This is a genomic window from Klebsiella sp. K-Nf6, assembly GCF_002806655.1.
Taxonomy (GTDB): domain Bacteria; phylum Pseudomonadota; class Gammaproteobacteria; order Enterobacterales; family Enterobacteriaceae; genus Klebsiella; species Klebsiella variicola.
Genome location: NZ_PIBN01000009.1, coordinates 172,265 through 223,189, shown reverse-complemented (window position 1 = coordinate 223,189; position 50,925 = coordinate 172,265). Strand labels below are relative to the sequence as shown.

Here is a 50,925-nt window from a genome sequence, read left to right as displayed (position 1 = left end):
TCCATGCGGGCTGCCCCGGCCTGCCGGGAACGTCTCAGCGATGTTGAGGCCGCCAGCACCGGCAGTTTCAGCAGCCCCAGGACCCGCGGTGATTTGGGTTTGTAGGCCGGGTAAGGCGTACGCCGCCACCCGGCATAGATGCGGCTCCAGGCCCGCTGTCATCGTCCGGCGGCGCTGCGCTTGCGCGGGCCTAGGTTGAGGGATAACAATCTGATATATAAATGGTTAGGTAGACCGGGTCAGGCGCAGCCGCCACCCGGCAAAAAGGCGAGCACATTAGCGAAAACAGGTTTGTCATCAGTCTCAAGGAATGCCTATGAACGTAACCCGAAAAGAGCAGCGCATTATTCAGCGCGCGCTGAACGCCTGGCAGGCCAGCGGGGAGTTAACCCCGTCGGACAGTCAGCGGCTGGCGCACACGCTGCGCGTCTCCCCCTTCGACTGGCGACGCCTGAGCCGCTACGCCTTCTGGACCGCGCTGGCCTGCGTGCTGATTGCTCTGGGCAGCCTGTTCGCCGACAGCGAGCTGGTGGCGTGGCTGCTGAGCCTGTTCAGCCACTCGGCGCTGACGCGGATCCTGCTGCCTGCGCTGCTGGCGGTCGCCTGCTACGGCTGGGGTTTTCGCCGCCAGCGGCGGGAGACGCAGTGGCACTACAGCACCGAGGCGATTTTGTTTCTGGGCGTCGTCTTTACCGCCGTGGCGCTATGGCAGCTTGGCGAACGGCTGGATAACGGCAGCGGCCATATCGCACCGCTGTTTCTGGCCGGATGCGTGATTTACGGCGCCATCGGCTATATTGCCCGCTCCGGGCTGGTGTGGCTCTTTTTTCTGCTGGCGCTGGGCAACTGGTTTGGCGCGGAAACCGGCTATGTCTCGGGGTGGGGCGCCTACTGGCTGGGCATGAACTACCCGATTCGCTTCGTCCTGTTCGGCGGCGCGCTGCTGGCGCTCTGCTACGGCGCGCAATCCCTGCTTCGCCAGCGGCAGCTGTTTACCGTCAGCAAGGCGATGGGCCTCACGTACCTGTTTATTGCGCTGTGGATCCTGTCGATTTTCGGCAATTACGACGCTGACAGCTGGTACAAAGTGAGTCAGGCGCGACTCTTGCCGTGGGGGCTGCTGTTTGCCGCGGCGGCCGGCGTCTGCATTTTTATCAGCCTGAAAACCGATGACGGAATGCTGCGCGGCTTCGGGCTAACCTTCCTGGCGATCAATCTCTATACCCGCTTCTTTGAGTTTTTCTGGAACGGGATGCACAAGGTGCTGTTTTTCCTGATCCTTGCCGTCTCGCTGGCGGTGATTGGCCGCTATGCCGAGCGCATCTGGCACGCCGGCGAAGGGCAGGTGGAGAACAACTAACCTCGCGTTGAGAACGCTAACCACTCAGGCCGCGCTCAGTCGCGGCCTTTTTCGTTCCTGATTCCAGTTTCAGCGCATTTTTCTGCGATTGGCTGCAAATGAGCATAGGCTTGCCGGGTATCTCAAAAATTAGCCTTTAAGGCAATTTGCCTTATATGCTAACCTCCAGAAGAAGGGAGTCTGATGTTCAGATTGGTTGTGCATGTGGACGTTAAAAAGGAATTGCAGGCGCTTCCGCCCATTGTCCAGGCGAAGATGATCCGGCAAATAGACAAGTTACGCCAAAATCCCACCGCGCTGAGAGAACCTGACAGTAAACCGCTGGGGCAGGGGTTATTTGAAATTCGTGCGTTAGGTTCGGTACAGGGGCGAGGGATCTACGTTTTTCAGCAAGGCAAGACGCTCTTTCTGCTACGGGTTTTTGTCAAGAAAACGCAAAAAACCCCGTCAGCGGAAATTCGCCTGGCGCTGAAGCGATTAGAGGAGATGCGCAATGAGTAAAAAGATCATTGACTGGGATACGTTAAAAACAGAACTGCTTAGCCAGCCTGAGGTTCAGGCTGCATTCGATGCGCAAGAACGTCAACAGCGATTACGTACTATGCTGGCGCAATGGCGCGAGCAAGCGGGGCTGACCCGAGCCCAGGTGGCGCAGAGGATGGGGGTGAGTGCGCCGACGGTCTCCAGAATGGAAGCCAATATCACCCGCGCCAGTCTGGATACCTTAACGCGATACGCGTTAGCCTGTGGAATAAAGCACCCGCAAGTTCTACTTTACTAAATTAACGCCCCCGGCGGCGCTGCGAGGTGTAAGCCTGTAAGAGGATCCCGTATGCCGGGGCAGGCGCAGCCGCCACCAGGCATAAAATCGGCTCCGTGCCCGTTGTCATCGCCCGGCGGCGCTGCGCTTGCGCGGGCCTACGGTGAGAGGTAACTCTATGATATACATTGTTATGTAGGCCGGGTCAGGCGTAGCTGCCACCCGGCAATAACAAGCGGCACCAGAGGCGCCCGCTTAAAGGCGCCTGGTGAGAGATTAAATCTCGGTAATGGTCGTCGACTGCGGCAGACGCGACTTCGGCAGGGTGGCGTTGAAATCCTCCACGCTATGGTGACCGACCGGGACCACCACCAGGCTGGTGTAGCCCTGGGCTTTCAGGTCAAATTCCTCATCGAGGATCGCAAAATCGACCCCTTCGATCGGCACGGCGTCGAGGCCCATCGCCGCCACGCCCAGCAGGAAATTGCCGACGTTGAGATACACCTGCTTCGCCATCCACTGATCGTCATCTTTCAGCTCTTTGCGGTGCATATCGGCAAAGAACGTACGACCCTTGTGGTTAGCGGCTTTTGCGTCCGGGGTGGCGAAACGGCCATCGGCCTCTTCCTGATCCACCACGCGCTGCAGCCAGGCGTCGTCCATCGCGGTTTTCGCGCAGAACACCACCACGTGCGAGGCGTCGAGAATTTTACGTTCGTTGAACACGTAGGTGCCGCTGGCGGCTTTGGCTACGCGAGCTTTCCCTTCATCGGTGCTGGCGACGATAAAGTGCCACGGCTGGGAGTTGGTGCTAGACGGGCTGTACTGCAGCAGCGTTTTCAGCTGTTCCGCTTCCCCGGCAGTCAGCTTTTTCGTGGCGTCAAAGGCCTTGGTGGAATAGCGCTTTAAAGCGACCGATACGATATCCATAACTCTTCCTCACAGTTTACAGCACCTTACCGGTGCGTTAAGGAGAGGAAGAGTACAGCGAAGATCGCCAAATGATAAGGGTGAAAAATGCGATAACACTTATCGCTTTCGGCTGAAAATCAGCGCGGACGCAGCCGCTGCTGGGCCTTTTTGCTCAGCTTGTTCACCACCTGATGCCACGAATCGTCAATCAGCTCGGCCAGCAGATCCTCGCTGATATCCTCTCCCGGCACCACCGTGATCCAGTGTTTCTTGTTCATATGGTAGCCCGGTTCGATACTGCGATAAATTTCCTGATTCAGCAGCGACTTCTGCGGCTCGGCCTTCAGGTTGACCAGCGCCCGGCCGCGAATGGTCATGGTGATCATAAAGATACGGCCATCGACCTTAAACACGTCGTACTCTGGCCCAAAAGGCCAGCAGTGCTCGGTAAACGGGTAGGTCAGGGCGATACGATGAGCGCAGGGATGCAGCATCTCGGGGGTCATTAGGCGTCCGCCTCATGCAGGGCGTTCCACATGGCTTCAAAGCCGAGGGCGATAATCTCCCGGGCGCGCTGCGGATCGTGGCTGGCAAATTCGATGGTGGTCTCCGCCAGCGACAGAAACAGGGCGTCGCCAAAGGCGCGATACGCCTCGCTGAGAAAAATCTCTTTCACCGACAGTTGGCACATTTCGTTGAGCTCCGGGAAGCTCTCTTTTACCTGGCGACGGGTTTCGTCGGTGATGCGCTCGCTGAGCGCCATCCGGCGGATCGCCTTGTGCTCCATCGGGTTGCGCACACCCCAGTCGATATAGCTATTCCAGATATTGCGCGCATTCTCTTTCGGGCGCTTTTCGTCCGGATCCAGCCCGGCGATCATCATCCGTACCAGACGCAGCTTAATGGCGAGGTACAGCTCGTTGAGCAACTCATCCTTGGTGGCGAAATAGCGAAACAGCGTCCCCTCGGCCACACCGGCGCTGCGGGCAATGGCCGACGTTGAGGCGGCGATGCCGGACTGGGCGAAAGCCGCGGTGGCAGCTTCCAGTAACGCTTGCTTTTTATCTTCACTCTTTGGACGAGCCACTACTTTTTTCCTCACGCAGGTTTAAACAAACCGCCGATCTTTGCACGTCTGACCAGGTCGCTGCAACGGCGGAACGCAAAAATTGAAAATCGTCTTGACGACTTTCATCACTTTCCTAATAATGAGTGCGTACTCACTCATAATCAAGTTATATCACAAAGCCTCCGGGATGGGGGCTTTTGTCTGGTCAGGATATGAACCGTGTCACTTTTAGCGTGGTCGCCATCATGTTACTCGCAGCAGCAACGACATTGCCGTTTGTCCTCAATGCCGGTTTTGGTAAGGCGCCGCAGGGGGCACAGCTTAGCCAGGTGGAAGCGTCTCCCCACTACCGGGACGGCCAGTTCCATAACCAATTGCCCACGCCAGGGTTTACCGGGCAGAAAAATATGCTGGCGGCGTGGTGGGATTTCCTGATGACCAAACGGGAAAACGCTCGTCCCGCTCAGCCGCTGCCGCTGGTGAAGACCGACCTGGCGACGTTGCCCCTGGGGCAGGATGTGATGGTCTGGCTCGGCCACTCCTCCTGGTACCTGCAGCTGGCGGGAAAACGCATTCTGATCGACCCGGTGTTCAGCGATTACGCGGCGCCGTTCTCCTTTATCAATAAAGCCTTTCCCGGCGACTATCCGTGGCGGGCAGAAGGGATGCCGGATATCGATCTGCTGATCATCTCCCACGATCACTACGACCATCTGGATTACGCCACCATCCGCGCCTTGTTGCCGAAAATTAAGCGGGTCATTACGCCGCTGGGTGTCGGATCGCATCTGCGCTACTGGGGGATGGACGGGGCGCTGATTACCGAAGCGGACTGGCAGCAGGCGATCCCGGTCAGCGATGAGTTCACCGTTCACGTTCTGCCGGCGCGGCACTTTTCCGGCCGTGGGCTGAAGCGTAACCAGACGCTGTGGGCCAGTTTTCTGTTCGTCACCCCGCAGCAAAAAATTTATTACAGCGGCGACAGCGGCTACGGGCCGCACTTCAAAGCGATTGGTGATGAATTTGGTCCGGTTGATCTGGCGATTATGGAGAACGGGCAGTATGACCAGGACTGGAAATATATTCACATGATGCCGGATGAAACGGCTCAGGCTGCCGACGACCTGCGCGCCCGCGCGGTGCTGCCTGGGCATGCAGGACGGTTTGTTCTGGCGAAACACAGCTGGGATGAACCGTATCAACGGCTGGCGGCTGCCAGCGAAGGAAGGGCCTGGCGTCTGCTGACGCCTATGCAGGGCGAGCCGCTGTGGGTCGCCGATAAGACGCAATCATTTAACGCCTGGTGGCGCTAAGCGCCAGTGCAGTTTCAGAGGAGAGAGCATATGACGATTTCCGCTCAGGTGATTGACACTATCGTCGAGTGGATTGATGACAACCTGCATCAACCGCTGCGTATTGATGATATCGCTCGCCATGCCGGGTATTCGAAATGGCATCTGCAACGGCTGTTTTTACAGTACAAGGGAGAGAGCCTCGGGCGCTATATTCGTGAAAGGAAGCTGCTGCTGGCCGCCCGCGATCTGCGCGACACCGATCAGCGGGTCTACGATATCTGCCTGAAGTATGGCTTCGATTCGCAACAGACTTTTACCCGCGTCTTCACCCGGACCTTCAACCAGCCGCCGGGCGCCTACCGTAAAGAAAACCACAGCCGCGCCCACTGAGGCGCGCTCTCCTGGTTTACCGTTCGAGGGAGAACCAGCGGCGCCACACCCAGCGCAGCACCAGAAATTCAAGGGTGCCCAGCGCTAAGAACCACAGACAAAACAACACCGTATAGAGCTGGTTGAGATCCATCATATGGAATGTCTCAACCAGCTTTTGCGCCAGCGTCAGGCCCAGCGAAGGCGCAGGCAACAGCAGACAGGAGAGCAGGGCCAGCAGTAAGATCCCGGCGGCGGAGAGAAGCGTTTCCAGCGGATGTTTCATGTCATGTTAATCATCAGTTAAAAAACATATTGTCCGGTAAAATAATACTTAACGCAATATGCTTTGTTTTTTTACTCTCTATAACACGGCTATTTTAAATATTATTGCCTGCCTTACGCTCTCATGTTAATTAATCTGAAATAATTTGTAATTAAGTTAATTGCAGCTGGGTGTAAATTAACGTCATTATTATGCCAGCGCTTTTACAAAACTATAAGTGCTATATCCCACCAGCGTGGCAACAATGATGGCCAGCAGGATGTACAGCACCAGACGGCGTCCGCGGTAGATTCCAAACATATTTAACCTCGTTTAGTTTTGGTTTATTAATATTCTGTAATATTTATCTTGTGAATTAACTTATCACACATTTTGTATTTTGCGAAAAATTTAGGCGGATATTGGATCACATTTTTACCGGCTTTTTAGCCACGTTTTACTTCATTGGCCAGGAATGATTTCAGGCTTTCCGACTCACGGAATTTATAAGGAAAATGTAATTTGACCAAGATGAATAACCCAAAGTTTACGACGCCCTCGGGCGACACCGCGCCACGGCAGGTCTGGCAGCAGACCGTTGACGCAGTGCTGGCGCAGACAAAAAGCCAGGCCGCTGGGTTAAATTCCGCAGACGCCGCCGAGCGCCTGAATACCTTTGGTCCGAATGCCCTGCCGGAAAAGAAGGGTAAACCGGGCTGGCTGCGCTTTCTCGCCCACTTTAACGACGTACTGATTTACGTGCTGCTGGCCGCCGCAGCGCTGACCGCCATCATGGGTCACTGGGTCGATACCCTGGTGATCCTCGGCGTGACGGTGATTAACGCCCTGATCGGCCATATCCAGGAGAGCAACGCCGAAAAATCCCTGCAGGGGATCCGCAACATGCTCTCCAGCGATGCCCGCGTCCAGCGTAACGGCAAACATGAGACTATCCCGACGCGCGACCTGGTTCCGGGGGACATCGTTATCCTGCGCGCCGGCGACCGCGTACCGGCGGATATGCGCCTGATTGAAACCCACAACCTGCGGGTGGAAGAGGCGATCCTCACCGGCGAGTCGACGGTGGTGGATAAAATCACCGACGCGCTGGAGGGCGAACTGCCGCTGGGCGACCGGGTGAATATGGTCTTCTCCGGCACCACCGTCAGCGCTGGCGGCGGCGTCGGCGTGGTGACCGCCACCGGCGCGGAGACCGAACTCGGCCATATCAACCAGATGATGGCGGGCATTGAGAAGCACCGTACCCCGCTGCTGGTGCAGATGGATAAGCTCGGCAAAGCGATTTTTGTCATTATCCTCGCCATGATGGTGGCGCTGTTTATCTTTAGCCTCGCGCTGCGGGATATTCCGATGGGCGAGCTGCTGCTGTCGCTGATTAGCCTGGCGGTGGCCGCGGTACCGGAGGGGCTGCCGGCGATTATCTCGATTATTCTGTCGCTGGGCGTGCAGACGATGGCGCGCAAGCGGGCGATTATTCGTAAGCTGCCGACCGTGGAAACCCTCGGCGCCATGACCGTGGTCTGCTCGGATAAAACCGGCACCCTGACGATGAACGAAATGACCGTTAAAGCGATCATCACGGCAGACTGCTGCTACCGGGTGGAAGGCGACAGCTACGAGCCGCAGGGACGGATCTTCCTCGAGGGGAGCGATGAGCCCGTGCAGGTTCAGCCCGGCACCGTGCTGGAAACCTGGCTGCGCACCATCGACCTGTGTAACGACAGCCAGCTTATCCAGGATGAGCGCGGTCTGTGGGGGATCACCGGTGGGCCAACCGAAGGGGCGCTGAAGGTGCTGGCGGCGAAAGCGCAGCTCCCGGCGGTGGAGGCCCGTCTGGTGGCCAAGATCCCCTTTGACTCACAGTACAAATATATGTCGACCCTGCAGCACATCGATGGCGAGGCCCGGGTGCTTATCACCGGTGCGCCGGACGTTATCTTCGCCATGTGCCGCGAGCAGATGAGCCGCCACGGCGCGGTGCCGTTCGAGGTGCAGTACTGGGAAGAGGAGATGGCGCGCTTCGCCCGTCAGGGACTGCGCATGGTGGCGGCGGCCTGTAAGCCTGCCAGCCTTGATGCCACCACCCTCAACCATGAGGACCTGCAGGAGGGGCTGATTTTCCTCGGCATCGCCGGGATGATGGATCCCCCGCGTCCGGAAGCCATTGACGCCATCCACGCCTGCCAGACCGCCGGGATCCGCGTGAAGATGATCACTGGCGACCACCCGCAGACGGCGATGAGCATCGGCCAGATGCTGGGGATCACCAACAGCAGCCAGGCCATGACCGGCTACCAGCTGGAGCACATGGACGATGCGGCGCTGGCGAAGGCGGCGGTGGAGTACGACATCTTTGCCCGAACCAGCCCGGAGCATAAGCTGCGCCTGGTGAAAGCCCTGCAGGATAACGGCGAAGTGGTCGGCATGACCGGAGACGGCGTCAACGACGCGCCGGCGCTGCGCCAGGCCGACGTGGGTATCGCCATGGGTATCAAAGGTACCGAAGTCACCAAAGAGGCGGCTGACATGGTGTTGACCGATGATAACTTCGCCACCATCGCCAGCTCGGTAAAAGAGGGCCGTCGGGTCTATGACAACCTGAAGAAGACCATCCTCTTCATCATGCCGACCAACCTGGCGCAGGGGCTGCTGATCATCATTGCCCTGCTGGCGGGGAACATTATTCCGCTGACCCCGGTGCTGATCCTGTGGATGAACATGGCGACGTCGGCGACGCTCTCCTTCGGCCTGGCCTTTGAAGCCGCAGAGCGCAATGTGATGAACCGCCCGCCGCGTAAAACCGGCCAGCACGTGATGGATGGCTTCGCCGTGTGGCGAGTGGCTTTTGTCGGGTCTATGATTGCTATTGCCGCCTTTATCCTTGAGGCCTGGCTGGCGCCGCGCGGCCACAGTCCGGAGTTTATTCGTACCGTGCTGCTGCAGATGCTGGTGACGGCGCAGTGGGTCTACATGATCAACTGCCGCAGCAGCGACAGTTTCTCCCTGAGCATGGGTCTGCTGCGCAACAAAGGCATCTGGCTGGTGACCGGTGTCCTGCTGCTGATGCAGCTGGTCATTATCTATGTCCCGCTGATGCAGAGCATGTTTGGTACGGAAGCGCTGCCGCTGCGCTACTGGTTTATCACCCTGGTCATCGGCGTCGCCATGTTCCTGGTGGTGGAAGTTGAGAAGCGCCTGACGCGCCGGTTCCGCAAAACGGCTTGATTGATCTCGCGCGCCTCGCTGCAGGCGCGCGTTACTTTCGCAAGGATCCCCCTATGATTAAAACCTTCCGCTTTGCTCTGCTGGCCTGCGGTCTGGCCGGCGGCGCCCTGACGGCGACCGCCGCGCCGGCGGTGCCGGTCCGCGTCGCCACGGTTGAACTGGCGCCTCATGCTGAAGAACGCGCCATCCCCGGGCGGGTCGAGGCGATCCGCGCCGTCGACATTCGCGCGCGCACCGAAGGGGTGATAGTTAAGCGCCATTTCCAGGATGGCCAGTATGTTACCGAGGGCGACCTGCTGTTTACCCTCGACGACGCGCAGCCCCGCGCGGCCCTGGCCCTGGCGCAGGCCGAGCTGAAAAGCGCCGAAGCCTCATTACGTCAGGCGCAGCAACTGCTCACTCGCTACGAGCGGCTCATTAACAACCACTCCATCAGTCGCAACGACGTCGACACGGCCCGGATGCAGCGCGACGTCGCCGCCGCCGCCGTGCAGCAGGCGAAAGCCCGCGTCGAGGCCCAGCAGATTGTGCTCAGCTACACCCGGATTGCAGCGCCGGTGACCGGTCGCGTGGGCCACAGCGCCTTTCACGTCGGGACGCTGATCAATCCATCCAGCGGCGTGCTGGTGGACATCGTGCAGCTGGATCCGGTGCGGGTGTCGTTCGCCCTCGACGAAGCCGCGTTTTTCAGCAAAACCGGCCAGCATGCCGACATCCACGCTCTGAAGCAGGCGTGGCTGGCGCAGATTGACGTGGATGGCAAACGGCGCGATGGGGTGTTGACCTCCATCGATAACCGGATTGACGCCCGCACCGGCAGCGTGGCGGTGCGGGCGGAGTTCGCCAATCCGCAGCACCGTCTGCTGCCGGGCGGCAGCGTAACGATCCTGTTCCGTCCGCAGGAACTGCAGTCGCGGGTGATGATCCCGGCCGCCGCCGTGCAGCAGGATCCGCAGGGCTTTTTCAGCTGGGTGCTGAAGCCGGACCACACCGCCGGGCAGCGTCGTCTGACCCTCGCGGGGCAGCAGGGGCAGCAGTTTGCGGTTGAGAAAGGGCTGCAGGCGGGCGAGCAGGTGATCACCGACGGCGCGCAGCGTTTACGCGAAGGCGCCGCGGTACAGGTGCTGAACTAAGTAAGGAGAAGGGATGCTGACCTTTTTTATCCGTCGTCCGCGATTTGCCATGGTGATCGCGCTGCTGCTGACCTTTGTCGGGGCGGTGTCGCTGAAGCTGATCCCGGTGGAGCAGTACCCGGCGATCACCCCGCCGGTGGTGAACGTCAGCGCCAGCTGGCCGGGCGCCAGCGCGTCAGATGTGGCGGAAGCCATCGCCGCCCCGCTGGAGACCCAGCTCAACGGCGTCGATCATATGCTGTATATGGAGTCCACCAGCTCGGATGAGGGAACGTACCGCCTGAGCATTACCTTCGCGGCGGGCACCGATGCCGACCTGGCGGCGATCGACGTGCAAAACCGGGTGGCGCAGGCGCTGGCGCAACTCCCGGCGGAGGTGCAGCAGAATGGCGTCCAGGTCCGCAAGCGCGCCAGCAACCTGCTGATGGGGGTGAGCCTCTACTCGCCGCTGGGCACGCTGTCGCCGCTGTTTGTCAGTAACTACGCCAGCACCCAGGTGCGCGAGGCGCTGGCCCGCCTGCCCGGCGTCGGCGAGGTGCAGATGTTTGGCGCCCGGGATTACAGTATGCGCATCTGGCTGCGCCCGGACCGCATGAACGCGCTCAACATCACCACGGATGACGTTGCCCAGGCGCTGCGCGAGCAGAATGTGCAGGGCGCGGCGGGGCAGGTGGGCACCCCGCCGGTATTCAACGGCCAGCAGCAGACGCTGACCATCAACGGGCTGGGGCGTCTGAACGAGGCGGCCAGCTTTGGCGAGATTATCCTCCGCCGCGGCGCGCAGGGGCAGCTGGTTCGCCTCGCCGACGTGGCAACCATTGAGCTGGGCGCCCGCAGCTACAGCTCCGGCGCGCAGCTGAACGGTAAAGCGTCGGCCTATCTGGGGATCTATCCGACGCCCACCGCCAATGCCCTGCAGGTCGCCAGCGCAGTGCGTGCGGAGCTTAACCGCCTGCACACTCGCTTTCCGGCGGATCTCACCTGGGAGGTGAAGTTCGATACCACCCGCTTTGTGGCGGCGACGATCAAAGAGATCGGCGTCTCGCTGGCGCTGACCCTGCTGGCGGTGGTCGTGGTGGTGTCGCTGTTTCTGCAGAGCTGGCGGGCGACGCTGATCGTAGTGCTGGCGATCCCGGTGTCACTGGTCGGCACCTTTGCGGTGCTCTATCTGCTGGGCTACAGCGCCAACACCCTCAGCCTGTTCGCGATCATTCTCGCCCTGACGATGGTGGTGGATGACGCCATTGTGGTGGTAGAGAATGTCGAAACCAAAATGGCGGAAGGGCTGGATCGCCTGCAGGCCACCGCCCAGGCGCTGCAGCAGATCGCCGGGCCGGTGATCGCCACGACCCTGGTGCTGCTGGCGGTATTTGTGCCGGTGGCGCTGCTCCCGGGGATCGTCGGCGAGCTGTACCGGCAGTTTGCCGTGACGCTCTCCACCGCGGTGGCCCTGTCGAGCCTGGTGGCGCTAACCCTGACGCCGGCCCTCTGCGCACTGCTGCTGCGTCCGCGTCCCGCCCGGCCAGCGGCGGTGTGGCGGGCGTTTAACCGTCTTCTCGACGGCACACGCGACGGCTATGGCCGGCTGGTGGGCTGGATGAATCGCCGCCCCTGGCTGGCGCTGGCGGCGACGGTGGCGGCAGGCGCGCTGGTGGCATTCAGCTTCACCTCGATGCCGAAAGGCTTCCTGCCGCAGGAAGATCAGGGGTACCTGTTTGCCAGCGTGCAGCTGCCGGAGGCGGCATCGCTGGAGCGTACCGAGGCGGTGATGGCCCAGGCGCGCAAGCTGCTGATGGCTAACCCGGCGGTGGAGGATGTGATTCAGGTGTCCGGCTTCAACATTCTCAACGGCACCAGCGCCTCTAATGGCGGGTTTATCTCGGTAATGCTCAAAGACTGGCATCAGCGGCCGCCGCTGGATGCGGTGATGGCGGACATCCAGCGCCAGCTGCTGTCGCTGCCGGAGGCGACGATCATGACCTTCGCGCCGCCGACCCTGCCGGGCCTGGGGAATGCCTCGGGGTTTGATCTGCGCATCCTGGCGCAGGCCGGTCAGTCGTCGGCGGAGCTGGAGCAGGTGACGCGGGAGATCCTCCAGCTGGCGAACCAGCATCCTCAGCTGAGCCGGGTGTTTACCACCTGGAGCAGCAACGTGCCGCAGCTGACCCTGACGGTCGACCGCGACCGGGCGGCGCTGCTGGATGTGCCGGTGGCGCAGATTTTCAGCAGCCTGCAGACGGCGTTCGGCGGCACGCGCGCCGGCGATTTCAGTCTTAACAATCGTGTCTATCATGTGGTGATGCAAAATGAGATGCAGTGGCGCGAGCGGGCAGAGCAGATTAGCGAGCTGTATGTCCGCAGCCGCGACGGCGAGCGGGTGAGGCTGAGCAATCTGGTCACCATTACGCCGACGGTGGGGGCGCCGTTTATTCAGCAGTACAATCAGTTCCCGTCCGTGTCGGTGAGCGGTTCAGCGGCCGAGGGGGTCAGCAGCCGCACGGCGATGGCGGCCATGGAGCAGATTTTGCGGGCCCATCTGCCGCCGGGATATGACTACGCCTGGAGCGGGATCTCCTGGCAGGAGCAGCAGACCGGCAATCAGGCGGTGTGGATCGTGCTGGCGGCGGTAGCGATGGCGTGGTTGTTCCTGGTGGCGCAGTATGAGAGCTGGACGCTGCCGGCGAGCGTCATGCTTTCGGTGCTGTTCGCTATCGGCGGAGCACTGCTCTGGCTATGGACCGCGGGCTATGCCAACGATGTGTATGTTCAGATAGGGCTGGTGCTGCTGATTGCCCTGGCGGCGAAGAACGCGATTCTGATTGTTGAATTCGCCCGCAGCCGGCGCGAGGAGGGGCTGTCGATTGTCGATGCCGCGCGCGAGGGGGCCACCCGCCGTTTCCGCGCGGTGATGATGACCGCAGTGTCGTTTATTATCGGCATCATGCCGATGATGCTCGCCACCGGCGCCGGGGCGCAGAGCCGGCGGATCATCGGCACCACGGTATTCAGCGGTATGCTGGTGGCGACGATGATCGGCATCCTGTTTATCCCGTCGCTGTATGTGCTGTTTCAGCGTATGCGTGAGTGGGCGCATCGGCGGGGGTAAGCGCGGCGCCACAACGACTGCAGGACGGTCCCCTCTCCCTGTGGGAGAGGGTTAGGGTGAGGGGGATTTTCCGTTCACGTCGCGTTTGGCCTTATCTGCCGGAGCAACAGCGTCTGCCGGGCGGTCCCCTCTCCCTGTGGGAGAGGGTTAGGGTGAGGGGGAATTTTCCGTTCACGTTGCGTTTGGCAGAAAAGGGTAGTCCTTCGCTGGTGAACGGGTAAAGGGGGAGAAAACCGTCTCCCCCTTTACAATCCCCCCGGTCCCGCAGAGAAATCGGTGCTGCGCACTACGCTCACCTCCCGGTCGTCCGCCTGCGGTCGGCTCAACTCGACGTCGTGTCTCGAATCGCCTCTGGCCGCCCTCCGTGGCGGCCAGCCCTTGTCTGCCGACCTCCGGTTCGCCGATTTCAGCGGGAATCGGCCCTGCTGCACGCCCGTAGATTTCAGGGACTATGTCATAGCGATAATATATCCGTAAAAAATGGTATGCGCCTTTCTCCGTGACTCCGCTGTGTATACCGGGGCTGCAACGACTGCAGGACGGTCCCCTCTCCCTGTGGGAGAGGGTTAGGGTGAGGGGGAATTTTCCGTTCAGGTTGCAGTTGGCAGAAAAGGGAGTTCTTCTCTGGGGAAGGGGAGCGGACGGCAGGCACGGCGCCGCTTTTGTGCCGGGCGGCGGCTATTTCCTCTCCACCGTTATCATGGTCACGAACGGATGATATTGCCACGGCACGCTGGCGCCTTTGCGGTACATCTTCGACAGCGTGCCGTCGAGATAGAGCATCTGCCGTACCCCGAGCTTTGACTGCGCATAGCAGGCAAAATCATAGAAGTTGGTCTCGCGCTCGCTGAGCATAAACACCACCTGGCCCTGCTTATCGATACCCACCCCGTTACGCAGCTTGCGCGAACTGGCGGAGGGCTTCAGCCGCCAGTTGATGACGCCATTTTCAATCAGCATCGGGCCGGACTGCACCGCATAACGGATGGCGGGAGAGGGTTTGTACGCCGGCAGCGGCACGATTTTCGCCCGGCCGTTCGCCACCAGGAACACGCCGCCGGGGCGGATAAAGAAGTTCCCGCCGCCGGCGGAACGGTTTACCGGCGTCAGCCGTTTGCCGTCTTCGATATACAGCCCCAGCGGCGCGTAGGCTTTATCGTAAATGCCGCCGTTCATCGCCATCTGCACCCGGCCATCGCCATCGATACCCGCCAGCAGCGAACGCAGGGAACCCCAGGCTTTGCCGTGCCGATCCTGCCAGTACATCGCAATGCGCTCGTTCTGCGCATCCACCCGATAGCTCTGCAGGGTCAGCGTCGGGTCGGTGAGGGTACAGGCGGCGCTGGCGACGGCGGCCAGAGGCAGCAGCGCCAGGGGGAGCAGGCAACGTAATAACATGGGCAGTCCTTTCTATGGTCTGCGCCGAGTATACCCGCCTCGCTGCCTTATGCCGCCCAAATCTCACAGTGTTTTTGCACCAGGCCGGAAAGCGAACCGCCGTTGGCGATAAAGTCGCGCATCTGCTGCGCTTCGCTGTGCGGCGATTTCGCCTGGCGGACCACCGCTTCCAGCGCCGCCGTCGCCTTCAGCTGATGGGCGAAGGGGGCCAGCCAGTCGGCGAGCTGCAGGATCTCCTGACGGATGCTGCGCTGCTCTCCGCTGCGCACGTCGGTGAGGGTCCCGTCCAGCCCATAGCGGCACGCCTGATAGCGGTTAAAGGGGTACAGCAGATAATCATCAGGCTGGTGCTTAAAAGGGCGCTCCGTCAACAACCAGCAGGCCAGGGTCTGAATAAAGCCGGCGATATGGATCGCCTGGGCGAGGGTCAGGGGGGTGTCCATCACCCTGACCTCGACGGTACCAAACTGCGGGCTGGGGCGAATATCCCAGTGCAGATCCTTCATGCTGTCGATCATGCTGGTGTAGCTCAGCTGGCGGAACAGGCGACGAAACCCCTGCCAGTCTGCCACCCACGGCATCGGACCGTTGTCGGGATAGGAGGAGAAGCGGTTCAGGCGTGAACAGGCGAAGCGGCTGTCGGTACTGTCAAACCACGGCGAGGCGGCGTTAAGGGCGATGAAGTGCGGTACAAAGCGCGACAGGCCGTGCAGCAGATAGAGGGCGTCGTCGCCGCTCTGGCAGCCGACGTGCACATGCTGGCCAAAGACCGTGGCCTGCTGCGCCAGATAGCCAAAATGCTCGACGGTTTTGACATAGCGCGGATTGTCGCTGATTTGCTGGCGCTGCCAGGCATGAAAGGGGTGCGAACCGCCGCCGCAGATCTGCAGATGATGGCGCAGCGCCGCGCGCTGAACCGCCTGCTGGATGGCGCTGAGCTGGGTTTGGGCATGGCTGATGTCGCGGCACACCCCGGTGGCGATCTCCAGCATGCTCTCGGTGATGTCGTGTTTGGCTTCTCCCACGGTCAACTGATGTTGGACGTCGGCAATCAGCGTCGAGGCATCCTGGCTAAGGTCGTAACCCGGCGGGTTCACCACCTGCAGCTCCAGTTCGATACCGAGGGTAAAAGGATCGGAGCGGTGAAAATCGGCTAAAGGCATAGTCTCTCCCGGTCGATGTGTTCCCTGAAGTATAGAAGGGATTGATCCCGACGGATAATACGCGGCGGCGGAGGACGGGGATGAATAAAAAGTGACGCAGGGTGATTATTTGAAATTTGTCTTATAGCGGCTGGTGCAATTCTGCAACATATTTCCCGCTGGCGGTGCGGCGGAATAAGGCGCAATTATTTTCCCATAATTATCATGGTGATAATATAAGTCCTTCTTATTTTACCGGTCGGTTTTGGCCTATTTTCGTCCGCGTAAGAGCTGGTACGCATTTTGCCTGTTAATCCGTGACACTTTATTTAACAGGGATCATGTGATGCACAAAAAGACGTTATTTTCGCGTGCCGGTCGTCTCGCCGTGGCGGTGAGCGGCGCACTGGCCCTGGCGGGCGCCGCCTTACCTGCCAACGCCTCCACGCTGCGGATTGCCATGACCGCCGCGGATATTCCGTTAACCCTTGGCCAGCCGGATCAAGGCTATGAGGGCAACCGCTTTACCGGCATCCCGCTGTACGACGCGCTGGTGGAGTGGGATCTGTCGCAAGGTGAAAAGCCCAGCGGTCTGGTGCCGGGGCTGGCGACCGAGTGGCACATCGATCCGCAGAACACCAGCCGCTGGATTTTCACCCTGCGTCCGGGCGTCAGGTTCCATGATGGGACGGAGGTGAACGCCGACGCCATTGTCTGGAACGTGGATAAGGTGCTGAATAAAGCGGCGCCGCAGTACGCGCCGGGCCAGATCGGCAACACCCTGTCCCGTATGCCGACCCTCACCGGCGCAGAGAAAATTGACGATCACACTGTGGCGCTGACCACCTCGGAACCAGACGCGCTGCTGCCGTACAACATCACCAACCTGTTTATCGTCTCGCCGACGGCGTGGCAGAAGCAATATGATGCGGTGCCGGCCAGCGCGGGAGATAGCGCCGCGCGCAGCAAACAGGCGTGGACCGCCTTCGCCGCCCACGCGGTGGGCAGCGGCCCGTTCAAACTGGAGAAACTGGTGCCGCGTCAGCAGCTGATCCTCGATAAAAACCCCGACTACTGGAACAAAGATCGCATTCCCCGGGTGGATAAAGTGGTGTTGATCCCCTTGCCGGAGGCCAACGCCCGCACTGCGGCGCTGCTGTCGAAGCAGGTGGACTGGATTGAAGCCCCGGCGCCGGACGCCATCGATCAGATCAAATCTCAGGGTTTTCACCTCTACGCCAACACCCAGCCGCACCTGTGGCCCTGGCAGTTCTCCTTTGAAAAAGGATCGCCGTGGCAGGACATCCGCGTGCGCAAAGCGGCCAACCTGTGTCTGAACCGCGCCGAGCTGAAGAGCTACCTCGGCGGCTACATGACCGAGGCCACCGGGGTCTACGAGGCTGACAGCCCGTGGCATGGCAAACCCACCTTCCAGATCAAATATGACCCGGACACCGCCCGCCAGCTAATGACCGAGGCCGGATACAGCGCCAGCAAGCCGCTGCACGTCACGGTGGCCACCTCGGCCTCCGGCTCCGGGCAGATGCAGCCCTTGCCGATGAACGAGTATATCCAGCAGAGCCTGAAGAGCTGCTTCTTCAATGTGGATATCAAAGTGGTGGAATGGAACACCCTGTTTACCAACTGGCGCCTGGGCGCCCGGGACCCGTCGGCGAAAGGGATCGATGCGATCAACGTCAGCGCCGCGGTTAACGATCCTTACTTTGGCCTGATCCGCTTCTCGACCGCCAAAGCGTTTCCGCCGGTGGCGACCAACTGGGGTTACTTCTCCACTCCGGAGACGGAGAAGCTGGCTGCCGCCGTCAAACACGCCTTTACCCCGGCGGAGATGAACCAAGCGGCCGGTGAGCTGCACGCCGCGCTGGTGGATCAGGTGCCGTTCCTGTTTGTCGCCCACGACGTCGGGCCGCGCGCGATTTCCCCTGCGGTGACCGGGGTGGTGCAACCGCAGAGCTGGTTTATCGACCTCAGCCTGGTGAGCAAAAAAGAGTAATCGTGAAAGGGGCGACCGATGATCAATACGCTGCTATACCGCATTCTGCTGGCTATCCCCACCATGTTTGGGGTGGCGGTGATCTGTTTCATGCTGGTGCAGATCGCTCCGGGCGACCCGCTGGTGTCGGTGATGCCGCCGGACGCCTCGGAGGCGCTGCGTCAGACGTTAATGCAGGCTTACGGCTTTGATAAGCCGCTGCCCCTGCAGTTTATCCACTGGCTGTGGCGGGCGCTGCATGGCGACCTTGGTATGTCGGTCGCCACCGGCCGCCCGGTGATAGACGAAGTGATGACCGCGGTGGCGTACTCCCTGCGCCTGGCGCTGCTGGCGACGGCGATCGGCTTCGTCCTCGGCAGCCTGTTCGGCTTTGTCGCCGGCTATTTTCGCAACAGCGTCATTGACCGTCTGGCCTCGGTGTTGTCGGTATTTGGCGTCAGCGTGCCGCACTACTGGCTGGGGATGCTGCTGGTGATCCTCTGCAGCGTTAAGTTCGCGCTGCTGCCGGCCACCGGCGGCGGGCCGATAGGCGAGGTGGGCTGGCACTGGGACTGGGCGCACCTGCAGTTCATGCTGCTACCGGCCATCACCTTGTCGGTGATCCCCACCGGGATTATCGCCCGCACCGTGCGCTCGCAGGTGGCTGATATCCTCAGCCAGGAGTTTATCGTTGGCCTGCGCGCCCGCGGGCTCAATGAGTCGCGCATCTTTGTCCACGTCATGAAAAATGCCGCGCCCACCGCGCTGGCGGTGATGGGGCTGCAGGTGGGCTATCTGATGGGCGGCTCGATCCTTGTGGAGACCGTTTTCTCCTGGCCGGGAACCGGACTGCTGCTCAACACCGCCATTTTTCAGCGCGACCTGCCCCTGCTGCAGGGCACCATCTGGGTGCTGGCGCTGTTTTTCGTGCTGCTCAACCTGCTGGTGGATATTCTGCAGACCACCCTCGACCCGCGTATTAAGAGGAGCTGACCATGGTGGATACGGCAACGACGAAAGCGGTTCCGGCCGCAGCGGCCCACGCTTCCCGGCAAGGTTACTGGCGTGGGGTATTGCGCCGCCTACTGCGCGACCCCGGCGGCGTGGTGGTGGGCGTGGTGATCCTCCTGCTGCTGGCCCTGGCGCTGTTCGGTCCGTGGCTTATCGTCAAAGATCCCTATCAAACGTCGATGTTCCTGCGCCTGAAACCCATCGGCAGCGACGGCTTCCCGCTGGGCTCGGATGAGCTGGGACGCGACATGCTGTCGCGGCTGATCCTTGGCACCCGACTGTCGCTGTTTATGGGAATTGTCCCGGTGGTGTTCGCCTTTTTTATCGGCGGGGCCATCGGGATTATCGCCGGCTACACGGGAGGCAAAACCAATACCGTGATTATGCGCACCGTGGATGTATTCTATGCCTTTCCCTCCGTCCTGCTGGCGATTGCGCTGTCGGGAGCGCTGGGGGCGGGCATCGGCAATGCGTTGCTGTCGCTGACCCTCGTGTTTGTCCCGCAGGTGGCGCGGATTGCCGAGAGCGTGACCGCCCAGGTGCGGCATATGGACTATATCGACGCCGCCCGGGCCACTGGCGCCAGCGCGTTCACCATTATCCGCGTCCAGGTGTTGGGCAACGTGCTCGGGCCGATCTTCGTTTTCTCCACCGGGCTGATTTCGGTGTGCATGATCCTCGCCTCCGGCCTGTCGTTTCTCGGCCTCGGCGTGCGGCCGCCGGAGCCCGAGTGGGGGCTGATGCTCAATACGCTGCGCACGGCAATCTATACCCAGCCGTGGGTGGCCGCCCTGCCGGGCCTGATGATTTTTATCACCTCCATTTCGTTCAATATCCTCGCGGACCGCCTGCGTGCGGCAATGGCGATTAAGGAGTAAGCGATGCAACCCTTTATCAATATCGACCTTGGCGGGCCGGCGCAGCCGCTGCTGAAGGTTAATCACCTGCTGAAGTACTTTCGCGGCGGCAAAGGCCGGGAGGTGGTCCAGGCGGTGGACGATATCAGCTTCACGGTGATGAAAGGCGAAACCCTGGGGGTGGTCGGCGAGTCGGGTTGCGGCAAATCGACCACCGCCCGGCTGCTGATGCAGTTGCTCACCCAGGACAGCGGCGAACTGATCTTCGACGGACAGGGGGTCGGCTCGTCACGTCTGCCGCTGAAAGCCTACCGTCGTCAGGTGCAGATGGTCTTCCAGGATAGCTATGCTTCGCTCAATCCGCGCATGACCATGGAGGAGAGCATCGCCTTCGGCCAGCGCGTACATGGCGTCAGCGCCAGGGAGGCCAGCGAATATGCCCGCTATCTGCTGGCGCACGTTGGCCTTGAACCGGCGCGCTTTGCCGACCGCTACCCGCATGCGCTCTCCGGCGGCCAGCGGCAGCGGGTGAATATCGCCCGCGCGCTGGCGATGAAGCCGCGACTGGTGATCCTCGATGAGGCGGTGTCGGCGCTGGATAAATCGGTCGAAGCCCAGGTGCTGCAACTGCTGCAGGAGCTGAAACGGACCCTCGAGCTGACCTACGTGTTCATCAGCCACGATCTGCACGTGGTTCGCTGGCTGTCGGATCGGATCCTCGTCATGTACCTTGGCGAAGTGGTGGAGATTGGCCCGGCGGAGCAGCTGTTTACCGCCTCCGCCCACCCCTATACCCGGGCGCTGTTAAGCTCGATGCCCTCCATGGACCCGGAAAACCGCACCCTGACCTCACCGCTGAGCGGCGATCCCCCCAGCCCCATCGCGCCGCCGAGCGGCTGCCGCTTTCACACCCGCTGCCCGCATGCGAAGGCGGTCTGCGCCGAGGTAAAACCGCGGCTGGAGGCGGTCGGGGAGGGGCACCAGAGCGCCTGCCTGATGGCGCAGCCGGCCTCGCCCTGGCATCAAAGCATCCCCCTTAAGGAGGTCAGCCATGTCGGATAACGCCTTTGTCCATGTGCGCGACCTGCGGGTCGTCTTTCGCCGCGACGGACAGACCATCAACGCGGTCAACGGGGTCTCCTTTGACGTACAAAAGGGGGAGGTGATGGCGCTGATTGGCGAGTCGGGTTCCGGCAAGAGCGTGACCCTGCGAGCGCTGATGCGCCTGCACCCGCCGGGGAGCAGTGAGCTCTCCGGCACCCTGCAGGTGGGGGACGACGAGGTGCTGACGATGAGCGCCAGTCAGCTGCGGCGCTACCGCGGCGGACGTTGCGCGATGATTTTTCAGGAGCCGCTGCTGGCCTTCGATCCGGTCTACACCGTCGGACAACAGATTATTGAAGGGCTGCGCCGCCACGAAGGGCTGTCGCGCCAGGCGGCCCGGGATAGGGCGCTGGAGGCCCTGCGCCAGGTGCGCATTCCCAGCCCCGAGCGGCGGCTGGATGCTTACCCGCACGAGATGTCCGGCGGGATGCGCCAGCGGGCGATGATCGCCCTTGCGCTCTCCTGTAACCCGCAGCTGCTGCTGGCGGATGAGCCGACCACCGCCCTCGACGCCACGGTGCAAATCCAGATCCTGATCCTGCTGCGCGAGCAGCAAAAGCAGCGTGGGCTGTCGATCGTGTTTGTGACCCACGATATCGGCGCCGCGGTGGAGATCGCCGACCGGGTGGCGGTGATGTACGCCGGGCGGATCGTCGAGGAGGCGTCGATGAGCGAGATCCTGCGCCACCCGCGCCATCCGTATACCCAGGTGCTGCTGGGCAGTCGGCCGAAAGAGGGGCTTAAGAAAGGTGATGCCCTGCACTGCATTCCCGGCGCGCCGCCGGATCTGGCGCGCTTGCCGCCCGGCTGCGCTTTTGCCGAGCGCTGCCCGCACCGTCGCCCGGTCTGTGAGCAGAGTCTGCCGCCGACGGAATCCGTCGCGGAGCGCCACGCGGTGAGTTGCCACCGCTGGCGCGAGCTGGCGATTGACGCTAACGCCCAGGCTCTTGCCGTCTGAGTAGCGGCAAAAAACCATACAGGATGAAGACCAGGCGTTGATAGCGCATTCCCACCGCCGGTTACGCTGGCGGCGACCTTGATGTCAGGAGACCACCATGAGCAGTGATGTACTTTTTACCCCCGCGACCGACACCACCGGCTGGCGCATCAATGGCGACCGCCTGTGGGCGTCGTTAATGGATCTCGCGCAGATCGGCGCCACGCCGAAGGGCGGCTGCCGCCGTCTGACTCTCACCGACCTCGACCGCCAGGGGCGGGACAAGGTCATAGGCTGGGCGCGGGAGGCCGGGATGAGCGTCACCATCGATAAAATCGGCAATGTGTTTATGCGCCGGGAAGGCCGCAACCCCAGCCTGCCGCCCATCGTCTCCGGCAGCCATATTGACACCCAGCCCACCGGCGGCAAATTTGACGGCAACTACGGCGTGCTGGCGGCGCTGGAGGTGGTGCGCACGCTCAACGATCTGCAGATTGACACCGACGCGCCGATTGAGGTGGTGTTCTGGACCAACGAAGAGGGGTCGCGCTTTGTGCCGGTGATGATGGGCTCCGGGGTCTTTGCCGGCGTCTTCCCGCTGGAAGAGACCTGGGCCGTCACGGATAAAGAGGGCGTCAGCGTCGGCGAGGCGCTGGCGCAGATCGGCTATATTGGCGAGCAGACCCCAGGGGAGCATCCCATCGGCGCCTATTTTGAAGCGCACATCGAGCAGGGGCCGATTCTCGAAGATGAAGCGAAAACCATCGGTATCGTGCAGGGCGTGCTGGGGATCCGCTGGTACGACTGCGTGGTCACCGGCCAGGCCTCGCACGCCGGGCCTACGCCGATGCGCCTGCGTCAGGATGCCCTGCAGGTGGCGACGCGCATTATGCAGGAAGTGGTGGCCATTGCCGGGCGCAGCGAAGAGGGACGCGGCACCGTCGGCAGCGTGCAGGTGTGGCCCAACAGCCGCAACGTGGTGCCAGGGGAGGTCACCTTCTCCATTGATATGCGCAATCTCAGCGATGCGCTGGTGGACGAGATGGATCGCCAGCTGCGGGCGTTTATCGCGGAGGTTGAGCGGGAGAGCGGTCTGCAGGTGGCCCTGAAGCAGGTAAGCCACTATCCGGCGGCGCCGTTCGATGCCGAATGCCAGCAGGCCATTGCCGATGCCGCGCAGCGGCTGGGCTATCCGGCGCGGCCGATCGTCTCCGGCGCCGGGCATGACGCAGTGTATATGAGCTACCTGGCGCCCACCGGGATGATTTTTATTCCCTGCAAGGACGGGATCAGCCATAACGAAATTGAGTATGCCTCGCCGGAGCACGTCGCCGCCGGCGCCAACGTGCTGCTGCAGGTGATGCTTCAGTACGCGCGGCCGGTGTAGACGGTCGTCCTCCCCGGCGACGCGTCCTCCAGCCGTTGATCACGCTGTCGCCCGGGTAAGGCGGTTACGCCTCCGCGGCCCGGGTCGGCGGATGACGGGGCGGTCAATCACGGCTCCCGCTCCCTGCGACAACCCGCTGACGGCCAAATTTGCGCGAGCCCACCACGCACAGCACCACGCCCAGCGTAACCGCCAGCATCAAGGGGCTGACGGTTTCGTGCAACAGCGCCGCCGACAGGCCAAGCCCGAAGAACGGCTGCAATAGCTGGAGCTGGCCGACGGCGGCGATCCCGCCCGCGGCCAGCCCTTTGTACCAGAAGATGAAACCGATCAGCATGCTGAACAGCGACACATAGCCGAGCGCCGCCCAGGAGGAGGCCGAGATGGCATGCCAGGACGTGGGCTGAACCAGCAGCGAGGCGGGGAGCATCAACGGCAGGGCTATCACCAGCGCCCAGCAGATCACCTGCCAGCCGCCGAGCTCCCGCGTCAGCTTTGCCCCTTCCGCATAGCCGAGGCCGCAGGCGATAACCGCCGCCAGCATCAGCAGATCGCCGCTGAGTGAGGCCGCCGCACTTTGCGTCAGGGCGAATCCCACCACCAGCAGGCTGCCCAGCAGCGAAAAGATCCAGAAAGCCCGCCGCGGGCGTTCGCCGCCGCGCAGTACGCCGAAGAGGGCGGTCATCAGCGGCAGCAGGCCAATGAACACAATCGAATGCGCCGAGGTGATGTGCTGCAGGGCCAGCGCCGTGAGCAGGGGAAAGCCGATCACCACCCCTGATGAGACGATGATCAAGGGTACAAGCTGCGCCAGGCGCGGGCGTTTCTGGCGAAAGCCGACCAGCAGCGCGACGGCAAGCAGCCCGGCGATGGAGGCGCGCAGAAAGGTCAATAAGAACGGATCCATATCCTGCACCGCCAGCCGCGTCGCGGGCAGCGAACCGCTAAAAATAATCACCCCCAGTAAACCATGAAGCCATCCGGACCAGGGACCGGGCACCGATTTATCCATTGTTGAATCTACCACGTTAACCTCGCGTTATCAGATGTGCTGTGCCCGCTTGAGCATCGTCTGTGGCGATGGTAATGTGCCCAATCTAATACAATCAAATTATTGTCATAGATACATTTCACGATGAAAGCCCGATATAAAGCCGTTGTCGACCGATATGCCCAGGCGATCCGCAGCGGGCAACTGCCCGCAGGCACCCGTCTGCCGACGCACCGTATCCTTGCCGCCGGGGAGCGCATCTCGCTGGCCACCGCCACGCGCGTCTACCGTGAACTGGAAGAGATGGGGTTGGTCAGCGGCGAAACCGGCCGCGGCACCTTCGTGCGCGACCTCTCGCTGCCGCCGGGGCATGGGGTCGATCAGCAGGTGGTGGCTGCCGATGTCGTGGATCTCAATTTCAACTACCCTTCGCTGCCGGAGCAGGGCGATGCGCTGCGCGAGGCGCTCAGGCAGCTGGCGATGGCGGGCGATATTGACTCGCATCTGCGCTATCAGCCTCATGCCGGGCGGCTCGCCGAGCGGGAAATTATCGCCCGCCATTTAACCTGCCAGCACTTTACGCCGGATGCGGAAAATGTCCTGATCGTCAACGGCGCACAGCACGGGCTGGCAGTGACCGTCATGGGGCTGTTACGTCCGGGCGATGTGGTGGCGGTGGATGCGCTGACCTATTCGGGCTTCAAGGTTCTGGCGGCGCTGTATCATCTGGAGCTGGCGGCGATCCCCTGTCGACCGGAGGGGCCGGACCTGCAGGCGCTTCATACGCTGTGCCAGCAGCGGCGGGTGCGGGCGGTGTATACCATGCCAACGCTGCACAATCCGCTGGGCTGGGTGCTCAACACCGGGCAGCGGCAGGCGCTGGCCGATCTCGCGCGCCAGCACGATCTGCTGATTATTGAAGATGCCGCCTACGCCCGGCTGGTGAGCCGTCCGCCGCCGCCGGTGATCAGCTATGCGCCGGAAAGAACGGTGTATGTCACCGGTTTTTCAAAAAATATCGCCACCGGACTGCGCGTGGGCGTGGTGATCTCTCCGCCGCGCTACCGGCCGGAGATTGAGCGCGCCATCCGGGCCACGACGTGGAATACGCCGACGCTGATAAGTTCGCTGATCTGCGCCTGGATTGAAGATGGCACGGTGGCCCGCTTTGAAATGCAGAAACGACAGGATGCGCGACAGCGGCAGCAGGTGGCCCGCGAGGTGCTTTGTGGGCTTCCCGTCGTCAGTCATCCCGATTCGTACTTTGTCTGGCTGCCTCTGGGTGAAGAGAGCCGGGCCGATCGACTGGCGAATGCGCTGATGGAACGCCGTATTTCGGTGTCGACCGCCGAGCCGTTCTGCGTCTCCGCCACGATCCCACAGGCGCTGCGCATTGCGCTCGGTTCAGTTCCTCTCGACAGCCTGCGCCCGGCGCTGCTCAGCGTGCGCGACGCCGTTGAGTATGAACAATACCGCTAACCCATCTGCTCCAGCTGGCCGCGCAGGACCTCCACCCCCTGGGCGATGGCGTCAGGGTTAATGGCGTGGAATCCCATGCGAAAATAGTTATCCGGCGGCGCGGCGCTGAGAAAATGGCGCGCCCCGGGCTCAATCAGCACGCCAGCGTGAGCGGCGCGCCAGGTGAGCTGCTGGGTGTTGATCTGCGCCGGGGTCTGCAGCCAGAAGGCGTTAGCATGTTCGCTCCCCGCCAGGGCACGACACGACGGCAGATAGCGCTGCAGGGCGGCATGCAGGCGTTCCCAGCGCTGGGCGGAGTCGTAGTGGTAGCGCCGCAGATGGGTTTCATAATGGCCCTGGGCAAGGAAGTGGGCCATCTGGTATTGAATGTTGGTCGGCGGATGGCGATAGACCAGCCGGCGCAGGGCGCGCGCCTCGTCGATCAGGTCCGGGTCGGCGACCATAAACCCCAGCCGCAGCCCCGGCGACAGCGCTTTTGACAGGCTGCTGACATACACCACCCGGCCGCTGCGATCGCTGGCCTTCAGCGCCGGCAGCGGGTTGAGGGTAAAGTTACTCTCCGAGTCATAATCATCTTCAATAATGACCGCGTCATGGCGGGCGGCATGCTCCAGCAGCTGGCGACGCCGCGCACTGCTCATGGTCACCCCGGTGGGCACCTGATGGCCTGGAGTGACATAGTAGTAATCGCAGGGACGCTCATTAAGCACGATCCCCTCTTCATCCACCGGGTGCGGCACCACCTCGGCGTCGGCGAGCAGAAAGGTGTTGATGGCTTCGCGAAAGCAGGGGTTTTCGACGCCAATGCGGGTGGTGGAAGAGAGCAGCAGTCGGGTCAGCAGGTAGAGCGCATTTTGCGAGCCAAGGGTGATGAGAATTTCGTCCGGCGCGGCGACAATGCCGCGCTTGGGCAGCACCCGGGTACGGATCTGCTCGATCAGCATCGGCACATCCTGGTCAATATGGTCGATGACCCACGCCGGGTCGCGCACCCCGCCGTGCAGCCAGTTCGCCGCCGAGCGCCAGGTGGCCAGCGGGAACTGGCGGGTATCGGGCTGGCCGTAGATAAACGGGTAGCGGTAGTGCATCCAGCCCGCCGGTTTGAGGATCGACTCCTGCTGGCTGGGGGTCATCTGCAGCCGGTCGCCCCAGCGTGGTGCAGCGGCTTCGCGCTGCGGTGCACTCTCGACGGCGGCAGGCGAAGCTTCATGATAGTCGGGATGCAGGTAGTAACCGCTTCGTGGGCGGCTAATCAGGTAGCCCTCGTTGACCAGACTTTCAAACACCAGCGCGGTGGTGTTGCGCGAGACGCGAAGCTGGCTGGCCAGCTGGCGACAGGAGGGCAGCGGGGTGTCGGCGGCGAAGATCCCGCTGAGAATGGCATTCACCAGCGTCTCTCGTACCTGTTCCTGCAAACCGCGGCCAGGCTGGAAATCAACGTGTAACAGGTGACGGATCATACGGGGCTCCTCTGGCAATAACGCATTGCGACCACCCGTTACACTCAGCAAATTCCATACCACCCTGCCACCATCTGACACAGCGATGCGGCCCATCTGGCTCTATACGGAATTGAAAAACGCTCCCACATTAAAAACGTATTCAGCCGCCGTGGACCGGAACGTCCCCGGCCACTATTTTGCAGAAACCTTTTCGCGTTCTGGAATGAACCCGTCTGGCCAATCCATCAGGGGTGAAATAATGAAAAAATCATTGGCATCAATGTGTCTGAGCGCTGTATTAACGGTCGCTTTTTCTTATCACGCCGTCGCGGCGGATCTTCCGGAAATAGAAAAATCCGGCACCCTGAAAGTGGCGACGGAAGATGATTATGCGCCGTTTAACTTTATGAATAATGGCCAGGCCGATGGCTTTAACAAAGATATGCTTGAGGAATTACGTAAGTACGCCAAATTCCATGTCGACCAGAGCATATTACCGTGGACCGGATTATTAGCGGCTGTCTCCACCGGGCAATACGATATGGCCTTAACCGGGGCGGTTATTACCGATGAGCGGCTGAAGGTCTTTGATTTCACCCCACCGTGGGCCTCCGCACAGCACTATTTCGTCAAACGCGCTGGCGATACCTCGTTAAATACCATTGCCGATCTCAGCGGCAAAAAAGTGGGGTTACAGGCCGGGAGCGCGCTGCTGGCGCGTTTGCCGGAGCTGAAGGCGATGCTGGAGAAGACCGGCGGCAAGCTGGGACCGGTGGTGGAGTATCCCTCCTATCCGGAAGCCTACGCCGACCTGGCGAATAAGCGACTGGATTACGTGATTAACGTGGTGATCTCGGTAAACGACCTGGCGAAAGCCAAACCGAAGGTCTTCGCCAAAGGGCTGGCCGTCTCCGGACCGGGGTATATGGCGTGGCCGATCCCGAAAAATTCGCCGCAGCTGCTGGCCTATATGACCAAGTTTATGAACCACATGAAGGAGACCGGCAAGCTCGCCGAGTTGCAGAAAAAATGGTTTGGCGAAACCTATGACAACCTGCCGACCGAGGCGATCACCAGCCCGGAACAGTTTCACAAACTCGCCGGACTGTAATATTCCGCGGCGGGCGACCGCCGCCTGTTGCTGAGAAGGAGGGCCTCATGGATGCAATTTCCTGGCAGTTATTAATCGAAGGCGCATGGACGACCCTCTGGATTTCGGCCATCGCTATCGCCTTCGGGGTGGTGGCGGGCCTGCTGATTGCCCTGGTGCGGATGCTGCGCCTGCCGGTGATCGACCAGCTGCTGGTGGTCTATATCAGTCTGGCCCGCGCGACGCCGCTGGTGACGCTGGTGCTGTTTCTGTTTCTTTCGCTGCCCACGATGGGTATTAACCTCGACAAGAACGTGGCCGCGATTGTGGCGCTGACGCTTAACACCTCGGCGTTTAACGCTGAGATCTGGCGCAACGCCTTCCGCACCTTTCCGCGCGAACAGCGGGAGGCGGCGGAGTCGGTGGGAATGCGCCGCTGGACCTACTTCCGCTACATCATGCTGCCGCAGATGTGGATCGAGAGCCTGCCGGCGCTGGTCAATGAGATGTCCTTTTTGATCAAAGGTAGCCCGGCCATCGCCGTGATTGGCGTGGTGGATCTCACCCGGGTCACCAACCGTATCTCCTCGGTCACCTACGAGCCGCTGTCGCCGATCCTCGCCGCCGGCCTGCTGTATGTGGTGATCATCGGCTGTTTGTTGAAGCTGCAGGGTATCGCGGAACGTAAAGCCAGGCGTCTGGCGCGCTAGGAACGGGAGGCATTATGAATCAGTGGGGCGTTATCTGGTCGGTTCGCGATAGCTTTATTGCCGGGTTATTCGCGACCCTCGAACTGTTTATTACCGCCGCCCTGGCGGCGCTGATTATCGGTATTGCGCTGTGTTATTTTAGCGAATATCAAAAGAAAGTGATTAACCGGATTATTATTGCTTTCGTCAGCCTGATGCGCGCGATCCCTTTTTTGATCCTCGCTTATCTTCTGTATTACGGGCTGCCGCAGCTCGGTATTAGTATGGAGCCGTGGACCGCCGGTTTACTGGCCCTGATTATTTATCATGGTGCCTATTTCTTTGAAATATTGCGCAGCCAGCGACGGGTATTTTCCGGCGGATATATTGAAGCGGCGATTGCTCAGGGCTTTTCGCGCTATGCCATTTTCCGGCGGATTATTTTACCGAATATCGTCTCTTCCGCCTTACCGCTGATCGGCAATCAGCTGATTATTTGCCTGAAGGACACCGCTTTCCTGAGCATTATTACCGTTCAGGAGATCACCGCCGCCGCCAACAGCGTCCAGGCGACCTATTTTATTCCGTTTAACGCCTTTATCGTCGCCATTGGGCTTTACTGGGCGATCAGCATTCTGCTGGAGTTGCTGATTAAGCGCCTGACCGCCTGGGGAGCCAAAAGAGGAATGAGCCATGCCTGAGTCTATTGCCGTAAGCGTTAAAAACGTTTCCAAACAGTTCGATAATGTGGAAGTCCTGCGGGATATTAATCTGACGGTGGAGAAGGGGACCGTGGTGAGTATTCTCGGCTCGTCCGGGTCGGGAAAATCCACCCTGCTGCGCTGTATGAACTGGCTGGAACAGCCGGACCGCGGCGAAATTCATATCAGCGGTCAGCGACTGGGGATTGATGAGCAGCGCGGCCGGGCGATGTCGCACCGCCAGCTGGCCAAAATCCGCGAGCGGGTGGGGATGGTCTTTCAGAGTTTTAACCTGTGGCCGCATCTGACCGTTCAGCAAAACGTCAGCGAGGCGCTGCTGCACGTTAAGGGCATGAAACGAGACGAGGCGAAGGCCATTGCCATGCAGCAGCTGGAGAAAGTGGGCATGGCGCACAAAGCCGATGTTTACCCGATCACTCTCTCCGGCGGGCAGAAGCAGCGGGTGGCGATCGCTCGTTCACTGGCGATGTCGCCCGAAGTTATTCTCTTCGATGAACCGACGTCGGCGCTGGATCCGGAGCTGGTTAATGAGGTGTTGGGGGTAATGAAAGCCCTCGCCGCCGAGGGTTACACCATGGTAGTGGTGACGCACGAGATGGATTTTGCCCGCCAGGTGTCCAACGAGGTGGTGTTTCTGGAGAAGGGACTGCTGATTGAGAAGGCGCCGCCGGAGAAGTTCTTCACTCAGCCTGACTCCGAACGCGTCAGGCAGTTTCTGCAAAGCAGCCGTTAGTCCGGCTTGCATCCCCTGCCGGCAGCGCCGGCAAGGGATGCGTCGGGTTTCGCTTAATCCCGATCGATGGCGAACGGCTGCCACGCCTGGCGCACCGGCATCACCTCCACCCGGTTAATGTTCATATGCGCCGGCAACGTGGCGATATAAAACATCTGCTCGGCGATATCGCGCGCGCTCAGCGGCGTGGTGCCGCGATAGAGCTTATCCGATGCCGCCTGGTCGCCTTTGGTACGCACCAGGGTAAATTCGGTCTCGGCAATCCCCGGCGCCAGATCGGTGACCCGCACGCCGGTGCCAAGCAGATCGCAGCGCAGGTTATAGCTGAACTGCTTCACAAACGCCTTGCTGGCGCCATACACATGGCTGCCGGGATAGGGCCACTGTCCGGCAATCGAGCCGATATTGATAATACTCGCCCCGGCGCCATGGCGTATCAGCGTCGGCAGCAGGGCGTGGGTCATCGTCACCAGACCGGTGACGTTGGTGTCGATCATCGTTTTCCAGTCCTCCAGCGCCACCTCCTGCGCCGGCAGTGGCGACAGCGCCAGCCCGGCGTTGTTGATCAGGGTGGTGACATCGGCGAAGGGGGCGGGGAGCGACGCCACGGCGGCAGCCACCGCCTCGCTGTCACGAACGTCAAGCTCAATAATATGCACCGGCACCTGGGCGGCGAGTCTGTCCTGCAAGGCCTTCAGTCGCGGATAGCGGCGCCCGGTCAGCACCAGCGACCAGCCCGCGTCGGCAAACACCTGCGCTGCCGCTTCGCCAAAACCCGAGGTCGCCCCGGTGATAAACACTACGTTGCTCGTTGCCATGTCATTCTCCTGTGCGGTTGTCCCTCCACTATAAAAACGCCGGACGGCAAGGCACAGGGCCAGACGGCGGACGCGGATGTGACACCGTGTCACATCGTTTTTCACGCACTGGCTCTATCCGTTTTGCGCTGCCGCGGCCAATGATGAAGCCAACCACAACGACATGAGAGAGGGCAGGGTATGAAGCTGGCACTACAGAACGAGGTCGCGGTAAGCAATGATGAAGTTCGGCAGCTGGATCGCGCTTATGTGTTTCATTCATGGTCGATGCAGGGCAATCTCCATCCGCTGGTGATTGCCGGGGCGCAAGGCTGCGAGCTATGGGATTACGAGGGGAATACCTGGCTCGATTTCAGCAGCCAGCTGGTGAACGTCAACATTGGCTATCAGCACCCCCGGGTACTGGCGGCCATGAAGGCGCAGCTGGAGACCCTGGTCACCATCGCGCCCGCCACTGCCAACCTTGCCCGCGGCGAAGCGGCGAAGCGCATTGTCGACCTGGCGCCGGCGGGCTTCAGCAAGGTGTTCTTCACCAACGCCGGGGCGGATGCCAATGAGAACGCGATTCGCATGGCGCGGCTCTATACCGGGCGCGACAAGGTGCTGTCGGCCTATCGTTCCTACCATGGCAACACCGGCAGCGCGATCGCCGCTACCGGCGACTGGCGCCGGGTGCCGAATGAGTTCTCCCGCGGCCATGTTCACTTCTTCAACCCCTACCTTTACCGCAGCGAGTTCAATGCCGCGACTGAGGAAGAGGAGTGCCAGCGCGCGCTGGCGCATCTGCGGCGGATCATTGAATGCGAGGGGCCGACGGCCATCGCGGCGATCCTGCTGGAGTCCATCCCCGGCACCGCCGGGATCCTCGTGCCGCCGGCAGGCTATATGCAGGGTGTGCGTGCCCTGGCCGACGAGTTTGGCATTATGCTGATCCTCGATGAGGTGATGGCCGGCTTTGGCCGTACCGGCAGCTGGTTCGCCTTCGAACAAGATGGCGTGGTGCCGGATCTGGTGACCTTTGCCAAAGGGGTTAACGCGGGCTACGTGCCGGCGGGCGGGGTACTGATTAGCGAACCGATTGCCCGCTATTTTGACGACCACTTTTTTGCCGGGGGGCTGACCTACTCCGGCCATCCGCTGGCGATGGCGGCGATTGTCGCCACCATCGACGCGATGAAAGAGGAGAAGGTGGTTGAGAACGCGGCCTATATCGGCAACGAGGTGCTGCGTCCCGGCCTCGAGGCGCTGGCGGAGAAGTACGCCATTATCGGCGAGGTGCGTGGTCGCGGCCTGTTCCAGGCGCTGGAACTGGTGAGCAGCCGTGAACAAAAAACGCCGCTGACCGCCGCCGACATGGCCGCGATCAAAGGGGCCTTAACCGAGGCTGGGCTGTTGGCCTTTGTGGTGGAGAACCGCATTCACGTGGTGCCGCCGTGCACCATTACTGCTGAGCAGGTGGCGCAAGGGCTGGCGATTTTTGATGCGGTCTTTGCTCGCTTTGCCAGCCTGGCGAAGTAGGGGAGTGGGATAGTGGCGGAGACGACAGCCGGACGGTTCCTTCTCCCTCCGGGAGAGGGGCAGGGCTTGTATGTGATCTGCGATTTCAGCGCACATTGCGCTCCCGGTTAGTCTTCTGCGTTATGTCTCTTACGGCGCAGGGAGCGCACAGGGGGCGGCCAGTCGCCGCCGCCCCCTGTACCCCCGGGCTCCGGCCAGCAACATCGCCACTGCGTGGTGCCTTCGACTTATCCCTGCAGGCTTCGGGTCGGGCCGAGGCAGCGTCCATGCAAAACACGGCCCTCAGCCCGCATCCATGCGGGCTGCCCCGGCCTTCCGGGAACGTCTCAGCGATGTTGAGGCCGCCAGCACCGGCAGTTTCAGCAGCCCCAGGACCCGCGGTGATTTGGGTTTGTAGGCCGGGTAAGGCGTACGCCGCCACCCGGCATAGATGCGGCTCCAGGCCTGATGCCATCGCCCGGCGGCGCTGCGCTTGCTCGGGCCTACAGACAGTCAGAGCCGAATAAGGTCGGGTAAGCGAAGCGCCACCCGACAAAACAACGGCGCATCCGCTGACCTCACCTCATCCGGTGCTCTCCGTTGACCAGCGCGTCGCGATCGAAAAAGCGCTGGATCACGCCCTCCGCCATAAACGCCGCCCGATCGGACATATGGGCGATGACGTCGGCATCGTGGCTGACCAGCAGATAGGTCATGCCGTGCTCCTGTTTCAGGCGGTTAAGCAGATTGAGAATTTCCGCCTGCACCGACATATCCAGCGCCGAGGTCGGCTCATCCAGCAGCAGGATCTGCGGGCGCAGCAGCAGGGCGCGGGCAATGGCCACGCGCTGCCGTTGCCCGCCGGAGAGCTGGTGTGGATAGCGGCGCACGGCGTCGGCGGCCAGACCCACCTGCTCAAGGGCGGTGGTCACCCGCGGGGCAACGTCGCGGATGCCGTGGATCTGCAGCGGCTCCGCCAGGGTGCGCCACAGGGTATGGTTGGGATGCAGCGAGGCGTACGGATCCTGAAACACCATCTGCACGTTGCGTCGCAGCGCGCCCTGAAAGCGGGCGCCCGGCGCGATGCCCTGGCCCAGCAGTTCCACGCTGCCGCGCCATTCGCGCTGTAATCCGGCGAGCACGCGCAAAATCGTCGATTTGCCGCAGCCGGAGGCGCCGATCAGACTGAAGGTTTCCCCGGCGTCGACACAGAAACTGGCGGCAGAGACCGCCGTCTTCGCGCCGAATGTTACCTGCAAATCCTGAAGATTAACGATCGCCATGGGCCGTCTCCGTAAAGTCCTGGGTTCTGTCGAGGGTCGGCAGCATCTGGCCGTAAGTGTGCGCATTCGGCCGGCAGGTCCACAGGGTGCGCGTATAAGGGTGCGTCGCGCTCGGCAGCGCCGGCGCCGGCATCTCATCGACCCGGCTCCCCTGGTACATCACCAGCACGCGATCGCAATGCGCGGCCACCAGCGGCAGATCGTGGCTGATCAGTAACATGGCCATCTGCCGCTGTGCGCACTGCTCCACCAGCAGCTCGAGGATCTGGTTGCGCAGGCGGGCGTCGAGGGCCGAGGTCGGCTCGTCGGCAATCAGCACTTTCGGGTTATTAAGCAGCGCGAGGGCGATCATTACCCGCTGCCCCATCCCGCCGGAGAGCTCGCCGGGATAGCGGCTGAGGACCGGCAGATCCAGACCGACGGCGGCGATGGCGTCTTTAACCGCCTCGGCGCGCGCGCGGCGGCTGAGACGCTGATGCAGGGTTAACGCCTCTTCCAGCTGCGCCTGAATGGACTGCACAGGATTTAGCGCATAGCGCGGATCCTGCAGCACCATAGCGATATCGTTGCCGCGCAGCGCCCGCCAGCCGCGGGCGCTGAGGGTTAGCACATCGCGCCCCAGCACCTCCAGCCGTTCGGCGCTCACCACCCCGGGCTTGCGCACCAGGCCCATCAGCGCCCGGGCGGTCATCGATTTGCCGGAGCCGGATTCGCCCACCAGCGCCAGCCGCTCGTTGCCGAGGGTGAAGCTGACGTTATCCACCACCCGGGCGGTGGGGTAGTCGACGGCGAGTCCCTGGACGGTCAGTCGGATGTCAGTCATGTTGCGGCTCCAGAATATCGCGCAGGCCATCGCCCAGCAGGTTAAACGCCAGGCTGGCGAGCAGGATCGCCGCGCCGGGGATGGCGGCGATCCACCACTGGTCGAAAATCACCTGCATCCCGTCAGCAATCATCGCTCCCCACTCCGCCATCGGCGGGCGGGCGCCAAGGCCGAGAAAGCCGAGCCCGGCAGCGGCGAGGATAATGCCCGCCAGATCGAGCGCCAGCCGGACAATCGCCGACGGCAGACACAGCGGCAGAATATGGCCGACCAGCAGCCGCCAGCCGCGAATACCCAGCATCTCCGCCGCGGCGAGGTAATCGCTATGGCGCAGGCGCTGAATTTCGCTGCGCGCCTGACGGGCGTAGGCCGGCCAGGTGGTCAGGGCTAACGCCAGCGCGCCGTTGACCAGCCCCGGGCCGAGCATCGCCACGAACGCGAAAGCGAGGATCAGGCGCGGCATCGACATCACCACGTCGGTAAACCGCATCAGTATCCGCTCCAGCCACCCGCCATAGTAGCCGGAGAGGATACCTACCAGCAGCCCGACGGGCAGGGTAATGGCGGTCACCAGCGCCACCAGACCCAGCGCCGGGCGGGTGCCGTAGAGCAGGCGCGACAGCAGGTCGCGGCCGTAGCTGTCGGTGCCGAGCCAGTGCCCTGCGCCCGGCCCCTGCAGACGAGCGGCGGCATCCTGCCAGTTGGGATCGTGCGGTGCCAGCCACGGGGCGAACAGCGCGGTCAGCACCAGCAGGATCACCAGGGTCAGGCCACTGAAGGCGGCGGGTGAGCGGCGCAGACGGCGTAAAAACAGATAAGTCGGCATCAGCGCACCCTCGGATCGGTTAACCGCACCAGCAGGTCGGTCAGGTTATTGATCAGCACAAAGCTCACGCCAATCAGCAGCGTGCCGCCCATGATCGCCGTGGTATCTCCGGCGAACAGCGCGGTGGTGAGATAGCGGCCGATCCCCGGCCACGAGAAGACGGTTTCGGTGAGCACCGCCCCTTCGAGCATCGAGGTCCAGGCGAGAGCGGTCACCGTCAGCAGAGTGCCGCGGATATTGGGCAGGACGTGGCGCAGCAAAATCGTCATCTCTCCGGCCCCTTTGGCCCGCGCCAGCAGAATGTACTCTTTGTTCATCTCGCTCAGGCAGGCGGAGCGGGTCAGACGGGTGATGCTGGCCAGCGAGTAATAGGCCAGCACCAGCACCGGCAGCGCCAGATGGCCGATCGCATTTTTAAACGCCGCGGTATCGCCGGAGAGCCAGGTGTCGATCAGCGCAAAACCGCTGCGCGGCTCGACGGTGTACTGATAAATATCGTCGAGGCGACCCGGGCCCGGCGCCCACTGCAGCCGGGCGTAGAACAGGGCCAGCATCAGCAGGCCGAGCCAGAATATCGGCACCGAGTTGCCCAACAGGGTAAAGGTGCGCACCGCCAGATCCCACGGTGAACCGGCGTAACGCGCGCACAGCACCCCGGCGACGATGCCCAGTACCGCACCGACGATCAGCGCCAGGGTCGCCAGCTCAAGGGTGGCCGGGAAGACCGCCAGCAGATCGTGGAGCACCGGCTGGCCGGTGGCGCTGGCGATACCGAGATCGCCATGGGCCAGGTTGACCAGGTAGTGCCAGAACTGCACCGGCAGCGGCTGGTCGAGACCCAGCTGATGGCGAACCTGGTCATAGGTCGACTGGCTGGCATGGTCGCCGACGATCTGCAGTACGCGGTCGACGGGCGACAGCGCGGAGAGCGAGAAGGTGACCAGCAGCAGCCCGAACAGCGTGAGCAGCAGCGTCAACAGCCCCTGCAGCAGGCGGGTAAGGTGAGTGGAAAACGATGGCATGGAAAATGGAAATTCCTGGTATATCAGCATGGTACCCGGCGGCGCGACGCCGACCGGGCCTGGGTGAGGCGTCGGTCATCCGGGCAGGTGAGGCCGCCGTACCCGGTGACAAAAACCCGCTTACTTGGTCACGTTATCGTACCAGACCATATCGGCGTTCAGCCCCTGCTGATAGCCCTTCACGTTGTCACGCACCACGATCTGGGTTTTCCCCTGGTCAATAAAGACGTACGGCGAATGCTGCAGCAGGGATCCCTGCATCGTTTTGTACAGGTCGAGGCGCTTCGCCGGGTCCGGCTCCGCCACCGCGGCGAGGGTAGCTTTATTCAGCTCAGGGATCTGCCAGCCGTTGAGCCCGGCCACGGTGCTGGATTTACCATCGTTCCAGGCAAAGGCGCTGGCGTTAGAGTGGGCATCAAAGTAGTCCGGGATCCACAGGCGGATCGCCGCCTGATGCTGTTTCGCGCGTACCCGGGCATAGACCTGGCTGCCGGCGGCCGGCAGCAGATCCACTTTCACCCCGCCCTGGGCAAAGCTGGCCTGCAGCGACTGGGCGATGGTGATAAACGGTGGTTTGTTCTCCACGTCGAGGGTGAAGTGGGCATCCTTAATGCCCGCTTTATCGAGGATAGCCTTAGCTTTTTGCGGGTCGAAGGTGAACGGATTGGTTTCCAGCGCCCCCGGCAGGCCGGCTGGCAGGAAGCTCTGGTGAATAAAGTACTGGCCTTTCAGCAGATTTTTGGTGATGCCCTCATAATCGACCAGCCAGCGCGCCGCCTCCCAGAAAGCCGGGTTATTGAGCAGCGGGTTGGCGCTGTTGGCGGTATTAAACACCAGATAGTTCTGCTCGGCAGATGGGATGCTCAGCACCTTCACGCCGGGTTTATCCTGCAGGGCGGCAATCTGGTCAGCGCCGAGATCACGCGCCACGTCGGCATCACCCTGCTGGATCAGCAGGCGGCGGGAAGCCGGGTCGGGGACGTTTTTAATAATGATGCTCTTGATCTTCGGCGCGCCGGTGGGGGAGCTGGCGTTGGCTTCCAGCACGATGGCCTGATGCGGCTGGTAGACGCGCATTTTATAGGCCCCGCTGCCCGCCGAGTGCATCTTCAGCCAGTCGTTGCCGAAGTCATTATTTTTCGCGTTCGGCGCTACCTGTTTTTCATCAACGATGGAGGCGATAGGGGTGGAGAGAATATTCAGCGCCACCGCCGGGCTGACGTCGGCGGTCCAGTGCAGCGTCAGGGTATGATCATCAATCTTTTTCAGCTGGCTGGCGATGTTATCCGGCTGCCAGCCGAGCACGTTGAGAATAAACGCCGGCGATTTATTCAGCGTCACCGCACGGGTGTAAGAGAAAATCACATCTTCCGGGCGCAGCGGATTACCGGAGGCGAATTTGGCATCCGGCTTCAGTTTGATGGTCAGGGTTTTGGCCGCCGGATCGGCCTGCCAGCTTTCGGCGAGGATCGGTACGATTTTTTCAGGGTTGTTGCGGTCCGGCTGCACCAGACGCTGATAGAGGCTGGGGACCGTCTGAATGCTGGAGAGTTCGTTCGCTTCCGCCGGGTCGAGGCTGACGATATCGTCGAGACCTTGGGCAACCACCAGCGTGTTGGGCGGTGTAGCGGCATGCGCGGCGGCGGTGAGCGCCGTCAGTACCAGTAAAGGCAACAGTTTTTTGGTCATGTGCAATCCCTGAAAAATGGTTGTTTTAATTTTTTATGCCTCGCTACGTTAGGCCGCTTGCCAAAAGGCGTAAAGTCAAAATAAGGATATCCTTATGCTAAAAACGCATATTCAAGATCGACAGGTTATTGCCGGTCGCGCAGAAGCGCCTTTCTCCGCTTCTGGCTTCTTGCTATAACAAATTGTCTATTGCAAGGAGGTGGGTGTGCCGGAAATCAATGAGTTTGGCCAGCAGGTGAACGATCTTGTCCCCGGCTGGCAGGGGGCGCAAGTCCTGCGGCGGACGGCGTTAAACGGCCGTTTTTGTCGACTGGAGCCGCTGGACGTTGACCGTCATGCGGCGGATCTGTTTGCCGCCTATGCGCTCGGCGACAACAGCGACTGGACGTGGCTGGCGTCTACGCGGCCGGAGAGCGTGGCGGCGACCGCCCACTGGATCGCGGGCAAGGTGAATGATGATGCTCTGGTGCCGTACGCGGTGATTGACCTGCGTAGCGAGCAGGCGGTGGGCATCGTCAGCTATATGGCGATCGAGCGGGAAATGGGCACGGTTGAGATCGGCCATGTCACCTGGTCGCGACGGATGAAAAACACCCCGCTGGGTACCGAAGCGGTCTGGCTGTTGCTGAAGAACGGCTTTGACCATGGCTACCGTCGGCTGGAGTGGAAATGCGATTCGATGAATGTCGCCTCGCGCCGGGCCGCCGAGCGGCTGGGCTTTAGCTGGGAAGGACGTCTGCGGCAAAGGCTGGTGCGTAAAGGGCGGACGCGTGACAGCGATATGCTGTCCATCATCGACGGCGAGTGGCCTGCGCGCGATGCGGCGCTGCGGGCGTGGCTGGCGGCGGAGAACTTTACTGCCGACGGGCAGCAGATCAAACGCCTGGAGGCGTTTCGCTAACATCAACCTATGTGGTCAAACCCGGGAACGGCACCCCGGTCGCGCTGCGCTTACCGGGGCTACGTTACATTGCCTCAGGGTAGGCCGGGCAAGGCGTAGCCGCCGCCCGGCATTGACCCGTTAACGGCGAACCGGCGCGTCGCCAGCGACATAATACGCCGCGGTGCTGCGCGGCAGCGGCTGGCGGCCGCGAATGGCGTCAGCCATCTTCTCGCCAATCATAATGGTGGTGGCGTTGAGGTTGCCGGTGATGATCTGCGGCATAATCGAGGCATCGACCACCCGCACGCCTTCCAGACCGTGGACGCGGCCCTCGCCGTCGACCACCGCCATCTCGTCGTAACCCATCTTACAGGTCCCGCACGGGTGGAACGCGGTCTCGGCGTGGTTGCGCACAAACTCATCCAGTTCGGCATCGCTCTGGCATTCTATTCCCGGACTGATTTCGCGGCCGCGATACTTATCCAGCGCTGGCTGGTTCATGATTTCGCGGGTAATGCGGATGGCGTCGCGGAACTCCTGCCAGTCCTGTTCATGGGACATATAGTTAAACAGGATCGCCGGATGGGCGTGCGGATCGCGCGACTTCAGGCGCACGTGGCCGCGGCTGGGCGAACGCATTGAACCGACGTGGCACTGGAAGCCGTGCTCTTTCACCGCGTTGGAGCCATTGTAGTTAATCGCCACCGGCAGGAAGTGGTATTGAATATTTGGCCAGGCAAATTCTGCGCGGCTGCGGATAAAACCGCCCGCTTCGAACTGGTTGCTGGCGCCGATGCCGGTGCCGCCGAACAGCCACTCGGCGCCAATCTTCGGCTGGTTCCACCACTGCAGCGCCGGGTAGAGCGACACCGGCTCTTTGCATTCATATTGCAGATACATCTCCAGATGGTCCTGCAGGTTCTCACCCACGCCGGGGAGATCGTGCACCACCGGGATATCGAACTGCCTGAGCAGCTCCGGGTTACCGACGCCGGAGCGCTGCAGGATCTGCGGCGAGGCAATCGCCCCGGCGCACAGCAGCACCTCTTTGTTGGCCGTCGCTTTGGACGGGATCGTGCTTTCTCCCTCCAGCCACTCGACGCCCACCGCGCGCTTGCCGGCAAAAATAATGTGATCGGTCAGCGCATGCGTGCGGATGGTCAGGTTCGGGCGACCGCGCGCCTGGTCGAGATAGCCGCGGGCGGTGCTGGCGCGACGGCCCTGCGGCGTCACGGTGCGGTCCATCGGGCCAAAGCCTTCCTGCTGGTAGCCGTTGAGATCGTCGGTGCGCGGATAACCCGCCTGCACCCCGGCGGTGACCATCGCCTCGAAGAGGGGATTATTGCCCGGCTTCGGCGTCGTCACACTCACCGGGCCATCGCCGCCGTGATAGTCGTTAGGCCCGATATCGCGGGTTTCCGCTTTCCGGTAGTAGGGCAGGCAGTCGAGATAGCTCCAGTGTTCCAGACCCGGCTCTTTGGCCCAGTTGTCCAGATCCATCGCGTTACCGCGGATGTAGCACATGCCGTTGATCAGCGACGAGCCGCCGAGCCCTTTGCCGCGTCCGCACTCCATGCGGCGATGGTTCATATACGGCTCAGGTTCGGTTTCGTAGGCCCAGTTGTAACGTTTGCCCTGCAGCGGGTAAGCCAGCGCGGCGGGCATCTGGGTGCGGAAATCGAACCGGTAGTCCGGGCCGCCGGCTTCCAGCAGCAGGACGGTGGTGTTTGGATCTTCAGTCAGTCGTGTTGCCAGAACGTTGCCGGCGGAGCCGGCGCCAATAATGATGTAGTCAAATTGCAAAAAAACCTCCCGGTTAAAATATGGACTGGAATTTACCCATCTCAACCTGGATGGACTTCACCTGGGTGTAACTCTGCAGCGTCATGACGCCGTTCTCGCGGCCAATGCCGGAGTGCTTATAGCCGCCAACCGGCATCTCCGCCGGGGATTCACCCCAGCTGTTGATCCAGCAGATGCCGGCTTCCAGCTGGTGGATAAGACGGTGGGCACGGTTGAGGTTGGGCGTCACCACGCCGGCGGCGAGGCCGTATTCGGTGGCGTTGGCGCGGCGAATGACCTCCGCTTCGTCGGTATAGCTGAGGATCGACATCACCGGGCCGAAGATCTCTTCGCGCACGATGGTCATCTCGTCGCTACAGTCGGTAAACACCGTGGGGGCGACCCACGCGCCGTTATCGAAACCATCGCCTTTCAGCGCCTCGCCGCCGCACAGCAGGCGCGCACCTTCGCGTTTGCCGCTCTCGATATAGCGCAGAACGTTGTCGCGATGGGGGAAGCTGACCAGCGGGCCGAAGTTGGTGTCATCGGCAAACAGATCGCCGGGGCGGATGCGGCCCACGCGTTCGAGGATCTTGTGCTCGAATTCCGCCTTCTGTTTCGCCGGGACAAACACCCGGGTGCCGTTGGTGCACACCTGACCGGAGCTGTAGAAGTTAGCCATCATGGCGATATCGGCGGCGAGGTCGAGGTCGGCATCGTCTGCGATAATCAGCGGCGATTTACCGCCCAGCTCCATGGTGACCTCTTTCAGCGACGAGGCCGCGGAGTTGGCCATCACTTTTTTGCCGCTGGCGACGCCGCCGGTGAAGGAGATTTTGGCGATGTCCGGATGCTCGGTCAGATACTGGCCGGTTTCCGCGCCGATCCCTGGCAGGACGTTAAACACCCCGTCCGGCAGGCCCGCTTCGCTGTAAATTTCCGCCAGCTTGAGGGCGGTGAGCGGGGTGACCTCGCTCGGTTTGAAAATCATCGCATTGCCAGCGGCCAGCGCCGGCGCCGATTTCCACAGGGCGATCTGGATCGGGTAGTTCCACGCGCCGATCCCGGCTACCACCCCCAGCGGTTCGCGACGGGTATAGACGAAGGAACTGTCGCGCAGCGGGATCTGGCTGCCTTCCAGCGCCGGGATCAGCCCCGCGTAATACTCCAGCACGTCGGCGCCGGTGACGATATCGACGGCGGCGGTTTCGCTGAGGGGTTTCCCGGTATCCAGCGTCTCCAGTCGCGCCAGCTCGTCGTTGCGCTGACGCAGAAGGTCGACGGCGCGACGCAGGATGCGCGAGCGTTCCATGGCGGTCATCGCCGCCCAGATTTTTTGCCCACGCTGCGCGCTTTCAACGGCGCGGTCGACATCCTCGCGTCCGGCAGCCTGAACGGTCGCCAGCACCTCGCCAGTGGCAGGGTTGATGGTCTCGAAGGTGCGACCGCTGGTGGCCGATGTATAACCACCATTAATATAAAGCTGCTGTTCTGCCATTCGGGACATAACGCCTCCTCGGTTATGGGTTCGGTAAATGCTGACGAATAAAGTGGCTGGTCAGCGACTGCGCCAGCGTCTTATCCAGCGGTTTGCCGCTGAGCGCCGCCCGCAGCCACAGGCCGTCTATCAGCGCCGCCAGCCCGTAGCCGGCCTCCTGCGCTTGCTCGCGCGGCAGCTCGCGGCGGAATTCGTACACCAGGTTCGACAGCAGCCGACGGCTGCTGACCTGCTGTAACCGATAAAGCATCGGCTGGTGCATGCTGCTGGCCCAGAAGGCCAGCCAGGCCTTCATCGCCGCGCTGCTGATCTGCGTCTCATCAAAGTTGCCGCCGACAATCGCCTGCAGGCGCTGGCTGGCGCTGCCGTCCGGCAGGGCGTGCAGACGGTTGAGCACCGCGTCGCGCAGCTGGCTGGTGATGTCGCGCATGGTCGCCTCCAGCAGACCATTTTTATCTTTGAAATAGTGACTGATGATCCCCGTCGAGACGCCCGCCCGTCGGGCGATCTGCGCGATGGTCGCATCATGCATTCCGACTTCATTTATTGCGTCCAGCGTGGCGTCGATCAGTTGCCTGCGCCGGATTGGCTGCATCCCCAGTTTGGGCATTTTTGCCACTCCATTCATCAGCGTTGGTTAACTATTAAAGCGGTTTTTGATTGGACGTTCAATATAAAATGTGTCTTAATTGTTACGTTATTGAATTTTAATAGTTACAAAAACAGTGGGGATACTGGATGACAGATCTTTCGCAAAACAGAGAAAAGGACAAAATCAATCCGGTGGTTTTTTATACCTCGGCCGGACTGATTTTGTTGTTTTCCCTGATGACGATCTTTTTTCGCGATTTTTCTGCCGAGTGGATTGGGCGCACCCTCAACTGGGTGTCGAAAACCTTCGGCTGGTACTATCTGCTGGCGGCGACGCTGTATATCGTCTTCGTCGTCTGCATTGCCTGCTCGCGCTTCGGCTCGGTGAAGCTCGGCCCGGAGCAGTCAAAGCCCGAGTTCAGCCTGCTGAGCTGGGCGGCGATGCTGTTCGCCGCCGGGATCGGTATCGACCTGATGTTCTTCTCGGTCGCCGAGCCGGTGACGCAATATATGCAGCCGCCGGAAGGGGCGGGGCAGACCATCGAGGCGGCGCGCCAGGCGATGGTCTGGACGCTGTTTCACTATGGCTTAACCGGTTGGTCAATGTATGCCCTGATGGGTATGGCGCTGGGATACTTTAGCTATCGTTATAATTTGCCGCTCACCATCCGCTCGGCGCTGTACCCGATTTTTGGCAAACGGATCAATGGGCCCATCGGCCACAGCGTCGATATTGCGGCGGTGATCGGCACCATCTTCGGCATCGCCACCACCCTCGGTATCGGCGTCGTGCAGCTCAACTACGGTCTGAGCGTGCTGTTCGATATTCCGGACTCGCTGGCGGCGAAAGCAGCTCTGATTGCGCTGTCGGTGATCATCGCCACCATCTCGGTCACCTCCGGGGTGGACAAGGGCATCCGCGTGCTCTCCGAGCTGAACGTCGCCCTCGCGCTGGGGTTGATCCTGTTTGTATTGTTCATGGGCGATACCTCCTTCCTGCTTAATGCGTTAGTGCTGAACGTCGGCGACTACGTCAACCGCTTTATGGGCATGACGCTGAACAGCTTCGCCTTCGACCGGCCGGTGGAATGGATGAATAACTGGACGCTCTTTTTCTGGGCGTGGTGGGTGGCCTGGTCGCCGTTTGTGGGCCTGTTCCTGGCGCGCATTTCGCGCGGGCGCACCATCCGCCAGTTTGTGATGGGCACCCTGATTATTCCGTTCACCTTTACCCTGCTATGGCTGTCGGTGTTCGGCAACAGCGCGCTGTATGAGATTATTCACGGCGATGCGGCCTTTGCCGAGGAGGCGATGGTCCACCCGGAGCGCGGATTCTACAGCCTGCTGGCGCAGTACCCGGCGTTTACCTTTAGCGCGTCGGTGGCGACCATTACCGGTCTGCTGTTCTACGTCACCTCCGCCGACTCCGGCGCGCTGGTGCTGGGGAACTTCACCTCGAAGCTGAAGGACATCAACAGCGATGCCCCGAACTGGCTGCGCATCTTCTGGTCGGTGGCCATCGGTCTGTTGACCCTCGGCATGCTGATGACCAACGGCATCTCGGCGCTGCAGAACACCACGGTGATCATGGGGCTGCCGTTCAGCTTTGTGATTTTCTTCGTGATGGCCGGGCTGTATAAATCCCTGAAAGTGGAAGATTACCGCCGGGTCAGCGCCAGTCGCGACACCGCCCCGCGCCCGATGGGCCTCCAGGATCGTCTGAGCTGGAAGAAGCGCCTGTCGCGGCTGATGAATTACCCGGGCACGCGCTATACCAAACAGATGATGGAGACGGTGTGCTACCCGGCGATGGAAGAGGTAGCCCAGGAGCTGCGGCTGCGCGGCGCCGCGGTGGAACTGAAGAGTCTGCCGCCGGAAGAGGGCGAGAACCTTGGCCACCTCGATCTGCTGGTGCACATGGGCGACGAGCAGAACTTCATCTACAAGATCTGGCCGCAGCAGTACTCGGTGCCGGGCTTTACCTATCGAGCGCGCAGCGGGAAATCCACCTATTACCGGCTGGAGACCTTCCTGCTGGAGGGCAGTCAGGGTAACGACCTGATGGACTACAGCAAAGAGCAGGTGATCACCGATATTCTCGACCAGTACGAGCGGCACCTGAACTTTATCCATCTTCATCGGGAAGCGCCGGGGAACAGCGTGATGTTCCCGGACGGCTAATCAGGGGAGCCCCCGTCGGGGAAAGGCTGACGGGGGCGATGGTCGTTACGGGTAGTTAAAGGCGTCCGGATGGTTGTCGAGGCTACCGCTGAGGGCGGCAAACAGCACGGTTTTGCCATCGATGGACAGGGCATCGCTGACGTTAAGCCAGGTCAGCTTCTCCTGGTCGGTTTTTTCATCGACCACCGAGTAAACGCCCGACATCTGTTGGCTTTTCTCGGACCAGATCACCGCGATACGTTCATGACCGCAGTCGTGGGGTTTGCAGGCGCTTAACACCTGCCAGGATTCGCTACCCAGCTTCACCGTCTGCGCCGGCGAACCGGTGCCGCCGGTGGTTACCCAGGCGGGCAGCTGATGGCCTTTGACCATCTGGTTAAACGACGCCCGGGTGGCGGCATCGTGGGCCAGACTGTTCAACGTGACATCGCCTTGCGCCATGACACTGGCGGAGGCGGCTAAGGTGATGATAGCGGTAAGCGCTTTAAACATGTTTCCTCCTGGACTTATTCCGTCCTCATAACAAGCCTCTTTATAGTGAGCGTAGGGAATGATTAATGCAAACTCTGACATATTTTCTGTGAATGATTAGGAGCGGTGCGCGCATGGACGTTACGCTAAGCGATATGCCATGATGCGGATTGATTTATTTTCCAAATATATGCCCTTGTGATAAAGCAGTTAGCGAAATGGCATAGTTATTCAGGCGATAAAGCATGGCGTATGTGAATCATCTACTGACGTTTATTGAGAGTAATCCGGCGCTGGCGGTGGGGTTTAATCTTATTCTGCTGCTGGTCTCCGGCATATTTGCCCATCTTTTATGCAAGTTCTTGCTGATTAAAGTGGTGCGTAAGGTCTTCTTTAGTAGCCACAAACAGGATGTGCCGCTGGAGAAGGATCGACGCATCGCCGAAAAGCTGTCCAATTTCATTCCGGTTATTATCGTCTATTACGTCCTGCAGTTTATGCCGGCGATGCCGACATCGCTGGTGACGGCGATTAATACCATCTGCGGGATCTTGTTTTTTATTTTTATGTCGGTGTTTTTCAACGAGATGTTGGATATTGTCAACAGCTCTTATCTGCGAAAGACCAAACGTAAAAATCATTCCATTAAGGGCTATATCCAGATAGGCAAAATCTTAGTCCACATCCTGGCGGCGATTATGATCCTCGCCGTGATGTCGAACAAATCGCCGATCATTATTATCTCCAGTCTGGGGGCAGTGGCGGCGGTGCTGATGATCGTGTTCCAGCATACCTTGCTGTCGCTGGTGGCGAACGTTCAGCTGTCGTCCAACGATGTGCTCCAGTTGGGGGACTGGATTGAAATGCCTGACAAGAACCTCAGCGGTGAGGTGACGGATATCGCGCTGCACACCATTACCATCCGCAACTGGGACAATACGATCTCCCGCATCCCGACCAAGAATTTCCTCACCGAGACCTATACCAACTGGCAGGCGATGTTCTCCTCCGGGGCGCGGCGGATCATGCGCAGTATCGCCATCGATCAGCACTCGGTGCGTTTTCTCGACCAGGAGATGCTCTCCTCGATGCTGACCATCCGTGGGGTGAGTGAGCCTTTGAGCACGCTGCTTGATGGCCGGGATCCCGGCGGCGTGGCCGACCGCTGGTTTGTCGATAACGGGCTGACCAACCTGACCCTGTTTCGCCACTATCTGATGCACTATCTCGCCGAGCGACCAGATATTATTAAGGAGATGTACATTGTGGCGAGAACGCTGAAACCGTCGCCGTCGGGCATCCCGCTGGAGATTTACTGCTTCACCTCATCGACGCTGTGGAAAGACTACGAAAATACCCAGTCGGCGATATTTGAGTACATTACCGCCGTGGCCGGGCAGTTTTCCCTGCGACTTTATCAGTATCCCGCCGGGCACGATTTCTGGCGTCTCTCCCAGGAGCACGCCGCCCGGACGGGCCTGCCGCCGTCGGCCGAAGGCTAAGCAGTGATCTGCTGGCGCCAGAGGGCGATCTCCTCCTCCAGCCAGGCGATGAACCGGGCGACTTCCCGCCGGTTCTCCGCCTGCGGGGAGACGGTCAGCCAGTAGTGCCAGGGGTAGGGGACGGTGACGGCGGTGAGCTGCACCAGCTCGCCGCGAGCTATCGCCCCCGCCACCAGGGAGCGCCGCTCCAGCGCCACGCCGGCCCCCAGGCGGACCGCCTCCAGCACCAGATTGGAGTCGTTCAGGCGCAGGCCCGAAGGGACGATCGGCTTTTCCAGCCCCGCTTGGCTGCACCAGGCGTTCCAGGACTCCATGGAAAAAATAATATCGCTGGCGGCGATCGCCTGCGGGGTGGTCGGCAGGTCGCCGCCGCGATAGCCGGGGGCGGCGACCACCAGTTGTTCATCGGCAAACAGATGCCGGCTTTCCATCCCCTCCCAGTCACCTTGCCCCATGCGAAGGGCCAGATCGATACCCTCCTGCTGCAGGTTAACCACCGCCAGGCTGGTCAGCAGGCGCACCGCGATCTGCGGATGCCGCGCCTGAAAGCGCGCCAGCCGCGGCAGCAGCCAGTGGCAGCCAAAGGAGGGGAGCGTCGCCAGGGTCACCTCCAGGGTGCGGGGTTTGATCTGCACCATGCGCGTGGCGTCGGCGATGTGCTGTAACGCCTCGCGGATTTGCAGGGCATAGAGCCGTCCTTCTTCCGTGATGCGCACCCCGCGGCCGTGGCGGATAAAGAGCGTGACGCCGACCAGCGCTTCCAGCTGTTTGATGTGCTGGCTGACCGCCGAATGGGTCACGTTCAACTCGTGGGCGGCCTGCGTCACGCTGCCGAGGCGCGCCACCGCCTCAAAGCTGCGCAGGCTGGCGACAGGGGGAAAATCTGCCATGGTGGTTTCTCTGTCAGTGAGTCGATACGTTAACGTTACTACCGGGTTAACGGGTTTTAAAGCCGCTGCGAACAGGCTGAAAAGGGGCTGTATGCTGCCTCAGTCGGTATAGCACAAGGGGGACAGGAGGGCTACCGCGAATCGCCAATCTGTTAGTTTGACTAACCATTGCGGTAAGTATCCCGTGATATTCGCGGCATGGGTTTTCCAGTAAGGTAAAGCCGCAACCCCTTTATCGCAGGCAGGAGTGACGATGAAACTCATTGGTATGATGGATTCACCTTATGTAAGACGCGTGGCGGTTTCTCTGGCGCTCTATGGCGTGGAATTCGAGAGTCTGCCGCTCTCGGTCTTTAGCGGCTTTGACGAATTTTCCCGTATTAATCCGGTGGTCAAGGCGCCGACGGTGGTGCTCGATAACGGGACGCAGCTGATGGACTCCACCCTGATCCTCCACTATTTCGAAACGACCAATCCCACCGGGCGCCGGCTGCTTCCCGCGCAGCCTGACGCGCTGGCCCGCGATCTGCACCTGCTGGGGGTGATCCTCGCCGCCAGTGAAAAAGCGGTCCAGCATGTTTATGAGCACCGTCTGCGGCCGGAAGAGAAGCAGCATCAGCCGTGGATAGCCCGGGTGACCGGCCAGCTGCTCGCCGCCTGTCGGGAATGGGACGCCCGGTTGGCAGACCGCGCCGCCGCCGCGCAGCCGGATCAGGTGCTGGTCACCAGCACGGTGGTCTGGTCCTTTATCCAGTTGATGATCCCGGCGGTGGTGTCGGCAGCGGCGTTTCCTCATATCCGCGCGCTGGCGGAGAAAGGAGAGGCGCTGCCGGCGTTTCAACAGTATCCGCTGGGTTAACGGCAGGGATGGAGAGGGGCGCCGCAGCGTGGCGCCCTGAAGCAGGAGAGGATCACCAGCAGACAAACCCGCCGTCGACCACCAGGTCTACGCCGGTGCAGAACGAGGCGGCGTCGCTGGCGAGGAACAGCGCCGGGCCGGCCATCTCTTCCACCTTCGCCATTCGCTGCATCGGCGTCTGGCTTTCAAACTCGCGGGTCTGGTGCACCATCTCCGGACGGGTATTCATCGGCGTGGCGGTATAGCCCGGGCTAATGGAATTGACGCGGATCCCTTTGCCCACCCACTCCATCGCCAGGCTTTTCGACAGATGGATCACGCCGGCTTTGGAGCAGTTGTAATGCGCCTGGTCGAGGCCGCGGTTAACGATAATCCCCGACATCGAGGCGATATTGATAATCGACCCGCCGCCGGACTCCAGCATCAGTTCCGCTTCCGCTTTGCAGGAGTTCCATACGCCGGTGAGATTGATATCGATCACCCGCTGCCATTGCTCGCTCTCCATCTCCAGCGCCGGATTGGCGTTGGCGATCCCGGCGGCGTTGACGGCGATGTCGAGGCGGCCAAAGCGGTTTTTGGCCAGCGCGACGGCGGCGCGCAGGTCGGCAATCTGGCGGACATCGCCGGTATAAGAACAAGCCTGACCGCCGATGGATTCAATATGGCTGACCGTTTCCGCCAGCCCGCCGTCGTCGCGAAGATCAAAACAGACTACCCGCGCACCCGCGCTGGCGAGGCTGCAGGCGATGGTCTGGCCGATACCGCTGCCGGCGCCGGTGACGAAGGCGACGCGCCCCTGCAGGTTAAACAGCTGCTGTGCAAAATCTTTACCGATCATAATGTTTACTCTCTTCAATATAGTGTCGAACGTCGGGAGCCCTGTTTCCCGAATGGCGGCGCGTAGCGCCTTATCCGGGCAACCTTTCGGCGGTGTTACGTAGCCCCGGTAAGCGAAGCGCCACCGGGGGGCCGTCCCGGGGTGGTGGCGCCAATGCGGGACACCTTATTCGGGCGATGGGGCCCGCTAACCCGCGGGGGATTACGACATAATCAAACCGCCATCGATATTGATGGTCTGCCCGGTGAGATAGCGCGCGTCGTCGGAGGCGAGGAAGGCCACCAGCCCGGCCACGTCTTCCGGTTTACCGGCGCGTTTCATCGGAATGCCCTCGACCCACTCGGCCATCAGTTCGCCCTTGCCGTAGCGCTTCTGCTCGGTGCTGAGAATTTCGCCCCACACGCGATCGTTGTAATCCCACATTTCGCTTTCAATAATGCCCGGGCAGAAGGCGTTGACGGTGATGTTCCACGGCGCCAGCTCGTGAGCCAGGCTTTGGGTAATGCCGATCACGCCCATTTTGCTGGCGGCATAATGCGGCGTGTAGATAAAGCCCTGCCGCCCCTGGCCGGAAGAGGTATTGATCAGGCTGCCGTGATTCTGTTTCACCATATATTTGGCCGCCTCGCGGCAGCACAGCCACACGCCGGTGGTGTTGACCGCCAGCACTTTTTCGAAATCAGCTTTTGGCATCCGGTCGTAGTAATCGATGGTGATCACCCCGGCGTTCTGAATGGAGACGTCAATAGTGCCGAAGCGGGCGGCGGCCTGCTCATATAGCCCCTGAACCTGGGCTTCATCGGTGACATCGACCTGCAGCGATAAAATATCCGCCTGATAGCGCTGACGCAGGGTGTCGGCGGTCTCGTGAACGCGCTCGGCGTTGGAGACCATCACCAGATTCGCGCCGTCGCGGGCAAAGCGCTCCGCAATACCTGCGCCGATGCCGCGGCAGGCGCCGGTGATCACCACCGTTTTGTTC

The 50,925-nt window shown here is 61.3% G+C and carries 45 protein-coding genes (1 of these 45 running past the window's edge); 24 read left to right on the top strand and 21 right to left on the bottom strand.

The window, feature by feature from the left end:
• Positions 1-316: 316 nt before the first annotated feature.
• The 3 genes from CWM61_RS16950 to CWM61_RS16940 all read left to right on the top strand — a co-directional run bounded on the left by CWM61_RS16950 (position 317) and on the right by CWM61_RS16940 (position 2,141).
• Complete coding sequence (locus CWM61_RS16950; protein WP_100631595.1) at positions 317-1,360, top strand: DUF2157 domain-containing protein; 1,044 nt, start codon at positions 317-319, stop codon at positions 1,358-1,360.
• Positions 1,361-1,543: 183 nt separating this feature from the next.
• On the top strand, positions 1,544-1,861 hold the full coding sequence (locus CWM61_RS16945) for a type II toxin-antitoxin system RelE/ParE family toxin (protein WP_100631594.1): 318 nt from the start codon (positions 1,544-1,546) through the stop codon (positions 1,859-1,861).
• Positions 1,854-2,141 carry a helix-turn-helix domain-containing protein gene (locus tag CWM61_RS16940; protein WP_074386636.1) on the top strand — a complete coding sequence of 96 codons (288 nt, stop codon included), beginning with the start codon at positions 1,854-1,856 and terminating at the stop codon, positions 2,139-2,141. The genes CWM61_RS16945 and CWM61_RS16940 overlap by 8 nt, the downstream gene beginning before the upstream one ends.
• Before the next feature lie 255 nt (positions 2,142-2,396).
• On the opposite strand, the gene nfsB is transcribed toward CWM61_RS16940, so the two are convergent.
• The 3 genes from nfsB to CWM61_RS16925 all read right to left on the bottom strand — a co-directional run bounded on the left by nfsB (position 2,397) and on the right by CWM61_RS16925 (position 4,119).
• The gene (gene nfsB / locus CWM61_RS16935) at positions 2,397-3,050 is read right to left on the bottom strand and encodes an oxygen-insensitive NAD(P)H nitroreductase (RefSeq protein WP_004178896.1); all 654 of its coding nucleotides are present in this window, start codon (positions 3,048-3,050) and stop codon (positions 2,397-2,399) included.
• 119 nt (positions 3,051-3,169) lie between these two features.
• Positions 3,170-3,538, bottom strand: coding sequence for an MmcQ/YjbR family DNA-binding protein (locus tag CWM61_RS16930; RefSeq protein WP_008805536.1), 369 nt, complete (start codon positions 3,536-3,538; stop codon positions 3,170-3,172).
• Complete coding sequence (locus CWM61_RS16925; protein ID WP_046881940.1) at positions 3,538-4,119, bottom strand: TetR/AcrR family transcriptional regulator; 582 nt, start codon at positions 4,117-4,119, stop codon at positions 3,538-3,540. Before CWM61_RS16925 ends, CWM61_RS16930 begins: the two co-directional genes overlap by 1 nt.
• Positions 4,120-4,298: 179 nt before the next feature.
• Between CWM61_RS16925 and CWM61_RS16920 the strand changes: the two genes are divergently transcribed.
• Entirely contained in the window at positions 4,299-5,414 is a 1,116-nt protein-coding gene (locus tag CWM61_RS16920) for an MBL fold metallo-hydrolase (protein WP_162493283.1), read from the top strand.
• 30 nt (positions 5,415-5,444) lie between these two features.
• On the top strand, positions 5,445-5,786 hold the full coding sequence (locus CWM61_RS16915) for a RamA family antibiotic efflux transcriptional regulator (RefSeq protein ID WP_002893035.1): 342 nt from the start codon (positions 5,445-5,447) through the stop codon (positions 5,784-5,786).
• A 16-nt stretch (positions 5,787-5,802) separates the two neighbouring features.
• Here the strand turns inward: CWM61_RS16915 and CWM61_RS16910 are convergent, their stop codons facing one another.
• A complete protein-coding gene (locus tag CWM61_RS16910) occupies positions 5,803-6,051 on the bottom strand; it encodes a DUF1158 domain-containing protein (RefSeq protein WP_008805539.1) in 249 nt (82 codons plus the stop codon).
• 501 nt (positions 6,052-6,552) lie between these two features.
• Between CWM61_RS16910 and CWM61_RS16900 the strand changes: the two genes are divergently transcribed.
• From CWM61_RS16900 to CWM61_RS16890, 3 genes are read left to right on the top strand one after another with little or no spacing between them, the layout of a single operon-like run.
• Positions 6,553-9,276 (top strand): cation-transporting P-type ATPase, encoded by a 2,724-nt coding sequence (locus CWM61_RS16900; RefSeq protein ID WP_165784265.1) that lies wholly within the window; start codon positions 6,553-6,555, stop codon positions 9,274-9,276.
• A 53-nt stretch (positions 9,277-9,329) separates the two neighbouring features.
• A complete protein-coding gene (locus tag CWM61_RS16895; RefSeq protein ID WP_100631592.1) occupies positions 9,330-10,409 on the top strand; it encodes an efflux RND transporter periplasmic adaptor subunit in 1,080 nt (359 codons plus the stop codon).
• Between the two features lie 13 nt (positions 10,410-10,422).
• Positions 10,423-13,515, top strand: a complete 3,093-nt coding sequence (locus tag CWM61_RS16890) for an efflux RND transporter permease subunit (protein WP_100631591.1) — start codon at positions 10,423-10,425, stop codon at positions 13,513-13,515.
• Between the two features lie 678 nt (positions 13,516-14,193).
• On the opposite strand, the gene CWM61_RS16885 is transcribed toward CWM61_RS16890, so the two are convergent.
• Entirely contained in the window at positions 14,194-14,913 is a 720-nt protein-coding gene (locus CWM61_RS16885; RefSeq protein ID WP_100631590.1) for a phosphodiester glycosidase family protein, read from the bottom strand.
• A gap of 47 nt (positions 14,914-14,960) precedes the next feature.
• Positions 14,961-16,076, bottom strand: coding sequence for a YbdK family carboxylate-amine ligase (locus CWM61_RS16880; protein WP_100631589.1), 1,116 nt, complete (start codon positions 16,074-16,076; stop codon positions 14,961-14,963).
• Between the two features lie 325 nt (positions 16,077-16,401).
• On the opposite strand from CWM61_RS16880, the gene CWM61_RS16875 reads away from it, so the two are divergent.
• The 6 genes from CWM61_RS16875 (at position 16,402) to CWM61_RS16850 (ending at position 23,344) form a co-directional block, all read left to right on the top strand.
• Complete coding sequence (locus CWM61_RS16875) at positions 16,402-18,069, top strand: ABC transporter substrate-binding protein (protein ID WP_023297185.1); 1,668 nt, start codon at positions 16,402-16,404, stop codon at positions 18,067-18,069.
• An 18-nt stretch (positions 18,070-18,087) separates the two neighbouring features.
• Entirely contained in the window at positions 18,088-19,041 is a 954-nt protein-coding gene (locus CWM61_RS16870) for an ABC transporter permease (protein ID WP_074386629.1), read from the top strand.
• A gap of 2 nt (positions 19,042-19,043) precedes the next feature.
• Positions 19,044-19,937, top strand: a complete 894-nt coding sequence (locus CWM61_RS16865) for an ABC transporter permease (protein WP_100631588.1) — start codon at positions 19,044-19,046, stop codon at positions 19,935-19,937.
• A gap of 3 nt (positions 19,938-19,940) precedes the next feature.
• Positions 19,941-20,978 (top strand): ABC transporter ATP-binding protein, encoded by a 1,038-nt coding sequence (locus CWM61_RS16860; RefSeq protein WP_008805547.1) that lies wholly within the window; start codon positions 19,941-19,943, stop codon positions 20,976-20,978.
• Positions 20,968-21,978 (top strand): ABC transporter ATP-binding protein, encoded by a 1,011-nt coding sequence (locus CWM61_RS16855; protein WP_008805548.1) that lies wholly within the window; start codon positions 20,968-20,970, stop codon positions 21,976-21,978. Before CWM61_RS16860 ends, CWM61_RS16855 begins: the two co-directional genes overlap by 11 nt.
• Positions 21,979-22,075: 97 nt before the next feature.
• The gene (locus tag CWM61_RS16850) at positions 22,076-23,344 is read left to right on the top strand and encodes a Zn-dependent hydrolase (protein ID WP_100631587.1); all 1,269 of its coding nucleotides are present in this window, start codon (positions 22,076-22,078) and stop codon (positions 23,342-23,344) included.
• A 103-nt stretch (positions 23,345-23,447) separates the two neighbouring features.
• Here the strand turns inward: CWM61_RS16850 and CWM61_RS16845 are convergent, their stop codons facing one another.
• A complete protein-coding gene (locus tag CWM61_RS16845) occupies positions 23,448-24,356 on the bottom strand; it encodes a DMT family transporter (protein ID WP_100631586.1) in 909 nt (302 codons plus the stop codon).
• 123 nt (positions 24,357-24,479) lie between these two features.
• On the opposite strand from CWM61_RS16845, the gene CWM61_RS16840 reads away from it, so the two are divergent.
• Complete coding sequence (locus CWM61_RS16840) at positions 24,480-25,814, top strand: PLP-dependent aminotransferase family protein (protein ID WP_100631585.1); 1,335 nt, start codon at positions 24,480-24,482, stop codon at positions 25,812-25,814.
• Here CWM61_RS16840 and CWM61_RS16835 read toward each other — a convergent pair.
• The gene (locus tag CWM61_RS16835) at positions 25,811-27,274 is read right to left on the bottom strand and encodes a PLP-dependent aminotransferase family protein (RefSeq protein WP_004176948.1); all 1,464 of its coding nucleotides are present in this window, start codon (positions 27,272-27,274) and stop codon (positions 25,811-25,813) included. The two genes, CWM61_RS16840 and CWM61_RS16835, sit on opposite strands and share 4 nt — an antisense overlap.
• 241 nt (positions 27,275-27,515) lie before the next feature.
• On the opposite strand from CWM61_RS16835, the gene CWM61_RS16830 reads away from it, so the two are divergent.
• The 4 genes from CWM61_RS16830 to CWM61_RS16815 are packed head-to-tail and all read left to right on the top strand — an operon-like array spanning position 27,516 to position 30,490.
• Entirely contained in the window at positions 27,516-28,367 is an 852-nt protein-coding gene (locus tag CWM61_RS16830; RefSeq protein WP_002893184.1) for a transporter substrate-binding domain-containing protein, read from the top strand.
• Positions 28,368-28,414: 47 nt separating this feature from the next.
• Complete coding sequence (locus CWM61_RS16825; RefSeq protein ID WP_004142522.1) at positions 28,415-29,056, top strand: amino acid ABC transporter permease; 642 nt, start codon at positions 28,415-28,417, stop codon at positions 29,054-29,056.
• A 14-nt stretch (positions 29,057-29,070) separates the two neighbouring features.
• Complete coding sequence (locus CWM61_RS16820; protein WP_049155897.1) at positions 29,071-29,736, top strand: amino acid ABC transporter permease; 666 nt, start codon at positions 29,071-29,073, stop codon at positions 29,734-29,736.
• Complete coding sequence (locus CWM61_RS16815; protein WP_061155415.1) at positions 29,729-30,490, top strand: amino acid ABC transporter ATP-binding protein; 762 nt, start codon at positions 29,729-29,731, stop codon at positions 30,488-30,490. Before CWM61_RS16820 ends, CWM61_RS16815 begins: the two co-directional genes overlap by 8 nt.
• A 53-nt stretch (positions 30,491-30,543) precedes the next feature.
• Here the strand turns inward: CWM61_RS16815 and CWM61_RS16810 are convergent, their stop codons facing one another.
• Positions 30,544-31,308: an SDR family NAD(P)-dependent oxidoreductase gene (locus CWM61_RS16810; protein ID WP_012968743.1), complete on the bottom strand. Its 765-nt coding sequence runs from the start codon at positions 31,306-31,308 to the stop codon at positions 30,544-30,546.
• Positions 31,309-31,488: 180 nt separating this feature from the next.
• Here CWM61_RS16810 and CWM61_RS16805 point away from each other — a divergent pair, with 180 nt between their 5' ends.
• On the top strand, positions 31,489-32,826 hold the full coding sequence (locus CWM61_RS16805; RefSeq protein WP_100631584.1) for an aspartate aminotransferase family protein: 1,338 nt from the start codon (positions 31,489-31,491) through the stop codon (positions 32,824-32,826).
• Between the two features lie 557 nt (positions 32,827-33,383).
• Here the strand turns inward: CWM61_RS16805 and CWM61_RS16795 are convergent.
• From CWM61_RS16795 to CWM61_RS16775, 5 genes are all read right to left on the bottom strand, one after another.
• Entirely contained in the window at positions 33,384-34,088 is a 705-nt protein-coding gene (locus CWM61_RS16795) for an ABC transporter ATP-binding protein (RefSeq protein ID WP_074386602.1), read from the bottom strand.
• Positions 34,075-34,911 (bottom strand): ABC transporter ATP-binding protein, encoded by an 837-nt coding sequence (locus tag CWM61_RS16790; RefSeq protein ID WP_074386601.1) that lies wholly within the window; start codon positions 34,909-34,911, stop codon positions 34,075-34,077. Before CWM61_RS16790 ends, CWM61_RS16795 begins: the two co-directional genes overlap by 14 nt.
• Positions 34,904-35,737, bottom strand: a complete 834-nt coding sequence (locus CWM61_RS16785) for an ABC transporter permease (RefSeq protein WP_100631582.1) — start codon at positions 35,735-35,737, stop codon at positions 34,904-34,906. The genes CWM61_RS16790 and CWM61_RS16785 overlap by 8 nt, the downstream gene beginning before the upstream one ends.
• Positions 35,737-36,759, bottom strand: a complete 1,023-nt coding sequence (locus CWM61_RS16780; RefSeq protein WP_008805559.1) for an ABC transporter permease — start codon at positions 36,757-36,759, stop codon at positions 35,737-35,739. The genes CWM61_RS16785 and CWM61_RS16780 overlap by 1 nt, the downstream gene beginning before the upstream one ends.
• A gap of 120 nt (positions 36,760-36,879) precedes the next feature.
• A complete protein-coding gene (locus tag CWM61_RS16775) occupies positions 36,880-38,448 on the bottom strand; it encodes an ABC transporter substrate-binding protein (protein WP_100631581.1) in 1,569 nt (522 codons plus the stop codon).
• A gap of 205 nt (positions 38,449-38,653) precedes the next feature.
• Between CWM61_RS16775 and CWM61_RS16770 the strand changes: the two genes are divergently transcribed.
• Positions 38,654-39,349, top strand: a complete 696-nt coding sequence (locus CWM61_RS16770; protein ID WP_087851150.1) for a GNAT family N-acetyltransferase — start codon at positions 38,654-38,656, stop codon at positions 39,347-39,349.
• 120 nt (positions 39,350-39,469) lie between these two features.
• Here CWM61_RS16770 and betA read toward each other — a convergent pair whose 3' ends face one another.
• From betA to betI, 3 genes are read right to left on the bottom strand one after another with little or no spacing between them, the layout of a single operon-like run.
• Entirely contained in the window at positions 39,470-41,134 is a 1,665-nt protein-coding gene (betA, locus tag CWM61_RS16765) for a choline dehydrogenase (RefSeq protein ID WP_100631580.1), read from the bottom strand.
• A gap of 13 nt (positions 41,135-41,147) precedes the next feature.
• Entirely contained in the window at positions 41,148-42,620 is a 1,473-nt protein-coding gene (gene betB / locus CWM61_RS16760) for a betaine-aldehyde dehydrogenase (protein ID WP_074386595.1), read from the bottom strand.
• Between the two features lie 13 nt (positions 42,621-42,633).
• On the bottom strand, positions 42,634-43,221 hold the full coding sequence (gene betI / locus CWM61_RS16755) for a transcriptional regulator BetI (protein ID WP_004151671.1): 588 nt from the start codon (positions 43,219-43,221) through the stop codon (positions 42,634-42,636).
• A 128-nt stretch (positions 43,222-43,349) separates the two neighbouring features.
• Between betI and betT the strand changes: the two genes are divergently transcribed.
• On the top strand, positions 43,350-45,383 hold the full coding sequence (gene betT / locus CWM61_RS16745; protein ID WP_008805564.1) for a choline BCCT transporter BetT: 2,034 nt from the start codon (positions 43,350-43,352) through the stop codon (positions 45,381-45,383).
• 45 nt (positions 45,384-45,428) lie between these two features.
• On the opposite strand, the gene ivy is transcribed toward betT, so the two are convergent.
• A complete protein-coding gene (ivy, locus tag CWM61_RS16740; RefSeq protein WP_008805565.1) occupies positions 45,429-45,875 on the bottom strand; it encodes an Ivy family C-type lysozyme inhibitor in 447 nt (148 codons plus the stop codon).
• Between the two features lie 224 nt (positions 45,876-46,099).
• Between ivy and CWM61_RS16735 the strand changes: the two genes are divergently transcribed.
• On the top strand, positions 46,100-47,356 hold the full coding sequence (locus CWM61_RS16735; RefSeq protein WP_061155404.1) for a mechanosensitive ion channel family protein: 1,257 nt from the start codon (positions 46,100-46,102) through the stop codon (positions 47,354-47,356).
• On the opposite strand, the gene CWM61_RS16730 is transcribed toward CWM61_RS16735, so the two are convergent.
• Complete coding sequence (locus tag CWM61_RS16730) at positions 47,353-48,246, bottom strand: LysR substrate-binding domain-containing protein (protein ID WP_100631579.1); 894 nt, start codon at positions 48,244-48,246, stop codon at positions 47,353-47,355. The genes CWM61_RS16735 and CWM61_RS16730 overlap by 4 nt on opposite strands.
• Before the next feature lie 253 nt (positions 48,247-48,499).
• On the opposite strand from CWM61_RS16730, the gene CWM61_RS16725 reads away from it, so the two are divergent.
• Positions 48,500-49,105 carry a glutathione S-transferase gene (locus CWM61_RS16725; protein ID WP_074386593.1) on the top strand — a complete coding sequence of 202 codons (606 nt, stop codon included), beginning with the start codon at positions 48,500-48,502 and terminating at the stop codon, positions 49,103-49,105.
• 52 nt (positions 49,106-49,157) lie between these two features.
• On the opposite strand, the gene CWM61_RS16720 is transcribed toward CWM61_RS16725, so the two are convergent.
• Both CWM61_RS16720 and CWM61_RS16715 read right to left on the bottom strand, forming a co-directional pair.
• Positions 49,158-49,943: an SDR family oxidoreductase gene (locus CWM61_RS16720; protein ID WP_023297198.1), complete on the bottom strand. Its 786-nt coding sequence runs from the start codon at positions 49,941-49,943 to the stop codon at positions 49,158-49,160.
• A gap of 201 nt (positions 49,944-50,144) precedes the next feature.
• Positions 50,145-50,925, bottom strand: partial view of an SDR family oxidoreductase gene (locus CWM61_RS16715; RefSeq protein ID WP_074386591.1) — the 3' portion only. The gene runs 17 nt beyond the window's last position; 781 of the gene's 798 nt are visible here — the last part of the coding sequence; the start codon falls outside the window, past its right edge; the stop codon is at positions 50,145-50,147.

Bases quoted from the DNA above. Each gene is read 5' to 3' on its own strand.
- CWM61_RS16950 (WP_100631595.1), top strand. From the start codon at position 317: ATGAACGTAACCCGAAAAGAGCAGCGCATTATTCAGCGCGCGCTGAAC.
- CWM61_RS16945 (WP_100631594.1), top strand. From the start codon at position 1,544: ATGTTCAGATTGGTTGTGCATGTGGACGTTAAAAAGGAATTGCAGGCG.
- CWM61_RS16940 (WP_074386636.1), top strand. From the start codon at position 1,854: ATGAGTAAAAAGATCATTGACTGGGATACGTTAAAAACAGAACTGCTT.
- nfsB (WP_004178896.1), bottom strand. From the start codon at position 3,050: ATGGATATCGTATCGGTCGCTTTAAAGCGCTATTCCACCAAGGCCTTT.
- CWM61_RS16930 (WP_008805536.1), bottom strand. From the start codon at position 3,538: ATGACCCCCGAGATGCTGCATCCCTGCGCTCATCGTATCGCCCTGACC.
- CWM61_RS16915 (WP_002893035.1), top strand. From the start codon at position 5,445: ATGACGATTTCCGCTCAGGTGATTGACACTATCGTCGAGTGGATTGAT.
- CWM61_RS16910 (WP_008805539.1), bottom strand. From the start codon at position 6,051: ATGAAACATCCGCTGGAAACGCTTCTCTCCGCCGCCGGGATCTTACTG.
- CWM61_RS16895 (WP_100631592.1), top strand. From the start codon at position 9,330: ATGATTAAAACCTTCCGCTTTGCTCTGCTGGCCTGCGGTCTGGCCGGC.
- CWM61_RS16890 (WP_100631591.1), top strand. From the start codon at position 10,423: ATGCTGACCTTTTTTATCCGTCGTCCGCGATTTGCCATGGTGATCGCG.
- CWM61_RS16885 (WP_100631590.1), bottom strand. From the start codon at position 14,913: ATGTTATTACGTTGCCTGCTCCCCCTGGCGCTGCTGCCTCTGGCCGCC.
- CWM61_RS16880 (WP_100631589.1), bottom strand. From the start codon at position 16,076: ATGCCTTTAGCCGATTTTCACCGCTCCGATCCTTTTACCCTCGGTATC.
- CWM61_RS16875 (WP_023297185.1), top strand. From the start codon at position 16,402: ATGCACAAAAAGACGTTATTTTCGCGTGCCGGTCGTCTCGCCGTGGCG.
- CWM61_RS16870 (WP_074386629.1), top strand. From the start codon at position 18,088: ATGATCAATACGCTGCTATACCGCATTCTGCTGGCTATCCCCACCATG.
- CWM61_RS16865 (WP_100631588.1), top strand. From the start codon at position 19,044: ATGGTGGATACGGCAACGACGAAAGCGGTTCCGGCCGCAGCGGCCCAC.
- CWM61_RS16860 (WP_008805547.1), top strand. From the start codon at position 19,941: ATGCAACCCTTTATCAATATCGACCTTGGCGGGCCGGCGCAGCCGCTG.
- CWM61_RS16855 (WP_008805548.1), top strand. From the start codon at position 20,968: ATGTCGGATAACGCCTTTGTCCATGTGCGCGACCTGCGGGTCGTCTTT.
- CWM61_RS16850 (WP_100631587.1), top strand. From the start codon at position 22,076: ATGAGCAGTGATGTACTTTTTACCCCCGCGACCGACACCACCGGCTGG.
- CWM61_RS16845 (WP_100631586.1), bottom strand. From the start codon at position 24,356: ATGGATAAATCGGTGCCCGGTCCCTGGTCCGGATGGCTTCATGGTTTA.
- CWM61_RS16840 (WP_100631585.1), top strand. From the start codon at position 24,480: ATGAAAGCCCGATATAAAGCCGTTGTCGACCGATATGCCCAGGCGATC.
- CWM61_RS16835 (WP_004176948.1), bottom strand. From the start codon at position 27,274: ATGATCCGTCACCTGTTACACGTTGATTTCCAGCCTGGCCGCGGTTTG.
- CWM61_RS16830 (WP_002893184.1), top strand. From the start codon at position 27,516: ATGAAAAAATCATTGGCATCAATGTGTCTGAGCGCTGTATTAACGGTC.
- CWM61_RS16825 (WP_004142522.1), top strand. From the start codon at position 28,415: ATGGATGCAATTTCCTGGCAGTTATTAATCGAAGGCGCATGGACGACC.
- CWM61_RS16820 (WP_049155897.1), top strand. From the start codon at position 29,071: ATGAATCAGTGGGGCGTTATCTGGTCGGTTCGCGATAGCTTTATTGCC.
- CWM61_RS16815 (WP_061155415.1), top strand. From the start codon at position 29,729: ATGCCTGAGTCTATTGCCGTAAGCGTTAAAAACGTTTCCAAACAGTTC.
- CWM61_RS16810 (WP_012968743.1), bottom strand. From the start codon at position 31,308: ATGGCAACGAGCAACGTAGTGTTTATCACCGGGGCGACCTCGGGTTTT.
- CWM61_RS16805 (WP_100631584.1), top strand. From the start codon at position 31,489: ATGAAGCTGGCACTACAGAACGAGGTCGCGGTAAGCAATGATGAAGTT.
- CWM61_RS16795 (WP_074386602.1), bottom strand. From the start codon at position 34,088: ATGGCGATCGTTAATCTTCAGGATTTGCAGGTAACATTCGGCGCGAAG.
- CWM61_RS16790 (WP_074386601.1), bottom strand. From the start codon at position 34,911: ATGACTGACATCCGACTGACCGTCCAGGGACTCGCCGTCGACTACCCC.
- CWM61_RS16785 (WP_100631582.1), bottom strand. From the start codon at position 35,737: ATGCCGACTTATCTGTTTTTACGCCGTCTGCGCCGCTCACCCGCCGCC.
- CWM61_RS16780 (WP_008805559.1), bottom strand. From the start codon at position 36,759: ATGCCATCGTTTTCCACTCACCTTACCCGCCTGCTGCAGGGGCTGTTG.
- CWM61_RS16775 (WP_100631581.1), bottom strand. From the start codon at position 38,448: ATGACCAAAAAACTGTTGCCTTTACTGGTACTGACGGCGCTCACCGCC.
- betB (WP_074386595.1), bottom strand. From the start codon at position 42,620: ATGTCCCGAATGGCAGAACAGCAGCTTTATATTAATGGTGGTTATACA.
- betI (WP_004151671.1), bottom strand. From the start codon at position 43,221: ATGCCCAAACTGGGGATGCAGCCAATCCGGCGCAGGCAACTGATCGAC.
- betT (WP_008805564.1), top strand. From the start codon at position 43,350: ATGACAGATCTTTCGCAAAACAGAGAAAAGGACAAAATCAATCCGGTG.
- ivy (WP_008805565.1), bottom strand. From the start codon at position 45,875: ATGTTTAAAGCGCTTACCGCTATCATCACCTTAGCCGCCTCCGCCAGT.
- CWM61_RS16735 (WP_061155404.1), top strand. From the start codon at position 46,100: ATGGCGTATGTGAATCATCTACTGACGTTTATTGAGAGTAATCCGGCG.
- CWM61_RS16730 (WP_100631579.1), bottom strand. From the start codon at position 48,246: ATGGCAGATTTTCCCCCTGTCGCCAGCCTGCGCAGCTTTGAGGCGGTG.
- CWM61_RS16725 (WP_074386593.1), top strand. From the start codon at position 48,500: ATGAAACTCATTGGTATGATGGATTCACCTTATGTAAGACGCGTGGCG.
- CWM61_RS16720 (WP_023297198.1), bottom strand. From the start codon at position 49,943: ATGATCGGTAAAGATTTTGCACAGCAGCTGTTTAACCTGCAGGGGCGC.